The organism is Hyalangium versicolor (assembly GCF_020103695.1).
Taxonomy (GTDB): Bacteria; Myxococcota; Myxococcia; order Myxococcales; family Myxococcaceae; genus Hyalangium; species Hyalangium versicolor.
The window spans coordinates 1-41,348 of sequence record NZ_JAHXBF010000054.1 but is presented as its reverse complement, the minus strand read 5'-3'; the positions used below and the strand labels follow the sequence as shown (position 1 = coordinate 41,348).

33 protein-coding genes, 1 rRNA gene and 1 pseudogene are annotated in these 41,348 nt (G+C 66.0%); 20 read left to right on the top strand and 15 right to left on the bottom strand.

All coding sequences use genetic code 11. From position 1 onward, the window contains the following. The 4 genes from rrf to KY501_RS51635 all read left to right on the top strand — a co-directional run. Positions 1–65 (top strand): 5S ribosomal RNA (gene rrf, locus KY501_RS54595); the annotation flags it as partial. Positions 66–358: 293 nt separating this feature from the next. Continuing rightward, positions 359–3,121 carry a serine/threonine protein kinase gene (locus KY501_RS51645; RefSeq protein ID WP_224372980.1) on the top strand — a complete coding sequence of 921 codons (2,763 nt, stop codon included), beginning with the start codon at positions 359–361 and terminating at the stop codon, positions 3,119–3,121. A gap of 95 nt (positions 3,122–3,216) precedes the next feature. After that, complete coding sequence (locus KY501_RS51640) at positions 3,217–4,587, top strand: KamA family radical SAM protein (protein WP_224372979.1); 1,371 nt, start codon at positions 3,217–3,219, stop codon at positions 4,585–4,587. Continuing rightward, positions 4,587–5,822, top strand: coding sequence for a KamA family radical SAM protein (locus KY501_RS51635; RefSeq protein ID WP_224372984.1), 1,236 nt, complete (start codon positions 4,587–4,589; stop codon positions 5,820–5,822). The genes KY501_RS51640 and KY501_RS51635 overlap by 1 nt, the downstream gene beginning before the upstream one ends. A gap of 11 nt (positions 5,823–5,833) precedes the next feature. Here the strand turns inward: KY501_RS51635 and KY501_RS51630 are convergent, their stop codons facing one another. The 3 genes from KY501_RS51630 to KY501_RS51620 form a co-directional block, all read right to left on the bottom strand. Then, positions 5,834–6,457, bottom strand: coding sequence for a hypothetical protein (locus KY501_RS51630; RefSeq protein ID WP_224372978.1), 624 nt, complete (start codon positions 6,455–6,457; stop codon positions 5,834–5,836). Between the two features lie 79 nt (positions 6,458–6,536). Continuing rightward, on the bottom strand, positions 6,537–6,857 hold the full coding sequence (locus KY501_RS51625) for a hypothetical protein (protein WP_224372977.1): 321 nt from the start codon (positions 6,855–6,857) through the stop codon (positions 6,537–6,539). A 41-nt stretch (positions 6,858–6,898) separates the two neighbouring features. Next, on the bottom strand, positions 6,899–7,438 hold the full coding sequence (locus KY501_RS51620; protein ID WP_224372983.1) for a hypothetical protein: 540 nt from the start codon (positions 7,436–7,438) through the stop codon (positions 6,899–6,901). Positions 7,439–7,512: 74 nt separating this feature from the next. Between KY501_RS51620 and KY501_RS51615 the strand changes: the two genes are divergently transcribed. The 7 genes from KY501_RS51615 (at position 7,513) to KY501_RS51585 (ending at position 15,773) form a co-directional block, all read left to right on the top strand. Further along, positions 7,513–8,619, top strand: a complete 1,107-nt coding sequence (locus KY501_RS51615; protein WP_224372982.1) for a SpoIID/LytB domain-containing protein — start codon at positions 7,513–7,515, stop codon at positions 8,617–8,619. A 43-nt stretch (positions 8,620–8,662) separates the two neighbouring features. Then, positions 8,663–9,748 (top strand): tRNA preQ1(34) S-adenosylmethionine ribosyltransferase-isomerase QueA, encoded by a 1,086-nt coding sequence (gene queA / locus KY501_RS51610; RefSeq protein WP_224372976.1) that lies wholly within the window; start codon positions 8,663–8,665, stop codon positions 9,746–9,748. 3 nt (positions 9,749–9,751) lie between these two features. After that, complete coding sequence (gene tgt, locus KY501_RS51605; RefSeq protein WP_224372975.1) at positions 9,752–10,930, top strand: tRNA guanosine(34) transglycosylase Tgt; 1,179 nt, start codon at positions 9,752–9,754, stop codon at positions 10,928–10,930. A 158-nt stretch (positions 10,931–11,088) separates the two neighbouring features. Then, positions 11,089–11,445, top strand: a complete 357-nt coding sequence (gene yajC / locus KY501_RS51600; protein ID WP_224372974.1) for a preprotein translocase subunit YajC — start codon at positions 11,089–11,091, stop codon at positions 11,443–11,445. Then, the gene (secD, locus tag KY501_RS51595) at positions 11,445–13,226 is read left to right on the top strand and encodes a protein translocase subunit SecD (RefSeq protein WP_224372973.1); all 1,782 of its coding nucleotides are present in this window, start codon (positions 11,445–11,447) and stop codon (positions 13,224–13,226) included. The genes yajC and secD overlap by 1 nt, the downstream gene beginning before the upstream one ends. Before the next feature lie 12 nt (positions 13,227–13,238). Beyond that, entirely contained in the window at positions 13,239–14,399 is a 1,161-nt protein-coding gene (gene secF / locus KY501_RS51590; RefSeq protein WP_224372972.1) for a protein translocase subunit SecF, read from the top strand. A gap of 123 nt (positions 14,400–14,522) precedes the next feature. Further along, a complete protein-coding gene (locus KY501_RS51585) occupies positions 14,523–15,773 on the top strand; it encodes an Hsp70 family protein (protein ID WP_224372971.1) in 1,251 nt (416 codons plus the stop codon). Between the two features lie 27 nt (positions 15,774–15,800). Here KY501_RS51585 and KY501_RS51580 read toward each other — a convergent pair whose 3' ends face one another. The 3 genes from KY501_RS51580 to KY501_RS51570 all read right to left on the bottom strand — a co-directional run bounded on the left by KY501_RS51580 (position 15,801) and on the right by KY501_RS51570 (position 20,654). Continuing rightward, the gene (locus KY501_RS51580; RefSeq protein ID WP_224372970.1) at positions 15,801–16,406 is read right to left on the bottom strand and encodes a hypothetical protein; all 606 of its coding nucleotides are present in this window, start codon (positions 16,404–16,406) and stop codon (positions 15,801–15,803) included. A 42-nt stretch (positions 16,407–16,448) separates the two neighbouring features. After that, positions 16,449–19,193, bottom strand: a complete 2,745-nt coding sequence (locus tag KY501_RS51575) for a CHAT domain-containing protein (RefSeq protein ID WP_224372969.1) — start codon at positions 19,191–19,193, stop codon at positions 16,449–16,451. A 444-nt stretch (positions 19,194–19,637) separates the two neighbouring features. Beyond that, the gene (locus tag KY501_RS51570; protein ID WP_224372968.1) at positions 19,638–20,654 is read right to left on the bottom strand and encodes a hypothetical protein; all 1,017 of its coding nucleotides are present in this window, start codon (positions 20,652–20,654) and stop codon (positions 19,638–19,640) included. A 66-nt stretch (positions 20,655–20,720) separates the two neighbouring features. Between KY501_RS51570 and KY501_RS51565 the strand changes: the two genes are divergently transcribed. Then, a complete protein-coding gene (locus KY501_RS51565) occupies positions 20,721–21,071 on the top strand; it encodes a hypothetical protein (RefSeq protein ID WP_224372967.1) in 351 nt (116 codons plus the stop codon). A 41-nt stretch (positions 21,072–21,112) separates the two neighbouring features. Here KY501_RS51565 and KY501_RS51560 read toward each other — a convergent pair whose 3' ends face one another. The 3 genes from KY501_RS51560 to KY501_RS51550 form a co-directional block, all read right to left on the bottom strand. Beyond that, positions 21,113–22,387 (bottom strand): FAD-binding oxidoreductase, encoded by a 1,275-nt coding sequence (locus tag KY501_RS51560; RefSeq protein WP_224372966.1) that lies wholly within the window; start codon positions 22,385–22,387, stop codon positions 21,113–21,115. A 43-nt stretch (positions 22,388–22,430) separates the two neighbouring features. Continuing rightward, complete coding sequence (locus KY501_RS51555; protein WP_224372965.1) at positions 22,431–24,122, bottom strand: DUF4832 domain-containing protein; 1,692 nt, start codon at positions 24,120–24,122, stop codon at positions 22,431–22,433. A gap of 180 nt (positions 24,123–24,302) precedes the next feature. Next, positions 24,303–25,079 (bottom strand): hypothetical protein, encoded by a 777-nt coding sequence (locus KY501_RS51550; protein WP_224372964.1) that lies wholly within the window; start codon positions 25,077–25,079, stop codon positions 24,303–24,305. Between the two features lie 117 nt (positions 25,080–25,196). On the opposite strand from KY501_RS51550, the gene KY501_RS51545 reads away from it, so the two are divergent. Next, entirely contained in the window at positions 25,197–25,829 is a 633-nt protein-coding gene (locus KY501_RS51545) for a hypothetical protein (protein WP_224372963.1), read from the top strand. 237 nt (positions 25,830–26,066) lie between these two features. On the opposite strand, the gene KY501_RS51540 is transcribed toward KY501_RS51545, so the two are convergent. From KY501_RS51540 to KY501_RS51530, 3 genes are read right to left on the bottom strand one after another with little or no spacing between them, the layout of a single operon-like run. Then, the gene (locus tag KY501_RS51540) at positions 26,067–28,748 is read right to left on the bottom strand and encodes a CHAT domain-containing tetratricopeptide repeat protein (RefSeq protein WP_224372962.1); all 2,682 of its coding nucleotides are present in this window, start codon (positions 28,746–28,748) and stop codon (positions 26,067–26,069) included. A gap of 49 nt (positions 28,749–28,797) precedes the next feature. Beyond that, positions 28,798–29,388 carry a hypothetical protein gene (locus tag KY501_RS51535; RefSeq protein WP_224372961.1) on the bottom strand — a complete coding sequence of 197 codons (591 nt, stop codon included), beginning with the start codon at positions 29,386–29,388 and terminating at the stop codon, positions 28,798–28,800. 8 nt (positions 29,389–29,396) lie between these two features. Next, the gene (locus KY501_RS51530; protein WP_224372960.1) at positions 29,397–30,284 is read right to left on the bottom strand and encodes a hypothetical protein; all 888 of its coding nucleotides are present in this window, start codon (positions 30,282–30,284) and stop codon (positions 29,397–29,399) included. A 432-nt stretch (positions 30,285–30,716) separates the two neighbouring features. Between KY501_RS51530 and KY501_RS51525 the strand changes: the two genes are divergently transcribed. Continuing rightward, on the top strand, positions 30,717–31,409 hold the full coding sequence (locus KY501_RS51525) for a hypothetical protein (RefSeq protein WP_224372959.1): 693 nt from the start codon (positions 30,717–30,719) through the stop codon (positions 31,407–31,409). A 33-nt stretch (positions 31,410–31,442) separates the two neighbouring features. On the opposite strand, the gene KY501_RS51520 is transcribed toward KY501_RS51525, so the two are convergent. Both KY501_RS51520 and KY501_RS51515 read right to left on the bottom strand, forming a co-directional pair. Continuing rightward, complete coding sequence (locus KY501_RS51520; protein ID WP_224372958.1) at positions 31,443–31,712, bottom strand: hypothetical protein; 270 nt, start codon at positions 31,710–31,712, stop codon at positions 31,443–31,445. A 12-nt stretch (positions 31,713–31,724) separates the two neighbouring features. After that, positions 31,725–31,919, bottom strand: coding sequence for a hypothetical protein (locus KY501_RS51515; protein WP_224372957.1), 195 nt, complete (start codon positions 31,917–31,919; stop codon positions 31,725–31,727). Positions 31,920–31,935: 16 nt separating this feature from the next. Between KY501_RS51515 and KY501_RS51510 the strand changes: the two genes are divergently transcribed. From KY501_RS51510 to KY501_RS54160, 3 genes are all read left to right on the top strand, one after another. Beyond that, positions 31,936–33,375 carry a restriction endonuclease fold toxin 5 domain-containing protein gene (locus KY501_RS51510; protein ID WP_224372956.1) on the top strand — a complete coding sequence of 480 codons (1,440 nt, stop codon included), beginning with the start codon at positions 31,936–31,938 and terminating at the stop codon, positions 33,373–33,375. 6 nt (positions 33,376–33,381) lie between these two features. Further along, on the top strand, positions 33,382–34,101 hold the full coding sequence (locus tag KY501_RS54515; RefSeq protein ID WP_373691741.1) for an immunity 52 family protein: 720 nt from the start codon (positions 33,382–33,384) through the stop codon (positions 34,099–34,101). 1,731 nt (positions 34,102–35,832) lie between these two features. Then, a complete protein-coding gene (locus tag KY501_RS54160) occupies positions 35,833–36,885 on the top strand; it encodes a reverse transcriptase domain-containing protein (RefSeq protein WP_309243069.1) in 1,053 nt (350 codons plus the stop codon). 444 nt (positions 36,886–37,329) lie between these two features. Here the strand turns inward: KY501_RS54160 and KY501_RS51495 are convergent. Then, positions 37,330–38,466, bottom strand: a pseudogene (locus tag KY501_RS51495) (recombinase family protein); the annotation flags it as partial. 302 nt (positions 38,467–38,768) lie between these two features. Here KY501_RS51495 and KY501_RS51490 point away from each other — a divergent pair. From KY501_RS51490 to KY501_RS51480, 3 genes are all read left to right on the top strand, one after another. Further along, positions 38,769–39,452 carry a reverse transcriptase domain-containing protein gene (locus tag KY501_RS51490; protein ID WP_224372954.1) on the top strand — a complete coding sequence of 228 codons (684 nt, stop codon included), beginning with the start codon at positions 38,769–38,771 and terminating at the stop codon, positions 39,450–39,452. Positions 39,453–39,829: 377 nt separating this feature from the next. Then, a complete protein-coding gene (locus KY501_RS51485; protein ID WP_224372953.1) occupies positions 39,830–40,627 on the top strand; it encodes a C39 family peptidase in 798 nt (265 codons plus the stop codon). A gap of 186 nt (positions 40,628–40,813) precedes the next feature. Then, a complete protein-coding gene (locus KY501_RS51480; protein WP_224372952.1) occupies positions 40,814–41,062 on the top strand; it encodes a hypothetical protein in 249 nt (82 codons plus the stop codon). The last annotated feature ends 286 nt before the right edge of the window (positions 41,063–41,348 follow it).

Genomic DNA, 41,348 nt, shown 5'->3' with positions numbered 1-41,348 from the left:
TTAAGCCCTCCAGAGCCGATGGTACTCCGCGGGAAACCGCGTGGGAGAGTAGGTCGCTGCCGGATTTTTTTCTCTTGCGCCCCTGGCGCCCTTCACTGGGCTCCAGGGGCGTTTCTTTTTTTGGGCTTGGTTTCTGCGCCGCTGGCTGACCTGGCGGCCTGCCTCGTACCCCGGTACGGCGAGGAGCGGGCCAGACGAGCGCCAGAATCTTCCCAAGCCCCTGGATTCTCTGGGTAATTTCGGAGTGCAGTGTTGTTTGACGGACCGTTGCTGCTCCGTCTAGAGTCCGTAGGCTCCGCCCGGCATTCCACCGCCTCCGATGGCACCGTTGCTGCCCGGGTCGAGGCGACTCCACGAGATGAAGCGGCCTACCACATTCGGCAAGTACCTGCTCCTCGAGCGCATCAACGTCGGCGGCATGGCCGAAGTGTTCATCGCCAAGGCCTTCGGCGTGGAGGGCTTCGAGCGCTTCCTGGCCATCAAGAAGATCCTCCCGACGATGGCCGAGGACCAGGAGTTCATCACGATGTTCATCGATGAGGCGCGGATCAGCGTTCAGCTGAATCACGCCAACATCGTGCACATCCACGATCTCGGGAAGTACGACGAAACCTTCTACATCGCGATGGAGTACGTCGCGGGAAGGGATCTCCGCACCATTCTCGAGCGCTACCGGCGCCGTAAGGAGATCATGCCGACCGCTCAGGCGGTCTTCATCGCCTCGAAGATGTGCGAGGGACTCGACTACGCGCACCGCAAGAAGGATGCGCGCGGCCAGGATCTCTCCATCATCCATCGCGATGTGTCTCCGCAGAACATCCTCGTCTCGTACGAGGGTGATGTGAAGATCATCGACTTCGGCATCGCCAAGGCCGCCAACCGCGCGCAGAAGACTCAGGCTGGCATTCTCAAGGGCAAGTTCGGGTACATGAGCCCCGAGCAGGTCCGCGGCATGCCCATCGACCGCCGCAGCGACATCTTCGCCGTGGGTGTCATCCTCTACGAGATGCTCACAGGCGAGAAGCTCTTCGTCGGCGAGTCGGATTTCTCCACGCTCGAGGCCGTGCGCAACGCCGAAGTCCCGCTGCCTCGCCAGTTCAATCCGAACATTCCCGCAGGTCTCGAGAAGGTCGTCCTCAAGGCGCTCGCCCGCGAGCCCGAGGAGCGCTACCAGTGGGCGTCGGATCTGCAGGAAGACCTGATGCGCTTCCTCCTCGCTGGGGACGCCATCTACTCCGGCAAGCATCTGTCCTCCTACATGAAGGAGGCTTTCGCCGAAGACATGCTGCGTGAAGCGGAGAAGATGGAGCGCTTCGCAGCCATCGAGAAGCCTGACCAGATCGAATCCTCGGGCGTTACCTCGACTCCTTCGCCGCCGTCGCGCGCGCACCGCAAACCGTCCATGGTCACCCCCGTGGGGCCGCAGCCTTCGCCCCCGGCATCTCGCTCCTCTGCCCAGACTCCGCCGCCCCTCATTCCGCCTCCCTCCGCCGAGGAACTCGCCGAGATGGATGGGGCAGGGGACAAGACCCAGATCGTCGACTCCTCCATGGCCCTCGGCGGTGGAGCGGAGGGCGTGCTCTTCGACGACAGCTCCACTGGCAAGAACGCCAATCCTCTCGAGGACAGCCCCACGGGAGAGACTCCGCTCGATGAGAACGAGACGCTCGATGGTACGGGTAACCCGTTCACCAGCGAGTCCACCATGGCGGCCCCAAGGCCCACCGGTTCGCTGCCCGCCGTTCGTGGCAAGGGGAAGAATGGCGCCAAGCCCCAGGTCGTCATCGGTGACGGCGAACCCGAGAACTTCGGTGGCGCCACCATGATTGGTCCGGCGCCCACTTCTCGCGATGGTGGCGCCGAGAATCGTGATGACGCCGAGGAAGAGGATTCGGACAACAGCGTGAGGCCCGCCAAGGGCCGTTCCGCCAAGGGCCGCTCCCAGAGAGCGGAAGAAGATGAGGCCGAGGAGTCGGATTCCAGCAGCAAGGCCCTGGAAGAAGATGACTCGCCCGTGGTGGGCAAGGCGCCCCCCGCGAAGAAAGCCCCTGCCAAGGCTGGCAAGCCCGCCAAGCCCAGCCCTTCAGGGCCCCGCAAGCCCGTCAATCCCAAGGTCTTCATCGCTGCTGGCGGCGCGGTGCTGTTCCTGGGCGTGATCGGCATCATCGTCGCGGTCACCTCCCGCTCCAGCAGTGGCAGCGTCATGTTCGCTGTAGAGCCTCAGACCGCTCAGGTGGTGCTCCGCGTCGACGGCCAGCCCGTCAAACCGAATTCCGTCATCGATCTCGAGCCCGGCCCGCACCGCGTGGTCGCCGGAGCTCCCGGCTTCGCTCCGCTCGAGCAGTCGATCACCGTCGTCGCGGGCCAGAAGCCTGCCCCCGTTGTCCTGAAGCTGAAGCCCGAGGCCAGCGCAGGTACCGGGGAGCCCGATTCCCAGGAGAAGCCACCTGAGCCCGACAAGGTGGCTCAAGGGGACGGTTCGCCCGACACGCAGGCGAAGAATCCAGGCACTCCTGAGTCCGGTACCAAGAATCCGGAGACTCCCAAGACGCCGCAGGACACTCCCAAGCCTCCCGAGTCCGAGAAGCCGAAGACGTTCGTGGCTCTCTTTGTCGGAGACTCGGGTGCCGAGATCCAGGTCGATGGCAAGTCCGTGGGCCAGACGCCCAATGCCAAGGCCACCAATCTCACCATCGGGAAGACCTACAAGTTCGTCGCTCGCCGCTCCGGCTACAAGACGTACTCGGGTGAGGTTGAGTCCGAAGGCGATACCGAGGTCAAGGTCGAGGTCGCGCTCGAGAAGGAACCTCCCAAGGAAACACCCAAGGAGCCGCCTCCCAAGCCCGTCGAGCACTCCAAGCCGCCGCCTGTCGCGAGCACCCCCAAGGCCTCGACCAAGACGGGCAAGTTCGCCGCGAGCACCAAGCCCGCAGGTGCCCAGATCTGGGTGGATGGCAAGTACTCGGGGCGCGACACCCCCGTGGCCATTGGCAACCCGCTGCTCCTGCCGCTCGGCAACCGCAAGATCGTCTTCAAGCTCAACGGCAAACAGACCAAGCCCCAGACCGTTACCATCACGGACGCCGAAGTGGCCAAGCTGATCGGCGTGCCCATCGAGTGAGCGGGCATCTGTCACCCTCCTCGATTGTTCGATATGGAGGGCCACCGCGGCGGGACTGCTCTCGCTGACGGAGCTTCACGGTAAGGTAAGTCGCCATGCAAACGAAGCCCAGCCGAGTGCCGGCCGAGTCCGGCCCCGCTCCTCAGCCGATCTCGTACCCGACCCGCCGGGAATTTCTCGAGCCCGACTGGCGGCGCATCCCTGCCTACAAGGACGTCTCCGCCGCCGACTGGGAGAGCGCTCTCTGGCAGCGCAAGCACACCATCAAGAACCTGCGCGAGTTCAAGGCCGCCCTGGGTTCCCTCCTCCCCGATGACCTGGCCGAGAGCATCGACCGCGACCAGAAGGAGCGGGCGACCATGTCGCTCCTGCTCCCACCGCAGATGCTCAACACCATGAACCTGGAGGACCTCTGGAGCGATCCGGTGCGCCGCTACATGCTCCCGGCGTTCGCGGACCGCCGCACCGATTGGCCCAACCATCCCAAGGCCAGCCGGGACAGCCTCCATGAGGCCGAGATGTGGGTCGTCGAGGGCCTCACCCATCGCTACCCCACCAAGGTGCTGGCCGAGATGCTGCCCACCTGCCCCCAGTACTGTGGCCATTGCACGCGCATGGACCTGGTGGGCAATGACGTGCCCCAGGTGCACAAGCACAAGTTCGCCATCGGTCCCAAGGAGCGCTACGAGCAGATGCTCGACTACCTGCGCCGCACGCCCACCGTGCGCGATGTGGTCGTGTCCGGTGGCGACATCGCCAACCTGCCCATCCAGCAGCTCGAGCCGTTCGTCAGCTCCCTGATGGACATCCCCAACATCCGGGACATCCGTCTGGCCAGCAAGGGCCTCATGGGCATCCCCCAGCACTTCCTCCAGGACAGCGTCCTCCAGGGGCTGGATCGGCTCGCCAAGAAGTCTATCGAGCGCGGCGTGGACCTGGCGCTCCATACCCACGTCAACAACGCCCAGCAGCTCACTCCGCTCGTGGGCAAGGCTGTGCGTAAGATTCTCGACATGGGCTTCCGCGATGTGCGCAACCAGGGCGTCCTGCTGCGCGGCGTCAATGACAGCGCCCACGCCCTGCTGGACCTCTGCTTCACCCTGCTCGACCACGCCAAGATCCTGCCGTACTACTTCTACATGTGCGACATGATCCCCAACTCGGAGCACTGGCGCCTGTCCGTCGCCCAGGCCCAGAAGCTCCAGCACGACATCATGGGCTACATGCCCGGCTTCGCTACGCCGCGCATCGTCTGTGACGTGCCCTTCGTCGGCAAGCGCTGGGTCCACCAGGTCGCCGAGTACGACAAGGAGAAGGGCATCTCGTACTGGACCAAGAACTACCGCACCGCCATCGAGGCCAATGACCCCGATGCGCTCAATCGCAAGTACGAGTACTTCGATCCCATCGATACCCTGCCCGAGTCCGGCCAGGCGTGGTGGCGGGAGCAGCTCAAGGCCGCGTGATGGACTCGTCCGGCCAGGTTCCCGTGGTTCCAGCGGCAGGCCCTTCGAAGGCTCGGGCCGGCCGCGCCCCTGGGAGTGCGGAAGGGCGCAAGCGCCTGTTTCCTCATGCCACCGATGCGGAGTGGGGTGATTGGCGCTGGCAGCAGCGCCACGCCGTCCGCAACCTCGAACAGCTCGAGCGCTATGTGTCGCTCACGGCCAGCGAACGCGCCGGCGTTCAGGAGACGGCCTCGCTGTTCCGCATCGGCATCAGCCCGTACTACCTGTCCCTCATCGACCCGGAGCATCCGTTCTGCCCCGTGCGCATGCAGTCCATTCCCGTGCGCGAGGAGGCGCGCATCCGCCCCGGTGAGCTGGCTGACCCGCTGGGAGAGGACAAGACGCGCCCCGAGGAGGCCATCGTCCATAAGTATCCGGACCGCGTGCTCTTCCTCGCGCTGGATACCTGTTCCGTCTACTGCCGCCACTGCACCCGCCGCCGCATCACCAAGGGCGGGGAGGCCGAACTCAGCAAGGAGCAGATGCGCCGCGGCATCGAGTACATCCGCAACCATCCCGAGGTGCGGGATGTGCTCGTCTCCGGCGGCGATCCGTTCCTCCTCAGCGACACACGTCTGGAAGAGCTGCTCGCGCCGCTTCATGAGATCCCCCATGTGGAGATGATCCGCATCGGGACTCGCGTGCCGGTGTGTCTGCCCATGCGTGTCACCGATTCGCTCGCGCGCACGCTGCGGCGCTATGCGCCCCTCTACGTGGTGACCCACTTCAATCACCCCAAGGAAATCACTCCCGAGGCCAGTGAGGCCTGTGAACGCCTGGTGGACCACGGCATCCCCGTCGAGAACCAGACCGTGCTCATGCGCCAGCTCAACTCGGATGCGCGCATCATCCAGGAGCTGAATCACGCCCTGCTGCGCATCCGCGTCCGGCCGTACTACCTCCACCAGATGGATGTCGCCGAAGGGTGCGAGCATCTGCGGACCCCCATCGCGAAGGGCGTCGAGATCCTTCAGCAACTCCGCGGCTACACCACCGGGCTCGCGGTGCCGCACCTCGCAGTGGACCTGCCCGGCGGTGGCGGCAAGGTCACCCTCCAGCCCGACTATGTCGTGGAGCGCGGAGAACGGGAGACGATCTTCCGCAACTTCAAGGGCCAGCAGTACGCCTACCCCGAGCCCCAGGAAGTCGACTGCTCCTGCCCCTATGACGAGGTGTGGCGGTCCCGGCCTCGCTGAGGCCCCGCCGGTTACTTCTTCTTCTTCGACTTCTTTCCGTGGGATGGGGCCGGAGCCGCTGGCGCAGCCTCCTCGACGGGGACTGTGGCGTCTCCCGCGGGCATCGCCTCGAGGCCTTCCTCGCTCGCCGGCAGGCCTTCCTCTACCTCCACCACATCATCCCCCGTCGACTCCAGCACCACCGGGTTCTCGTCGCTGAAGCCCCGCTGGACGGGGATCTGGTCGGGGGGCAGGCCCTCCTCCTCGATCCGCTTCTTCTCGGCCGCCTTGGCGTCTCGCGCCGCCTGGGCCGCCTTCGCTTCGTCGTCCAGCTTCTTCTCTTCCCGGGCGACGGCCGCGCTCTCCTCTCGGCCCATCCTGGCAACGTGACGCGAGTACTCCTTGTCCGAGACCCCGTGCTTCTCCAGCACCGCCATGCCCGCCGCTTGCTGCTCCCTCGCCGCCTGGCCGCGCTCCTCGTTGCTCATTTCCGAGGGCTTCCGGTTGCCGTAGGCCGCGTTCACCTTGGCCTGAGAGGCCTGCTCGTCCCGCCGGATCTCCGCGATCTTCTGCGGCGTGAGGTCCTCTTGCGCCATGGCCAGCCCCGGCACGGCGAGCCAGGAGGCGACGAGCAGGACAGACGTTGGGCGGGGCATGACGGCTCCTCGAAGGTTGCCTCAATCTAGGGGGGGGAGGGGTACCCGGGCAATCCGCTCGTTGGCCGACTCCCTTCATTCAGCCGTTCTGGCACCGCGTACAGCCCGAGTTCGCCTGGGCGCACTGCTCCCGTGCCTGGATGCAACGCGGCGGAAGGTCCGTCCGGTCCGGGTGGGCGTCCACCATCCCACACAGCTCCTCTCCCACCGCGCACGTCTGCCGGGCCACCGCGCACCGTTCCACGCAGGACAGGTTCTCGGACTCCTCCTTCAGCCGTAACTCCTCGAGCCGCGCCGAGGCGTCGTCGATTCGCGAGTCGTCCGTTCCGGCCACCCGTTCCACCTGCTTGGGACAGCCAGCGAGCACCAGGGCCAACAGGGCAAGGCTGCAAGCGCGCATGGCCTTCCCTTATGCGCCTCCTCCAGCCTCGTCCAGCGCGCTCAGCGCCCCGAGGGAAGGAAGCGGGGTGGGGGTGTCGGGGGATCTGGAGGGCGTGTCCAGTAGAACCAGGCGGCCAGTGCCAGCAGCAGCCCCACCGCCACCCGTCGCAGCAGGTCTTCCCGCTGGCGACGGGGCGAGGCGGACTCCGCGCGCTCGGCGGCATCGAGGGCCGATTCAACCTCTGGGCCCACCGCCAGCAGTCTCCGGCAGAGCGCCACCGTGTCCACCAGGGCCGGGCTCACCGGGGCCGTCTCCCGCTCCAGCGCCGCCGTGAGCTGACGGGCCCAGGCGGCTTCCTCCTCGGCGCTCCCCGGCGGGCGGGCACTTCCTCCTGCCGTCGCAGTCAGTGACAGCGCCTCCCGCAGCAGGTTCACCGAGAGTGCCTCCGGCGTCACTCCATAGAAGGCAGCACTCGCGTCGAGGGGCGCTCTCTGGACCAGGCGTCTCCGGAGCAGCGCGGCCGGGCGGGGGGGCAGGTCTCGCAGCAGGGTTCCAATCGCGGTGGGAGCCAGCTGTGAGGGATCGAAGGCGGGGGGCATCGGCACATCAGTCTCCCTCATCCGCTGGCCGTTTTCTTGAGCCGCGATCGGAGGCTCCTACACTCTGGACCATGCTGTTGCGCCCTGTTGCACTGCTCCTCGTCCTGCTCACGGCTTCGCCCTCGCTCGCGGTGGAGACGATGCGCATCGCCATGAGCGAAGGCAAAGACGAGGTCCTGCTGAGCGGCCAGGGGCTGGCCATGGGGATGGATGTCGAGGAGGCCTCCTTCCAGTCGCTCGGCAAGAGCCGCGTGACGGTGCGGAGGCGTGGACGGAAGCTCGAGCTCAATGGGGCTCCCATCGTCGGAGACGCCGTGCGCTTCCGCGCCGGCTGGGTGTCCGATGACGCCGGTGTCCCCGGGGATGCTCCCATCCGCGCCGGGGACATGGAGGTCCGGGGAGACGTCGTCGTGCGCCTGTACCGGGATGGTCTGCAGCTCATCAATGTCATCCCCTTGGAGGACTACCTCGCGGCGGTGCTCGGCAGCGAGATGCCCGTCTCCTTCCCGCTGGAGGCCCTCAAGGCCCAGGCCGTGGCCTCCCGCACCTATGCCCTCCAGAAGAAGCTCGAGGCCTACGGGAGCGCCTTCTACATGGGCAGCAGCGTGCTCCATCAGGTGTACGGCGGCGTCAACAGTGAGGACTCGCGCACCCGTGCCGCCGTGGAGGCCACTCGGGGCGAGGTGCTTACCTATGAACTCGCGCCCATCGAGGCCTACTTCCATGCCTCGTGCGGCGGACACACCGAATCCGGCCAGGCTGCGCTCCAGCGCGATCTTCCCTACCTCCAGGCCGTCGATTGCCCCTGTGGAAAGCTTCCCGCCAGCCGATGGACCGCTACCGTGAGCGAGCAGGAACTCCGCGAGGCGCTCGAAGGCTCTCCCGACGGACTGCGCATCGCCGGCCGCACCGCCACGCATCGGGTCACTCGCGTGGCCACCGCCGGTGGGGTCTCCCTGGACGGCGCCCGCTTCCGCCAGCGCCTGGGCTACACCAAGCTCAAGAGCCTGGATTTCGAGGTGGAGCGCACCTCGCGCGGCTACCAGTTCACTGGCCGGGGCTATGGCCATGGCGCCGGGCTGTGCCAGTGGGGCTCCAAGGTGCTCGCGGAGGGCGGCTGGAGCTACAAGGAAATCCTCTCCCACTACTACCCGGGGGCCGAGCTCCAGCAGCTCTACTGAGTTCGGTTTCGGGGCGGCACCGAGGCTGCTACAAGCCCCCCTCGTGTCGTCCCGTCTCTCCGACTATGACTTCGAGCTGCCCGAGGCCCAGATCGCCCAGAAGCCCCTGGGCACGCGTGATGCGTCGCGCCTCATGACCGTGAGCCGGGCCTCTGGCGCCTGGGAGCACCGCCAGTTCTCGGACCTGCCCGGGCTGCTGCGGCAGGGTGATCTGCTCGTCCTCAACGATGCGCGCGTCATCCCCGCCCGGTTGCTCGGCGCCAAGGCGGGCACCGGCGGTCGGGTGGAGCTGCTCGTCGTCCGTCCCGCCGCCAGCACGCTGACTTCGACTGCGCTCGCCCAGGCTCCCGAGGCCAGTGATTGGCTGTGTCTCGGACAGGCCTCCAAGGGCCTCAAGCCCGGGGCCCGGATCGACTTCCCAAGCGGACTGCAGGCCGAGGTGCTCGAGGCGTTCGGGGGCGGCGAGTACCGGGTGCGCTTCCATGCACCTCCGGGCGCTTCGTTCCAGGAACTGCTGGCCCAGGCCGGCCGGTTGCCGCTGCCCCCCTACATCACCCGCGAGCCGGATGCCGCGGACGCCGAGCGCTATCAGACCGTCTACGCTCGCTCCTCTGGCTCCGTGGCCGCGCCCACCGCAGGGCTGCACTTCACCGAGGCCACCTTCTCGGCCCTGGAGGCCCGAGGCATCCAGCGCGCCATGGTGACGCTCGATGTGGGGCCGGGCACCTTCCTCCCCGTGCGCGAAGAGGAACTCGACAAGCACAAGATGCACCCGGAGCGCTACGGCGTCTCCGAGGAGACGGCCGCCGCCGTCAACGCCGCCAAGGCCGAGGGCCGCCGCGTCATCGCGGTGGGCACCACGGTGGTGCGCACGCTGGAGTCCGCCACGGATCCCCAGACAGGCCACCTGCGCGCCGGAATGGGAGACACCGTGATCTTCATCCGCCCGGGCTTCACCTTCCGCCAGGTGGACGCGCTGCTCACCAACTTCCACCTGCCGCGCTCCACGCTGGTCATGCTGGTGAGCGCCCTGTTGGGCCGGGAGCGCGCCCTGGCGGCCTACCGCGAGGCAGTGAGCGCGGGTTATCGGTTCTTCTCGTATGGCGATGCCATGCTGGTGACGGAGTAAGCGATGGGCGAGCAGAAGGGCAGGGGAGACACCCGGGTGGCACCGAGCCTGGTGCGCTTCGAGTTGCTCCACGAGGACTCGGGTTCCAAGGCGCGGCGCGGCCGCGTGCACACCCCTCACGGACCCGTGGAGACTCCCATCTTCATGCCCGTGGGCACCGTGGGCAGCGTCAAGGCCGTGGGCCCGGACGATCTGCTCACCCTGGATGCGCAGATCATCCTTGGCAACACCTACCACCTCATGCTCCGGCCCGGAGAGGCGCTCGTGGGCGAGATGGGCGGCCTGCACCGCTTCATCTCCTGGAATCGGCCCATGCTCACCGACAGCGGCGGCTTCCAGGTCTTCAGCCTCGCCGAGAAGCGCAAGATCACCGAGGAGGGCGCCGCCTTCCAGTCCCACCTGGACGGCTCGCGCCAGATGCTCACCCCCGAGCGCTCCATCGACATCCAGGAGACGCTCGGCGCCGACATCATCATGGCCTTCGACGAGTGCCCGCCCGCACAGTCCGAGCGCTCGTACATGGAGCAGTCCATGGCCCGCACCACGCGCTGGCTCCACCGCTGCGCCAAGGCCTGGAGCCGCGAGCGCTCCTCCCTCTTCGGCATCGTCCAGGGCGGACTCCACGAGGACCTGCGCCGCTCCCACGCCGAGCAAGTCTGCGCCGTGGACCTGCCGGGCTACGCGCTCGGGGGCTACTCCGTGGGGGAAACCCCCGAGGCCATGCACGCCGGCGTCGCCTACTCCGCGCCCCTGCTGCCGCGTGACAAGCCGCGTTATCTGATGGGCGTGGGCACCCCGGTGGATCTCGTCACCTGCGTGGAGGCCGGCGTCGACATGTTCGATTGCGTCCTGCCCACCCGCTGCGCCCGCAACGGCCTGCTCTTCACCTCCGAGGGCAAGGTCGTCATCCGCAATGCCGTGTACGCCAAGGACCCACGTCCGGTGGACCCCGCGTGCTCCTGCTACACCTGCCGGACGTTCAGCCGGGCGTACCTCCGCCACCTCTTCGTGGCCCAGGAGATCCTCGCCATGCGGCTCAACACGCTGCACAACCTGCACTACTTCCTGGGCCTCATGGCCCAGGTGCGCCGCGCCATCTCCGAGGATCGCTATGCCACCTTCGCCCGCGAGTTCCGTGCCCGTGCGGCGGATCAGGAGGCCGAGCGCACCCGCGCTCGCTGAGCACGGGGGACGGCGAGGTGTTGGGAAGGGCCCGCAACCTCCTGCGTTCACTTGCTCACGAAGGAGGCTACTGCTAAGAGGCGCACCCTTCTGGGTCGACCTTTGCCCACACCCGGGTCGGGGTCGGGTCCGAACCTTTCCAAGCGACGAGGCCGTACGTGGCAGACAGCTTCCTGATTCTGGCGCAGGCTGCGGCCGGAGGGGCCAACCCTCTGGTCAACATGGGCTTCATCGCCCTCCTGGTGGCCATCATGTACTTCGTGATGATCCGGCCCCAGCAGAAGCAGGCGAAGACCCACCGCGAGCTGCTCGCGGGGCTCAAGAAGGGCGACGAGGTCGTCACCCAGGGTGGCATCCTGGGCAAGATCCAGGTCGTCTCCGAGCAGACCGTGACGCTGGAGGTGGCCAACGGGGTGCGCATCCGCGTGCTCAAGCGGTCCATCTACGCCAAGGGTTCGGTCACTGATGACGCTCAGGGCGCAGCCAAGCCCGAGGACAAGAAGGAGGAGAAGTAATGGACCGCGGCTGGTGGTGGAAGTTCGGGATGATCGTCGCGGTGACGCTGGCGACGCTGTGGTTGCTCATTCCCACGTATGTCTCGCTGGTGCAGATGACTCCGGCGGAGCGCAACAACATCGCCCTGCTCCAGCAGAAGCTGGACGCGTGGAAGATCGCGCCCCCCGCCAAGTACCGTCTGAACCTGGGACTGGACCTGCAGGGCGGCATCCACATGGTGATGCGTGTGGACACCAAGACGGCGCTGCAGAAGCGCACCGAGCGCCGCGGCCAGCAGATCGGGCGCTGGGTCTCCCAGGACAAGAAGATCGGCGAGGTGACCACGGACACGGATCCCGAGCAGCTGCAGCTGACGCTGACGGCCAAGGATCCGGGCACCATGGATGCCATCGAGAAAGAGGTGCTCAACACCTTCACCGACTTCACCAAGGTGAGCCGCGACGGCGCCAAGCTGGTGCTGGCCCCGGACGAGAGCCAGGTGACGCGCTTCGAGCAGGAGTCCGTGGACCAGGCGATGCTCGTCATCCGCAACCGCATCGACAAGTGGGGCGTGGCGGAGCTGGACGTGCGCAAGCTGGGCACGGACTCGATCCAGATCTCCCTGCCGGGCCGTTCGGATCCGGAGCAGGCCAAGGAGCTGGTGGGCACCACCGCGCAGCTCGAGTTCCGAATGGTGGATGACACCAACCCGGCCTTCTTCCAGGAGATGTTCAACAAGACGCCGCCTCCCGCCGAGGCCGGCATCACTGTCATCAGCGAGGAGGGCTTCCCGCAGCTGTCGAGCCCCAACCGCGTGCCGCTGCTGGACTACGTAAAGGGCAAGGTGCCGGAAGGCCGCCAGGTGCTGCTGGAGTGCGTGGCCAACCCACTGAAGAAGAACGAGTGCCTGTCCTACCGCACCTACCTGGTGAGCCGCGAGGTGCCGCTCACCGGTGAGAGCCTGGAGAGCGCCAGCGCCAACATCAGCCAGATCAACGAGCCCGAGGTGAACATCACCTTCGACGCGGCTGGTGCGCGCGAGTTCGAGCACCTCACCGAGGCCAGCGTCGGCAAGCGCATGGCGATCGTCCTGGACGACTACGTGCACTCGGCGCCGCGCATCAACGAGAAGATCGGCGGAGGCAGCGCGCGCATCACCATGGGCCGCGCGGGTGGCAAGTCGTTCGACGAGTGGTTCCAGGAGGCCAACACGCTGGCGCTGGTGCTGAAGGCGGGCGCGCTGCCGGCCCCGGTGACGGTGGGCGAGATCCGGCAGGTGGGTGCCTCGCTGGGTGAGGAGCTCGTCAAGAAGGGCAGCCTGGCGGCGCTGGTGGGCCTGGCGCTCGTGGTCCTCTTCATGGCCGTCTACTACAAGAAGACGGGCCTCATCGCGGACGTGGCGCTGCTGCTCAACGGCCTGCTCATCCTCGCCGGCCTGGCGCTCTTCAACGCCACGCTGACGCTGCCGGGCATCGCCGGCTTCGTGCTCACGCTGGGCATCGCGGTGGACGCCAACGTGCTCATCAACGAGCGCATCCGCGAGGAGCTCGATCACGGCAAGACGGCGCGGCAGGCGGTGGACCAGGGCTATGACCGCGCGTTCTGGACCATCTTCGACGCGCACGTGACGACGCTGATCGCCGGCTTCATCCTCTTCGCCACGGGCACGGGCCCCATCCGCGGGTTCGCCACGACGCTCATCGTCGGCCTGCTGGCGTCGCTGTTCACGTCCATCGTCGTGACGCGCGTCATCACCACCTACTTCGTCCACGGCCGGAACGCCCAGACGGTCTCGGTCTGAGAAAGGGACGCCATGCGCCTCATCAAGCACAAGACGAACATCGACTTCATCGGCAAGCGCAAGGTTGCCATCTTCGCGTCGACGCTCATCAACCTGGCGATCATCATCGGCATCGCCACGGTGGGCTTCAACTTCGGCGTGGACTTCGCGGGCGGTACGGTGGTGGAGCTGAGGTTCAACCAGCCCATCTCCGCGGCCGACGTGCGCAAGCGCGCCGAGGATGGCGGGTTGCATGACGTGTCGGTGCAGAACATCGGCTCGTCGGACGAGAACACCTTCCTCCTTCGCATGGGCGGCGTCACGCAGCTCACCCTGGAGAACGCCGAGAAGGCCAAGGCCTCCATCACCGCGCTCGGCAACGTGAAGAACGTCTACCCGGACCTGTCCAACGGCATCATCAACGTCCGTGCGACCAGCGCGCTGTCGACCGATGCCATCAAGCAGGCCGTGGAGGCCTCCGGCACGGGAGTGCAGGAAATCCGCACGCTGCCTTCGGCACAGGGCGGCGGGGTGGATTACCAGGTGGTGGCCAGCGGCATGGCCGACAAGGTGAAGGCCGCGCTGGGCAAGGGCTTGTCGGCTCCGGACTTCCAGGAGCGCCGCGTGGACTATGTGGGTCCGCAGGTCGGCAAGCAGCTGCGCAACAAGGGCATCGCGGCCCTGGTGTACGCCATGGTGGCCATCCTCATCTACGTGGCGTTCCGGTTCGACTTCAAGTTCGGCCCGGGCGCGCTGCTCGCCATGCTCCACGACGTGGTGATGGTGGCCGGCTTCTATCTGGTGAGCCGGCGCGAGTTCAACCTCACCGCCATCGCGGCGCTGCTCACGATCATCGGCTACTCGGTCAACGACACGATCGTGATCTACGACCGAATCCGCGAGGACATGGGCAAGTACAAGGGCAAGCCGCTGCCCGAGGTCATCAACATCGCCGTCAACGACACCCTGGCCCGTACGCTGCTCACCTCGCTCGTGACGGCGCTGTCGCTGGTCGGTCTGCTCATCTTCGGCGTGGGAGAGATCTGGGACTTCGCCATGGCGATGCTCGTGGGTATCGTCGTGGGCACCTACTCGTCCGTGTACATCGCCAGCCCGCTGACGATCTGGCTGGATGAGCGCGCCGCTGCCCGTGAGGCCCGCGGCAAGGGTGACATGAAGCCCAAGACGGCCTAGCCCGCTTCTCCGGGTTCCCCTGGAGGCGTATAGGGCCCTCCTCCCCCAGTGGGAGCGAGGGCCCTCGCTTTTTCAGATAGGGGGCAGAAGTGCGCGGCTGGGTTCCGCTAGAATGCCTCGGCGATGACCCAGGCTCCGACCCACGTCACCGACTGTCCGCTCGATCGTGTTCGTCCCCCGGATTCCTCCACTCGCAGTATCGGGCCCGTCATCGCGGTCGACCTGGGCACGACGAACTGCCGGGTCGCGGCCATCCAGGGCTTCAACCCGGTGTGCATCCCCGCGGAGCGCTCGGAGGGCTCGCCCTCCGTCGTGGCGCTCGGGCCGGGTGGGCGCATCCTGACCGGGCACCCGGCTCGGGGACAGCAGGCCGCCAACCCCGCACTGGCCGTGTGGGGCATCAAGGGGCTCATGTCCGCGCCGTACGGGGACAAGAAGGTGAAGTGGCTGTACGACCAGCTCCGTTGCAAGGTGGTGAAGGGGGATGATGGGTTCCCCGCGGTGGTGCTCGGGGACCGGACGTTTCCCGCGCGCGAGCTGGCGGCCCTGCTGCTGATCGAGGCCCGGGAGCGGGCTCAGAACTTCCTGCGTCAGCCCGTGCACCGGGTGGTGCTCACACAGCCTCCCACTCGCAAGGATGACCCGCTGAACCAGCTCATGGCGGCTGCTGCCGCGCTGGCCGGGATGCATGTGGAGCGCACCATCTCCGAGCCCACGGCCGTGGCGCTGGGGGCTTTTGGGAAGCACAAGGGCAAGCCGGAGCGCACGGCCATGGTGTGTGACTGGGGTGGGGGGCGTTTCCAGGCTTCGCTCGTGCGGTACGCGGCGCGGCAGTGCCAGGTGCTGGGCACCGAGGGCAACGTGGCCCTGTGCGGCGCCGAGCTGGACAAGCGCGTGCTGGACCTGCTGATGCGCAAGCTCCCCACGGGGGTGAAGCTGGCTGGGGATGCGAACAACCCCGCCGCGCTCTACCGGGTGGCCGGGGCGGCCGAGTACGCGAAGATCCAGCTGTCCACGCAGACGGAGACACGGGTGCGTGTGCCCTTCGCCGTCATGGTGGGCAACCAGGTCGGGGACTTCGATGTGACGCTGTCTCGCGCTGAGCTGGATGGACTGGCCAAGCCCTTGATCGATGCGGGGCTGAAGATGTGCGAACAGATCATGTCCCAGAAGTCGATGTTCCCTGGAGACGTGGACGAGGTGCTGCTGGTGGGTGAGCAGTGCCGGATGCCCCTGTTCCAGCAGCGGGTGAAGGAGTTCTTCGTCGGCGCTCCCGCGTACCTGGATGAGCCGGGGCCCTCCGTGGTGCTGAGTGCCGCGAGGCTGGGCTCCTCCACTAGCACTCCGCCGCCGTCCGGCCCCGTCAAACGCTGAGGGGCCTGTAGACGCTGCTGCGTCCTCTCAGAACGGCGAGGCGCCCTCGGTGACTGGACGGCCCACGCCGTTCAGCGCGAAGGCCGTCCTCCAGCTCAGGACCTCGAAGGCCTGGCGGTTGCTGAACTCGCCACCCGTGGGCTTCGGCGAGGGCGGTGGATCCTCCGTGATGTTCGCGACGGCATTGCTCGACGTCGACAAGGGGACGCGCGGCGCTCCGGACTGGAGGTTCAAGCAGGGGTTGAAGGCAATGGTGGCTCCCTCCTTGCCCGGCAGCAGCGCCGTGGTGGCCGTGTAGACCGTCACCGGGATGCTCGCCGCTTCGAACTTCTGGAAGGCCTGCTGCCGCGTCGGCTCCTTGCCGCTGAGCAGGAAGGTGAACTTCGAGGACTTCGTGTCCACGCCCAGGGCGACGTACGCGCCCGTTGCCTGGCACACCCCCACGACGATGTGGGTCGATGCGGGGAGGTCCGGCACCGGGCCTCGGTCCGAGATGACCTGCTCGGCGGGAGACTTGGGGACGCTCTCATCCGACGGGACAGTCGTGCCTCCTCCGGTCCGGGAGCCCGTCCCCAGGACGGCGCATCCGCTCAGGCTCGGCGCCGGGAGGGTGGGAAGCAGCGTGTTCTTCATGGTGTCTCTCCTTGAGGTGGAACCACGGGGAATGAAACCGAGTCATTCGAAGACGAGCACAGCGCGCACCCAGCTCTCGGGGTTGTCGCGCAGCCACTCCAGGCGCACGTCCCGGAGTGCTGTTGCCGGGCTCTGGCCGGAGCGGATCCGGTTTTGCACCGCGACGAAGAAGGGCCCTGCCTCCGCGTCGGGGATGTCCACGGTGGCCGCCAGCACCGCCCTTGCCCCTGCCTCCAGGAAGGCCACTGGGAGGCTGAAGGGCTCGTGGAGGTGGTGGGCCGTGTGCGCGGCCCTGCAGGCGGCCAGGGTGATGAGCGGATGTCCCCGCAGCGGGTGCGAGCGCACCTCTCCCGCGGTGAGCGCATAGCGGCCACTGGCTTCCGGAGAGAGCACCAGCAGCGACGCATCCGAGAGGGTGGGGTTGATCAACCCGTGTGCATGGACTTCGACTTCCGTCGCCTCGGTCATGGCCTCGAGCACGCGGCTCGGAGTGGCCGCCGCGCCAGAGAGCACGGTGAAGCCCTCGCCCGCGGGCTCCCAGGCGCCCAGGCGCGGCAGGCCCAGAGCGGGAGGCGCCTCGACATCCTTCACCACCAGCCGCCGGGACGGCACCGGGGCGAGCGGAGGGCTGGAGGTACGAGGCGTGAGATAGCGCCAGGCCACGTCATCCGGCAGCAGCCCCGCGCGGCCATGCAGCGGCGGACGGGCCAGCACGCTCACCTGATCGCAGGCGCGCAGCGCCGAGGCGAGTTCCTGGGGCACGATGCCGCGCCCGTCCTCGCCCAGAGGCTCCCGCCGACTCTCATCATAGCGAGTCTCCAGGCGCCCCTCAGGGCCGAGCGCCAGGGCCAGCGTGCGCTCCCGGTCCACGGTGACGGCCAGCAGGCAGAGCGTGGGCAGTGTGCTGCCTGCCTCCTCGCCCAGGAGCGAGAGCACCCGGGGCCACTCGCCCGCCTTCCCTGCCGTCATCAGGAGGGCGGTGTAGCTGTAGGTCCGGGCCTCGCGTGCCTCGGCGCTGGTACGGGGCAATTGCTCCGTCTCGGCGATGGTGTGTCGCAGCAGTTCCTCGCCGCGAGCACGGTCCTGCTCGAGCAGCAGGCGCCCCTCGCTGTGCGACAGCAGCGCAAGCTCGCCCGGATCGATGCCCCCCGAACGGCGCAGGGCCTCCAGGGCGGCGGGCATCTGCGAATCCTGCCCGGGCTCCGGACGCAGGCGCGCGAGCTCGGACAGGGCCAGGGCCCCCACGGTGGACTTGAGGCGGCCGCAGCTCAGCCCTTCGCGTATGGCCGCGCGCGCGTCTTCAATGCGCAGGTCTTCCAGCAGGGCCATGGCGTCGTTGGATCGCACGAACTGGCGGATGGCGCAGTCCTCCGGGAAGTGTGCCAGCGCATCGTCCAGCAGCGCCCGGGCCAGCACGTTCTGTCCCTGCAACCGAGCCAGTTGCCCCAACTGGAGGTGGAGATCGTTCTCCGAGGGCCAGATGCCACTGCGCTCGTAGAATCCGCGGGCCTCCTGCATGCTGCGCGTGGCCTCGGGCAGCCACCAGAGCCGGCGGTAGACCATGCCCAGCCGTTCCAGGAGCGTGCCGCAGCGGTAGGCCAGGGTTCCTTCCCGGCACTGCCTCGTCGCCGCCAGCAGGATCTGCTCGGCCTGGAACAGCTCGCCCCGGACGATGGCGGCCTTGGCTCGCTCGTGCTCGGCGATCAGGTGGAACCACGGGTCACGGCTCTGCTCGGCCAGCCGCGCGTATGCCTCTACGTCCTTGCCCACTTCGCCGGCGAACAGAAGCGTGCCCATGAGGAGGTCCACCTCTCCCGTGGCCCGTAGCTTCGCGAGGTACGCGGGCATGCCTCCGGGCACGGGCTCATACTGGAAGACGAACCGGTAGAGCGCGGCCAGGGGCGCACGGCGCTGGAAGTCCCGCGCCTCGGCCCAACGCACGGCGTCTCGCAGCGCGCTGCCCCCAAAGTGGGCATCGAGTGTCTCTGCCACCGGCCACAGTTCTCGCAGCCGCTGCGTGTCCGGCGCGGCGCGGATGGCGTCATACAAGTAGAGGCGGTAGAGGTCGGGCCTGGCCTGGAGTTCCTCGACGGGAACGCTCCCTCGTTCCAGCACGAGCGCCCGGCCCGCGCGTGTCGCGTCGTTCCATCGCTGCTGCTCGACACGAAGTCGCTCGCGCATGGCCTGCCCGCGTGTCCGCGCCTCGTCCGCCCAGCCAAGCTCGCCTTGAGCGGCCACGGCCTCGAAGGCTTCGGCCGACAGCGCCCACAACTCCAACTCCCGCAGCGCCAGCCCGCGGTTCCACAGCGCCTGGGTGAAACGAGGACGCCCCTGAAGGGCTTCGTCCAGCAACTCGAGCGCCCCCGCCGAGTTGCCCTTCAGCAGCGCCAGCACTGCCCGATCATTGTCCACCTCGGGCGACGCGCCCGCCTTCTCCAGGTAGGAGGCCGCCAGCTCCGGCGCACCGCGCAGCAGGCACGCGGCCGCCAGCCCGCGCAGATCCCCCTGCGCCTCCATTCGAGCGAGCACCTCCAGTGGCACGTCCAACGCCGTGCCCCCCGAGCCTCGGGCCACCGCGTGGTAGGGGCGATGGAGATCCGCACCGGGGTGGCTCAGCCGGGCCTCCAGCGTGCGCGTGGACTCTGGCGAGAGCCACGAGGCCTCCCACTGCCCCGAGCCTCGGCGCCATCCCCTCCAGCCCAGCACGGTGGCCACCACCAGGAGCCCCATGACAGGCAGCCCTAGGGCCAGCCGCCAGCCGCTTCCCGCCGTCCACCCGTCCTTCAAAACCAGCTCCCCCCCTGTATGGCTGCCACCGCTCATGCCCCTAAAACGGAGCCGGTGCCGGATCTTCCCGGCCTGACGCACCGCTCAGTGGCAGTCAACACCCTGGCAGATGTTGTTTTCGCAGTTCAGGCCCCTGACGCAGGCTTCTCCTATCCCGGGATCCCGGGGTAACGGTGAGCACTCGCCAAACCTGCAACTTCCGCCGGGGCACTCGAAGTCGAGGGTGCAGGCGTTCGAATTCTCCTGGGGCGAGGTCTGTGCCGACGACTGCACCGGCGTGGTTACACAGCCCACCAATAAACCCAGGAGCGGCAGGAGTGATCGTGTCATGTCACCAAGACCCTCAGTGCGCCAAGAGGTTAGCAGGGCTCGGTGGTGCGCGGAGGTGGAACATGGCGCACGGCACCGGAAGGCCCTGGCCCCTTCCTGGCCTCGGCGATGGGGCTAGGCGACGAGGCGCCCCGCCTGGGCGAGCCGGAGCAGGCCGGCGCGGGCCTCGGACCACTGCCGCGTCAGCGCCTCGGACGGCTCGCCGATCCTGCTCGTTGCGTCGAGCAGGGGGAATGGCGAGGCCGCGGCGCGGGGGCTGGGCGAGCGATCGGCCGTCGGGAGGATCGTGGTCATCCCTGTCTGGGCCTGGCGTTCGACACGCACGATGCCGTCGGGCCAGCGCTCGACGAGGGCATTGACGACGGTCGCGACCGCGGCCTGCGGCAGTTGCTGCTCGGTCACCTCGGCCCACCGCACCAGGACCGCGAGCCCGCGCAGCACGTCATAGAAGTAGAAGCGCGGGAACGTGAGCGCGCGCCAGGCCGCCGCCGAGTTGCGCTCCTTGGCGTTGTGCACGGTCCGTGAGCCGTGGATGAGGGCACGATCGATCAGGAAGCCCCCAGCGCGAGCAACAAAGGCACGCTGCTCGCTCGCCCCGGCTCCGCCGAGCAGCATGGCCTCGAGCGGCGCGACAGTCCCGACCATCGAACTCGGGCACTCGCCGGTCTGGAGGTACGCGGTGTCGTCGCAGTTGAGGCCACCATCGGCCATCTGGTACCGCACGAACCAGGGTTTGACCCAAGGCAGCGCGCGCTCGACGTCGATGCCAGACGCGGCCAGCACCGGGTACATCGTGCCGAGGGCGCAATGGCAGGCACAGTCGCGCTGCGTGTCGGCGCCCGGAGCATCGCTCGGGTGGATTGGGAAGAGGTGCAAGAGGCGATCGATCCTCGCGGCCATCGCAGCGGAAGCGCGCGCCGGAATCTGACGTGCTTCGCCGAGTTCGTGGAGCAACAGCATGTGCCACCACGGGGAGTTCCACTTGGGCCAGTACGGATCGAGTTCGATGCCGCGCAGCGCCGCATCCGAGCCGAGGAATGCGATGGAATCGGCAATCCCGCGCTCGAACTCTGAGGTCCGAGGCGGAGTGGGACTGGGAACAGCGGCAAGCTTCTCGAGATCGATCATCATCCGTGACCTTGACTCAGCAGATCCTTCTTGTCACGGTTCCATGATCACTAAAGCCAGAGGAGTCCCATGTTCGTATTCTCCACCAATCGCGGGGTTCCGATTCAACCCAGTATGCCAAACAGCGCGGAGCTTCTGTGGATGGAACTCGAGAACGGTAACATCTATCTGGATACTGACGATCGATGCCAGTACCTGACCCGCCAGGATGGCCTCATGAATGATGGCTCGCATAGCGAGGAGGTTCCCATTCGCCTGACCAAGACCCGCGTCGTGGTGGGCGTCATCCATCTTCATTGGGACAGTCGACGCAATCTGACCTTCATGCATGCCAAGGAGAGCATGGTGGGTCCCAAGCTCTACGACATTCCCTTCCGCGAGGAGACGTGGAGCAAGATTGTCAGGGAAAAGATTCAGTAGAAACGCATAGACATACATGCGTGGCGAAGCAGGCAACATCGTCACGCATGTTTCGGAGGCAGGGGCGTCGCGGTGAAGACGCCGTCAGGATCGTACGCAGCCTTGGCGGCCAGCAGTCGGCCGGTGTTCGGACCATAGGCGTCGGCGATCTGGTCGGAGTGCTCGGGTCCGAGGAGGTTCGGGTAACCGCCAGGGAGTGCGTGGGGCCGCAGGAGTTCCGCGGCCTCGTCCGCCCAGCGGCGGTGTTCAGTGCCATCGCCCGTCGGCCACGAAGCGATGAGTTCGACCATGAAGTGCTCACCGCGATACCCAAACGCCGTGTCGGAGATGGCAACGCGGGTCGCGGTGCCGTGGAAATGGTGGATGCTGATGGTGCTCAGTGGAGACGTTCGCGCCTCACCTGCGGTGACCAGCGCTGAGACTGCATCCCGTGTCAGGGCGGAGAGATTGCGGGTACGGATGAAGTAACGCCGGCCGTCGGCGGCGAAGAGTTGGTCGTTGCGCCGCAACGGCTCCGCATACGGCACGCGCTCGACCCTCGACATGATGGGAGCGCCGAGTGCCTCGATGCGCGCCACCCAGTGCAGGCCCTCGTCATCGTCACCGCACCACGTGGGGTTGACGAACACGACCGGTGGATTGTCGGGAATGCTGACGACGCCCAGGTGCATCGTGAGCGCGTCCGGTGCTGTCCGAGCGAGTTCGGCGTAGCGCCCGAGAACGTCGCGAGCCTGCCCGAACGGAAAGAGGACCGATCCGGCGAGCACCGTGGTGAAAGGGTGCAGCCTCAACCGCATGGAGGTCACGACGCCGAAGTTGCCGCCGCCGCCACGCAGCGCCCAGAACAGTTCGGGCTCGTGTTGCGCGTCGGTGGTCACCACGCGCCCGTCGGCGAGCACGATTTCAGCACCGAGCAGGTTGTCGAGCGAGAGGCCGGCCGCTCCACAGAGCGGGCCGTAGCCGCCCCCGAGCGTCATGCCAGTCATTCCGACCGCGCCGACGGTCCCGGTCGCGGCCACCTGGCCGGTGGGCGCCGCCGCGGCGATGAGGTCGGCTGCGGTCGCTCCGCCACTGACGATGGCCGTGTCGCCCTCCACCTGGACGTCCCGCATGGCGCGCAGATCGACGACCAGACCTCCTGGTCGGATGGCACGGCCCGCCCAGTCGTGTCCGCCTCCCAGCACGGAGAGCAAGAGTCCGTCGGCGCGGGCCCGCCGGATCGCGTCCCGGACGTTTTCCACCGTGCTGCACGGAATAACGCGCGCGGGCTGATGGGTCGCTGCACCGTTCCAGATCGTCACCGGGATTGGCTTCATGCTCACTCAACCCTGGCTGGGATGGCGATACTTCGCCCGCCGTCTACTGCACGGTCACGGTCCAGTTGAGCGCGTTGAACCCCGTGGTGGCCTCCCAGGCGTTCGCGTTGGCAAGCTGGATGGCGTACTCCGGGCGGGTGTTCAGCGAAGCCGCCGGATCCGGGAGATTCAGCAGCAGCGCGTAGCTCCCCGTGGGCAGCGTCGTCGGGAGGGTGATGCTCTGGCTGAGCGTCGTGTTCGTCCCCGGCGCCCACCGGCGCGGATCCGCGGACAGGGAAAAACGGTAGACGGCACCGCTCGTGGTGTGGCGCAGGACCAGCTCGACCGAACGGGGATTGTAAGGAGCGGCCCACCCTTCGTTCTTGATCGTGATCTCCACGGGCATGGCCGCGCCGCGGGTGGCCGTCGTGGGGTAGTTGCCTGACACGAGGGAGAACCTGTAGCCGAGCCGGCGGTCCATCTCGGGCCTGCAACCACCGCTCGTCCAGCTCGCCAGGACCGAGGGCTCATAGTCCGTGTTCAGGTACGAGTAATGGAACGTGCCCATCTCGCTCAGCGCGGTGGCGCATTGCGAGCGCGGCGCGTTGACGTTGCACGTCTCTCCACCCATGGGGACGAAGTTCGTCTCCGCCGCCAGGTAGGGGTACTCCACGGTCGTGTTCTCGTAGGTCCCCCAGTCGTCGGGGCTGGCCAGGAAGCAGTCATTGTGGTGCCCGATGCGCGCCACCGAGGAGCCGTTGTACGCCTGAGAGGAGGTGAGCGCCGTCGTGCCGTAGAGGGTGCGCTTGAACTTCGGGGTCCGCACCTGGAGCATGCGCGAGCTGGGGAGGACGCTGAGCAGCTTCTCCACCACCGCCTTGCGGTTGTTCCAGTCAGTCTGGGAGACGCTCCCCGCGTTCCCGAAGTTCTGGGTGTAGTACCACTCTCCCCAGGCCCCGATGAATCCCGTCTGCACCACGGAGATGACATCGCTGTTGGCGCTCAGATACGGCGACAGTTGATCCAGGTGCGCGGTGACACGGCTCAGCGGTGCGTCGTCTCCAGCGGTCGAGGTGGTGTAAGCGAACCGGACGATCATCTTGAGCCCCGCGGACCGGACGGTATTTGCCTGTCGTTGGAAGCGATCCAGTTGGGCCTGGCTGATGGCGCTGTTCTTGAACTCCGCCAGATAGAAGATGCAGAGGACCTGGGTGATCTTCTGGCTCTCGCGGTAGCCCTTCAGCGTGGCGAGGACGAAGTCGCTTTTGTCGCAGTCTCCGGTGTGGTGATAGAAGCCACGCTCCGGGTTGGCGAGGGTGGCGCTGCTCGCGGTGTACTGGACCGTCGAGCCGGAACTCGTCCCGCCACTGTAGACGTGAGTGAACTTCGCGGACGTCTCGAGAGGTGATTCGATCTGGAAGACGATGTCCGCGTCATTCGGGCTCGCGGTTTCGCCAATGTCCGCGCGAGTCACCGTCCAGCGGGCGATGCCCCCCGTGTTCGTGTGAGTCACGGTCGCGACGAACTGCCAGCTCCAACCTCCGCCCAGATGTTTGTAGAGCGAGGCGTTCTCCAGGAGGTAGTCCGCTCCAATCCCTTGTTGCGAGAACCCGGTCGCGGCATTCCGGTCGACGTCGATGTACGCGCGCAGGTAGGCCGGAGTCCCGGTGTATTGGAATTGATAGCTGACGGAAGTGGCGTCATTGCTCACCACCACGGCGGAGATGGTCGCCAGGGCCGTGGGAGGCCAGAGCATCAGGACACAAGACAGTATCGCCAGATGAGCCCATGACCTGCGGAGGGAAGGGGAGCGTCGGTGCCGTGACGGGTGCATGCTGTGCCCTCTTGGAAATGCGCAGAGGACTATCAGCTTCTCGAGCTGGAATACCAGTAAAACCGTCGAGAGTTGACTAGTTGGAATTCCCGCAGCCGCGCATCAGCGACGCGAATCTGGAGTCTCGTCGTCGCTGCCCCATGCGCCAGGGCGCAAGAGGAAGGTGCCGAGCAGGAACCCGAGCCCTGCGACCAGCGAGATGAAGGTGGCCGACTTGTTGAGCGGGAACGGGGTGTCGAGCAACTGCGTGACGAAGGTGTAAAGCCAGAAGGAACTCGTCAGTCCCATCATGCAGAGCCCGAAGATCAGCAGGCCCCGCTTCCGAAACAAGCCGCTCAGCACGGTCATGGCGGCAGGCCCCAGCACCACACTGAGGGCGACCAGGAACATCCAGGCCGCCGGGGGAAACTGCCGGTTCGCCATCTGGAACATGGAAGGCAGGAGCTCCGCGGCTTGAACGGTGACGCCTGCGAGCGTGGCGATGGCGCCGGGGAGGGGGAGCTGGGCTAGCGGAGTCGCATCGCGCGCGGAGAGGGCGTCTGCGAGGGCCTCCGGAGGAACTTCGAGCGCGTACGGGAAGCCCAGATCGAGCAGGGCGCGTACCGCGGCGGTGCGCACCGTGACGCCCTGGGTGCTCTGAAGATCGCCCACACTGGGGGCCGTGATGAGGGACAGCAGGAAGTCAGCGCGGGAGCGAGGAGACTCGTCTTCAGACGGCGGATGGGCGAGACCTTGCAGCAGCGCGTCCACGTCCTCCCGCGCCACAGCAGGCGAGCGCACTGCGTCCAGCAGCACCGCCAGCGATGGGGAGCTCGGCAGAGGACCGATGAGCTCGGGAGCAGCATCGTCGGATGGGCGGGGAGGGCGGACGCGTTCCATGGCGGCCTCAGTTTACCTGGGATGGGGTGGCGTGGCTGGCGGTACCAAACGTATCGTCCGCTCGGGGCTCGAAACGACAGTGACGCGTCGAGCAGTGCGCCCCGGAGGAAGGAAGACGTGGCGAGAGGACGAACGCAGCGAGCCGCGACTGTTGGTGTCGTCGAGCACGGCAACTCGGCGGTGCTGGTCACGCTCTCGCCCGGCGGCGAACTCCTCGATCGCCGGCGCATTGATCTCACCGAGCCCGGTCTGCCAACGCACCCGCATCACCACGAAGGGTCGTGGGCGGTGGGCCGTTACCTGAACACCCCGGGAGCGCGGGCGCTTTCGTTGGCGGAAGCCGTAGCACTTGTCGAGCGCGTGCACGCATCCGCAGCGCGCGGCGCGCGTGAGGGACTCGAGGCGCTGGCCGCGTTGGTGCCTGTGCCGATTGCGCGCATTGCGATCCGCGCGTGCTCCCCGCTTCCTCCGACCGTAGAAGAGCGGATTGCCGACAATCGAGCGCAGACTTTCGCTGACTCCGTCATGTATCGCGAGGCCCTCGCGACCGCGGCCGCAGGGCGCGGTTGGTCCGTGCATTGGTACGAGCGTGAGCGCGTGTTTCGCGACGCGGCGGTGGCGCTCGGCCGCGAGGACATCGATGCGTTCCTGTATGCGATGGGCCGATCGATCGGGCCGCCTTGGCAGGCTCAACACAAGCTTGCGGCAGCTGCGGCGCTTGCGGCCGCTGAACCCAAAGCCCCACCGTGACTCGTTCAGCGTGCTGATGTCGCGCTTCCAGGCGCAAGGATAGGGGCAGTGTTGGAGGGAACGGGCGAGAGCAGAGCGGAAGAGGAGGGCCGCTGACCAGTGCCGGAGAGCCCAAGGGCTGCGGCTCTGCCCCCGCTTGCGGGAGCCACGGTGCTCGCTCCAGGACCCAGGCCATCGGTAGGAGCGCGGTGCCTGGATGCAACTGGGTCAGTGACGGACTGCTCGGGAGCCGGCGGACTACTTCGCCTTCGCGAACGAACGCAGGGGAGCATCGCGTCCTTGGGCGATGAAAGGGGCCCAGTAGTGGGGATGAGGCTGGGTCTCACGCAGCGCACGCATCGCCTCTCTCAGCGCCGTGGCTCGGCCCTGCCCCGCCAGCAGGTTGTGGTAGTAGGCCTCCATCAGTTGATGGGTGGTGCCGTCGTTGACCTTCCACAAGCTCATGACCACGGTCTCCGCACCCGCGATGACGAGCGCACGTCGCAGGCCATAGACCCCTTGGCCTCTCATGACGTTGCCGCGGCCGGTATCGCAGGCGGAGAGGACGACAAGCTCGGTGCCCCAGAGATCCAGCCCCTCCAACTCGAACGCCGTGACCAGGGAACTGCCGAGCCGGGGCATCGAGGTGCCAGCAGCGCCGGGGGCACGGGCCCGAGCACCGGCGAGCACGAGCCCCGAGCGCAGCAGCGGATCGAATGGAGGTTGCTCGAGCCTGTCCTCACCCAGCGCACCGAAGTGGGCGATTCCGCGAGTCCTCTCCTGGGCGGGTGAGTCTTCGAGGAAGAAGCCATGCGTGGCCAGGTGGAGCACGCCAGGGGTGGGCAGGCGCAGCAGCCGCTCCTTGGTCGCGTCGCGTCCCAGGAAGACCTGGGCCTGGGGAATGAGGCGCTGGATGGCCCTGGCCTCCAGGCGAGTGCCCGGAAGAGGCGTCCAGGGTTGCTCGGCCAGACCGGCACGAGTGGACAGAAAGCCTTCCAGGGAAGTGGAGCCCTGGGCCAGCTCTTGCGTGTTCTTCTGGGCGGACGGAGCTGCCGGGAGACGCGCGCTGAAGTCCGGATCGGCCAGGACGACCACCGAGCGTGAAGCCGGAGTGGCCCCGGAGCGAGGGAGGAGTTCCCTTCCCGAGGTGAGGTAGGTGAAGTCGAAGGAGTCGACAAGAAACTGGCGGCCATCGTGGAGCGCGGCGAAGGGCACGAGGTTGAGCTGGTCGTCCGGCGAGAGGAAGAGGCGGTGGCTGTCGCCGAGCAGGGGAATCAAGGGCTGGAAGATGAGCCGGTAGAGGGCCTGGGCGCTCACCTGGAAGTCCGCGTCGCGGCGCGCGAGGGCGTCTCGCAGGCACGAGGCGGCACGGTCGATGGGCTCGGCGGGCCCGAGGTCGACGGTGCGAATGTCCCCGTCGGGCTCGAGCACCAACGCCAGGTACCCCACCTGGAGCGGCGCATCGACCTCGGGAATGGCCTCCTGGAGCCGCCACATTTCCTCGTAGGCGATGAACTCGACGAGGCCCCCGTCCTTGGGAAGCGCCGCGGCGACCTGCTCGACAATCCTGCTGAGAGGTGGCAGAGCCGTCAGCTCGCGCAGCGGCGCGGAGTGCCTGGCGAGCTCCGCCCCGAGGGCACTGCTCTGGTCGGAGAGTGCGCTCAGGCGCTGTCGATAGGCGGCGGAGGCGAGCACGCTGGGGGGCTGCATCAACAGCGCGGCCCGCTGGGTGCGGAGCTCCCGCACCTTCTGGAAGGTATCGCGGTCCCGCGCCCCGAGGCTCCGGTGGATGACGCGAGTGGTCTCCGCGAACTCCGCGACGGAGCGGCCCTTGAGCAGGAGCACGGCGCCGAGGGTCAAGCGGCGCAGGGCGGCGTTGTCCGGATGCTCGCGCAGCATCGCATAGAGGCTGTCCTCCTGGAGGAGCAGACGCTTGAGGAGCTGGTCCAGGCGCACCTCGGAGAACTCGACCATCTCCTCGCGCAAGTACTGCTCGGACAGAGCGAAAGCGCGCGTGAGGAGCGGCACGGCCTCGGCGAGGCGCTGCTGCTCCCAGCGGTACATGCCCAGCAGGTAGAGCGACTGGGCGACGAGGGGATGGTCCGGGCCAAGGGCTGCCTCCCGAAGCCCGAGCGCGCGTTCCAGGAGCGGCCCCGCCGGGTCCTGCAACCCCTGCTTCAGGTAGACGATGCCAAGGTTGCTGATCGTGTTAGCCAGGTCAGGATGGGCCTTGCCGAGGGCCGCTTCCTGGATCACGAGCGCGCGCTGCAAGAGTGGCTCAGCCTGCTTGTACTCACCTTGAGCGATGAGGACCCGGGACAGGCTGACGAGCGAGTTGGCCACGAGCGGATGGTTCTCGCCCAGGACCTTCTCCTTGATGGTGAGGGCGCGCGCGAAGTTGAACCTGGCAACTTCAAATATCTCCAGGTCCGCATAGAGACCGGCGAGGTTGTTCAACGAGGTGGCGACGAGAAGATGGTCCTTGCCCAAGGACCCCTCCAGGATGTCGAGCGCGCGCTGATAGTGCAGCATGGCCAGCTCGGACTGGCCCCGTGTCCTGTAGAGATCGGCGAGGCTGGTGTGCCCGATGGCGACCTCGGGGTGGGACTTTCCGAGCGCTGCCTCCCGAATGGAGAGCCCTCGGAGGAGGAGTGGCTCGGCTCGCTGGGGGGCTCCCTGGAGCAGGTGGAGACGGCCCAGCACGTCCAGACAGAGGGCGACCCTGGGATCGCGCTCTCCCAGCGCGGCCTCTGTCAACGCGAGCGCCTGCTCACCCACGGGAATGGCGTTGGAGTACTGGCCCTCCTTGAGGAGCGCCATCGCTTTCGTATAGGCCGCCTGCGCCTCCTGTTCCCGCTCGGCCGGGGACTGCCCGCCGGACGCCGTCCCTGCCGCGCAGCAGAGCAGCGCGGCCATCATCCATCCCAGAACCTGCCGCATGTCCGTCCTCTGTAGGGGTCAGGCGAGCGCCTGGAGTGAGGCCAAGGGGCTACAAGAACGAGAAGGAGGCCACCATGAGATGGAAGCTCTTGTTCGACGTTCCCTTGGTCGAATGAAGGAGCGTGATCAGCCGATCTTCCACGAGGATGATGCGGGCGGTCAGGTGCGTGTCCTCGGGCAGCAGCAGCTCGAATTCGCGCGCGGGGTAGGACGACGATGTGCCCGGAGGCCCCTCCACCCGGAGGGACTTGTCACTCCGCAGGGTGGCACGGAAGCCACTCATCATCTCGTCACGAAGGTTCGCGAGCAACGCGCCAGGCTCCGCCGGGCTCTTGCTCACGACACCCGGGTCGAAGCGGCTCACCCCCACCACCAGATCCTCATGCCCCCGCTTCACCACCCATTTCGTGATTTGGGCGGGCCCCGACGCCGTCTGCATCGTGTGGCGCCGCAGCATGGGCTGCGGTGGCAGCGCCACCTGGAATCCCTCCTCCTTCATGGTGTGGAGGCTCCAACCCTGGGGCAGGCTGACACGGAGGGCGCTGGCCGCGGATGATCCCTCCGGGGCGGGACTGGCCTCGGGAGGGAGTGCGGGGGCCGTGGAGGACCACAGCCCGGCGATCAGGAGCGCTCGAAGCATGGCGGGCCTCAGGCGCCTTCTCCACCGGCGGAGGGCCCGAGCGAGAGCTGGAGCTGTTGCGCGGAGCGGGTGAGGTGCTCACGCAGCATGGCCGTGTTCACCTCTGAGGATGTCCAGAGGTCACCTTCGAGAACCACGGTGAACAACAGCCCGTTTTCGGGCCAGTGAATGAGGGCGACGGAGACCAGGAGGGGACCATGCTCCCCATTCGCGGGCTCGACGAGGATCTTGCGTGTGCAGGGCCAGCCCGCCTCCGTGCTCGTGGTCTCCAGCACCGGCGCCCTGCTGTTCGAGCCGAGCCCGCTCGCACGCATCTCTTCGACGGCGGCGGCGTAGCCGGCCGCGCTCGCCCGTCGTGCGGACACCATGACGTGCATGCGCTGTTCGCGGCAGTTGAAGGCTCCGTCCACGTCCTCCATGTCCTTCATCCGGCTCTCCACGCAGCTGGAGGATGGCAGGCGCATGCGATAGTTGTACTTCGCCGAGATCCACTCCCAGGGCTGGTTGTTCATCGGACTCAGCCTCCAGCTCATCATGGCGACGGACCCGCTCGACGTGGCCAGTACGAGGCTCAGGAGTGAGGCAATGACTGGCCGGATGACGCCCGTGCCGCCGTCTGACGTGCGGGCCCGCAGCGCCACCACCGCGAGGACCAGGCCTATCACTCCGATGACGAGCATCATGAGCTGAGCACCGAGCAGCAGCGCTGAGCTCGAGGTCCCTCCCTCTGGGAGGAGCTGCCGCTGGGGCATCAGCACGCACAGGCCACACGCCATCGCGAGGTTCGCCAGGCTCAGCGAGCGCTTCTCGGTGCCGATTCCCTTGAAGAAGAACCAGATGACCAACAGCGACGTCACCACGACCACTGCCACCTGAGCATCTCTCTCCGGTCCCATGCGCACCTCTCCATCAAAAAGACACTGTCGTGGGCATGGCCCCGCAGCCCGCACCCAGCAAGAGCCGGTGACAGGGAAAATGATGCAGCGTTTCTGCGGACCCTTTTTTCCGCACATCCCTGGCAGAGGCATGCATAGGCTGGGTGGGCGCATAAGACGGATAGGGGCAGTGTTGGAGGGAACGGGTGAGAGCAGAGAGGAAGAGGAGAGCCGCTGACGCGTGCCGGAGAGCCCAAGGCTACGTCGGTGTGCCCACCGCGCAGCCCTAGCGGGTAAACGCCTGCTCAACCAGCCGCCCCCTCCCCCTTCGGAGGGAGCGGGCAGCACAAACGCACGCCACGTCACACGCGCGTCGTGCGCCGGAGAACGATGCGGGCGAAGAGTAGGGTAGGTTCGATGCGGGCCACCCGTCGCGATGAGCCGAGTTCCCTCATGACACAAAGACGCAGCTTCTGGGGAGTGATGGGGTGCCTTCTGCTCTGGATGGGCTGCGGCTCGTCCAAGCCGTACATGGCTCGGCCGGAGCAACTCTCCAAACTGTCCCAAGACACCGGAGTGGTGGTCGGCTCGCTCGCCCGCGCCACCTCCACGAGCCGTTACCACACCTGCGTGCTCAGGTTCTGGGACAAGAAGACCCGGCAAGAGCGCACTCTCTTCATGAAGCACCTCCCGGGAGGGAACGAATTCGACTTCTCTGGCTTCGGGCGTTCGGGAGACCTCTTTGCGCTCGTGCTCCCCGCGGGGGACTACGCGCTGGATTCCGCCAGCTTCGAGACCGAGGGCTCTGAGTATCACTCCGGGCCCGACCTGTACCTTCTCTTCACGGTCCCTCCTGGAGGGATCCTCTACCTGGGGGAGTTTCTCTTCGGCCCGTCGCAGAGACCTTCCCCCGATTACCGGAGCCTCGAGCCCTTGCTGCAGTTGAGCCGGCGGGACGAGTGGGACCGGGACTCCGCGCTGCTTAAGGCCCGGTACCCGAACGTGGCCTGGAGCAAGGTCCTCCGCTTCAATGTGGAGCCGCCTGAGGAGAAGTCAGTTCCTCCTGTTCGAACCAATCCGCCGGACTTCGCGGACAAGATCGAGCAGTTGCTCGACGCGTCGCCGAAGGCCGCTCCCACCAAGTAACAGTGAACAGCGGGTCTGCCCGACCCGAGACGCCTACTGCCTTACGAGCGCGATGTAGTCGACGGAGACGTTCGTGGGCTTGTCGTACTCCCAACCCGGCGCGTCGCTCACCTGGAACTGCACAGCGCCCGACGTGCCAATGGTCACGGTCTGGCTGCAATTGCTCCACGAGGTCGTCGTGAACTGGCAGAGGTTGTAGGTGGGACTTGACCCGTTGTTGGTATAGAGCGTGATGCTGAACTGCTCGTTGTCGGCGGTGTCCTCGCGCGCGACGAGGCGCAGCGTGTACGTCCCCGCTGGCACGTTGTCGATAGTTCAGGCCCAGTACAGCTTGTTCTGGTCCGCGTACGTCTTCACTTCCTGGAGGACCTCCGCCGAGCCGTCCTGCACTCCGGGGGAAGAGGGCTCTGGCGGACCTGAACTGCCTGGACTGCGCAAGCCCCCGTGATTGACGGACCTGTCATGACGCCCCTGTAATCTCGGGTGGTGCTCCTGGCGCGCGGGAGCCATGGCCAGGAGGCACCCCATGCGGCGCTGGGCGGTTGTGTTGCTGTTCGCATCCCTCGCTGGGTGCAGCACCCCGAGGAACATCGTCCGGCTGGACACGGGCCGGGGCGAGCCCCGCGTCCACGCCCCTCGCCGAGACGTGGAACAGGCGGAGATGAGCCAGGAAGAGTTCCAGCAAGCCGTCGCGAAGCACGCGCCCTCCGTGCCTGCCGTGGAGCGGCCCCTGGAATACGCCGGGCGGCTGTTCGGAGTGCCCGAGCGAAGCGGCTGGTACTGGTATGAGGGCAGAAGCCAGCGGCTCATGGCCTCGGAGCCAAGCAGCCACCACAACCTGCGTCTGCTGCCCGAGGACGAGGAGCTGAATCGCCGTTACCTGCTGTGGTGCGAGCAAAGGTGGGAAGGCGGGGATTGCCTGCGGCTGCTGGTGGACAAGCCCTTCTTGGATGGGGATGCCAGGTACGCTCTGGCCATGGCCATCGCCCAGAGCAAGGTGCTGGGAGCCATGAAGGAAGAACTCGCCCGACAGGTGAGCCCCCAGGCATTGGTAGCCACAATCGTCGGGGGCCTGACCATGTATGCCATTCTGCTGGCGCTGCCCGAGCCGGTGAGCAAGGGGATCGCTGCGGTGCTGACGGTGGGAGCCATGGCGTACCTGGGCTGGGACACGGTGTGGCGCCTCATTGATGGGTGGCTGGTGCTGATGAAGGAAGTGGACCAAGCCACCACCTTCGAGGCCATTTCCGCGTCCGGAGAGAAGTTCGGGGACACGATGGGGGAGAAGGCGGCGCGAGCCTTCGTCATGCTGGCGATGGTGGCCATGGGGAACACGGCGACGGGGATGGCGGCGACGCTGCCGAAGTTACCTGGGGCTGGGCAGGCGGCGGTGGTGGCCGAGGCGCAACTGGGCATCCGCTTCACAGCCCCAGCGCTGGCTCAGGTGGAGTCGGTCGCCATCAATACCGAGGGCGTCACGATCGCTCTAGCCCCCAACGCCGTCGCCATGGCGACGCGCGACATCTCAGGCGGCAACGCGGGCGCGAAGGCCGCGCCCCCCAGCTCCGGTGGCCCGGGTGAATGGGTCGAGGCGGACGAGTCCATGCCGGAACAGTCGCGCCGCTATCAGGCTCAGGTGACGGGTGCACCCGAAGGCACTGCCTACCGCGTCAAGGTGGGTGGCAAGGAGGTGGACTTCGACGGTTTCGACCGGAGGGGCCTCATCGAGGCCAAGGGTACCGGCTACGCGAAGTGGATCGATCAGGATTTGAACTTTGTCGAATTCTTCGAGGGGCGCGACCAAATGCTTGAGCAGGCGAGGCGCCAGTTCAAAGCCGCCAACGGAACGCCCATCCGGTGGATCGTGGCCGAGGAGAGACTCGCAGGTGCACTCAGGAAGATGTTCGCGCTCAGCAAGCTCAAGATCGAGGTCATTCATGTTCCCCCCATCGCCCCGACCCCCTGAGGAGCCATGAGAGAAACCTACTACGTTGGCTCTTACTGGCTCGCCCGGCCCGAATCCGCCGAGGCTTGCGCACAACGCGCGGAACGTTTCTTCCACCTCCTGGGGCGCTGCGACCCGGCGTGGACCCGCTGGTGCAAGACAGCAAGTTCCTTTGAGGAAGCGCTCAAACGCCCATTCACTCCAACCGCTGAGAGCTTCCAGGAGCTGTTCGGGCATCAAGAGAAGCGAGGCGATGATGAGTTCTCGTTCCACTTATGGACAGGTGACAGCCAGGAAGAAATGTCCGGAGTTGATGGGGCGTGTGGCTCATCTGACGCCTTGCTCCCATCGAACTGCGTGCTCAGGCCCCACAAGGGAGGTCCCATCGCAGATCGGGTGCTGACAGCTCCCGTGATGGCCGAGGTGCTGTGCGCCATGGCCCTGGCCTGGGACCCGGAATGGGGAGTAGCCACGTCCTATGAGCATCAGGAATTGATAACGAAGGGGGCTTCCCCAGATACCTTCGTCGGCTGGGTGATGTACTTCTCGCGGCTGCGCGGCACAGTGCCCCCACTGCCTGTCCCTGTGCGTATCGAGCCGGTGGAGGACAAGGGCACCCTCGTCATCCTCACCCCCGAGCGGTTCACCGCTTCCACCCCAGAGCACGTAGAGCTGGCCACTCGGGTCCATGAGTTGCTGGACCGGGCTGGGCTGTTGCGATCGTTGCAGCCCTGGCCGACAGGGTGACTGCTCTGTCGGCGTGAGGGTTCGGCCTCTGCAATGTTGCACCTATGTTGCAGGAGCCTGGGGAATCTACTGGGACAGGACGGAATGGAGCCGATCTGCGGGAAGCGAGGGCTTTCGATCGCGGCGAGCGAGATCGCCCGGGCCCCTGCGACGCCTCGATACCTTGTCAATTCGAGGCGTTACCTTGTCAGACTGGCTGCGGTCACGCGAAGCGTTGGCCCACGTCTCCGGGAGATCGCGCCCATGTTACCCGCTTGATAGCAAAGCTGACGCCGCTATGAACCTTCTGAGGGAGTTTGGTGGAGTTGCTGCTTATTGACTCTCGCCGCTCTCTGCCTCGTCAGCCTTGTCTTCCGTAGTTCTGCCCATTCAAGAGCTCGCTGAACTCCTACGCCAATGCTTGCTTCAGGCGCTCAACGTGAGCAGGTGCGCATGACGCCATCGGCGCAGTCTGAACTCTTGTCCTTGGGTTTTTGGGCGGTGTAGCCTTCAGGGCAATGTAAGTCACACGTATCGAATGAAGTGGCGCCGCCATTGTATCGGCATGCTAGGCGTTTACCGTGGGCGCAGTCTGAAGCTACGCTCTTAATAGAGGTGGAGTGGTAGTTTTGAGGACACGTATTGTCGCACGAATCTAAGCTAGAAGAGCCAGAAGCGTAGTTGCAGTATCGAATGGGTTCGCTATCACATTTCGAACTTCTTGCCTCCAGTTTGGAGGTGTAGAAGTGCTCGTTGGGGCATGTCGCATCGCACGTGGTTAGATTATTGCCGATAGGAACGTCTTTGCAGTGAAGTCGAGGTTCGCCATTGCAGTCCTTGTGCTTCTTTTCTTTTTGGGTAGAGTAATAACTGTCTGGGCACCGCGCGTCGCATGCAGTGAATGTATTTGTTGATCCCACAGGCTTGCAGATACGCTTGGGTCCGTTATTGCAATCGGACGAGTTTCCTTCTATTTCCGAAGTGAAATATTGTGCAGAACAGGTTGAGTCGCATGTTGCATCACCAGATCCGCCAGTTCCTGGTGGTGCGGTGACACAGGCTTCAAAGAATATCGACAGCCCAATACATAACTGACGAAGCATTGCAGGTCCCTTTGTCATGCCAGTGTGCGCAGGTCGGGCGAACATGAAGCGGTTCGCATATTCAAATCAATATGGGCTTGGCGTGTTTGTGTGCTTGCGCACGGTTTGTATGTGAGAGGGAGGTCCCTTGACACAAGCCTGTGCACGACAGAACAGAGCATAGAGGTAAAATGTCAGATGCTCCAGAATGGCGCGCACCCCACCGGGCGCTGTCAGGTATGCCAGCACCCTCCTGCGGCCTCCACACCGCTCCAGTTTTCGGACCACTCCGATCCTCACGCCGCTGCGGCGCCACGCCCGCGCTTTCTCGCACTTCCCGCGATCGGAATCCCGCGCTTTCCGCAGATCGTTTCGTGCGCCAGGAGAAGCCTGGGTGAGGAGGAAGCCATGTAGAAAGCAGAAACCTCACGCTGGGACCTCGCGGGTGCGAAGCCCGCCCGGGAAAGGCTGGCCCCCACCCGGAAGCGAGTCTTGCGTGGCGCAGGGGTAACCCTGGCTGCGAAGCGTAGACAGCGAGTGTGCAGGCCGTGTGATTGAGCCTCGAAAGCTTCCTTGTGGGAGCCGACGCCTTGAAACGAGCGGAAGGCAGCAGCGGCGCGCTGAGAGAACGGGCCGGCGCGGCGCTCCCACCGGGGTCGAAGAGCAGGGCATGCACACAAAGGTCCCCCAAGGAACCTGGGAGGCCCGTACGACGCCACGTCAAACAGCCGGTTGGGGAAGCCGGACAACAACCCTGGCCCGCGCGCGATGGGCGCCCGACGCGCACGGGAGCGAAAGACGGGTGGCGGTGGTACCTGCTCCGCGAAGGAAACGAAGCGGGGGAGGGACGGTCGGACGGGATTCGGAGCGTCTCATAGTACCGCAGAAGTGGGGGAACCGGCCCAACTGGAACCCCATGGAGGGAAGGGGACGCCATGACATGGAACTGCTGGAGGGAACGATGCAGGAGACACTGGGCTCCGAGAGCGTCTTCACGAAACTCGAGCGGATAGCGAAGCTGGCGAAGGACAAGCCAGAGGCAGCTCTCACCACGCTTGCACACCACATGGATATTGAGTGGCTGCGCGAAGCGCACCGACGGACGCGCAAGGACGGCGCCGTCGGAGTGGACGGCGAGACGAGCGAAGCCTATGCGGCGCAACTGGAGGAGAACCTCCGGTCGCTGCTGGAGCGAGCGAAGTCCGGGACGTACCGGGCCCCCCCGGTGCGGCGCGTCCACATCCCGAAGGGCGATGGGAAGCAGCGTAGACCCATCGGCATTCCGACCTTCGAGGACAAGGTTCTGCAGCGGGCGGTGCACATGATGTTGGAGGCCGTATACGAGCAAGACTTTCTGGACTGCTCCTACGGCTTCCGGCCCGGCAGGTCAGCGCACCAGATGTTGGCTGACCTCCAGCACCAAACGGTGCGGATGGCGGGAGGGTGGGTCCTGGAGGTCGACATCAAGAAGTTCTTCGACACCCTGGACCACAAGCACCTGCGCGAAATCATTCAACAGCGGGTACGCGATGGCGTGCTGCTGCGCCTGATCGGGAAGTGGCTGAATGCAGGAGTGCTCGAAGCCGGGATGCTCTACCATCCGGACGAGGGCACTCCACAGGGTGGGGTCATCTCTCCCCCCACTCAATTGACAACTTCCGCCGGAAGGTACGGGCTCACCCTCGTCCTCTGGGGACTGCGGGGGCCCAGGAGGATTTCCTGATGTCGGCACCCGGTAGACCACCGTTGCACCTCCTTCATCGATTTCTACCTTGGCGACCAGCGTGCGAATCAGCTGGCGCCGCTTGACCCAGCCCAAGTGGTCCAGCCCGTCCCCGACCTGCGCTGCGAAGTCCTGCAACCGGCCAACGACGACCTTCAATTCGACTGTCTGCGCGATCGTGGCCTCGGCCCGCTTCAGTTCCTGCTGCGCGTAGCGGAGCCGCCCGCGTACGCGCTCGCTGCGGGCGACCAAGTCGTCCAACTCCAGGGCGCCCGCTTCGTACGCGTCCCGCAGTCGCTTCAAGGTCTGCTCGTGTTCGCGGAAAGCTCGCTTGGCCTCCTCGCGCCGCGCATGCAGCTCTGCAAGGGTGCCATCGCTCGCACCACGGCGAGTCCATTCGTCCAGGATGCGAGCAGGGTCTTGGAGGACTTGCCGCACCGAGTCCCAGACGTACTCGTCCAGCTGGTCGACTCTCACCTGGGGGTTGTGGCAGATGCGGCCCCCTTCGAAGCGATACCCGTCGCTGCCCACGCAGCGGTAGTAGCCGTACAGCGCCCGCCCCTTGGCGGACGCGCGAGAGACGCGCTTGCCATAGTAGGCATAGCCACACCGGGCGCACACCGTGAGGCCCTGCAGTAGATAGCGCTGTCCACGCCCATTGCGCTCAGACAGGTGCCGGTTGCGTTCGAGTTGCTCCCTGGCCGCCGCAAACGTCTCCGGCGAAACCAAGGCAGGGACAGGGATCGAGATCCACTCCGAGGGTGGCTTGTCGCGATGGCCACTCTTGGCGTGTTTGGGCACTGTGCCCTTGCCACGAATGGGACGCAGCAGCCTTCCTCGTGCGACAGCTTCTGTTTTGCCGAAGGCAGCCCGCCCCATGTACGCCGGATTGTGAAGGATGGCCCAGACCGTGGCCCGATCCCACCGGGGCAGGCCCTTGCGCGTGGGTACCCCCTGCGAGCAGAGCCGCCGCGTAATCTCGCCGATCGAAGCCTGCTCCTCGACGAGCCACTTGAAGATGGAGCGAACCACTTTGGCCTCGTGCAGCAGCACCTGGTAGCGGGCCGGCCCCTCCTCGGACTTGCGCACGTAGAGGTAGCCGTACGGCGCGCCCGCCAACGGATTGATGATGCCGCTGCGCGCCTTGTGCAGCTTGCCCCGGCGACAGCGCTCGAGGATCCTGGCGCGCTCGTATTCCGCAATCATCCCCTGGACCTGAACCAGCAGCTCATCCTCGGCGCTGTGGCCGGCGGGACCGTTGAGGAAAGTGACCGACACGCCCTGTCTGGCGAACTCCTCAAGCAGCAGCACTTGATAGGCGTAGCGGCGCGCCAGACGGTCCGGGCTATGTACGTACAGGACTTCCACGCCGCCTTCCGCGACCCGATCGCGCAGCCGCTCCATGGCAGGCCTCGCCAGCGTCGCGCCGCTGTACCCTTCGTCGATGTAAATGTCCGAGGGGAGCACCGTGTGCCCATCGGCCTTCGCCCGCTCTTGGAGAGCAGCGAGCTGACTGGCCACGGTGGCTTGCTGAGTCTGCTGGGCGGAGGACACACGCGCGTAGAGGGCGACCGACTTCATGACCGACGCTCCTTGCTGTCCTGGCGGAGGACTGGCACTTCGGCCTTTTCTTCCGGGGCACTGCGGACAAGCGCCCGACGTGTGGGGGCTACCATTTCGTACGCCACGCGGAGCTGCTCGCGGGCCAGCCGCACTGGCTCGAAGCGAACCCGCAAAGTGAAAGCTTGCCGCCGCGGCATCAGACGAAAGATCCGTCCGACCACCGCGCGGCACACCCGAACCCGCCCTGGAGGGCATCATCTTCGCCTCCGGTCGTCTACAGTCCGAGCAAGCAGCTCGGCCCTCGTGATGGAGGAGCTCCAGTGGAATTGCTCCATTGCGTGGGAGGCGAGATCTCTCCGCTGCTGGCAAATCTCTACCTGCACGAAGTGCTCGATGCATGGTTCTACAGGGAGGTGAGGCCGCGCTTGAAAGGCCCCAGCTTCCTGTTTCGCTATGCGGACGACTTCGTCATTCTGTTCTCGCAGGAAGAGGATGCCCGCCGCGTTCTGGACGTCCTCCCGAAGCGTTTTGGGAGGTATGGACTGACACTCCACCCGGAGAAGACCCGGCTCGTCGAGTTCAGGCGACCGGGTCCTCGTCCCTGGGGTGGGGACGGCAAGGAGCCTGGCAGCTTCGAACTGCTGGGCTTCAACCACCACTGGGCACGCTCGCGTGCGGGGAAGTGGTTCGTCAGGCGGACCACGTCCAAGTCGCGATTCAGTCGGGCGGTGAAGTCGGTCGCCACATGGTGCCGCCGGAACCGGCACCGTCCCATCCAGGAACAATGGCAGCACCTCAAGCAGATGGTCCGAGGGCACTACGGGTACTACGGAATCCCCGGGAACTCGCGGGGGCTCTCGAACTTCTACTGCGAGGTTCGCCGACGGTGGCAGAAGTGGCTCAACCGTCGCTCGCAACGCCGAAACATGAGCTGGGCTCGGATGCTCCTGCTCCTGGAGCGATTCCCGCTCCCGCAGCCGAAGCGGATGACCCAACCCGCGTAGCGAATCCATGGCCTGAAGAGCCGGATGCGGGAATTCTGCACGTCCGGATCCGTGGGGGGCCCGGGGCCAGTCAGCGCCCGGGTCTACCCGACCATTGGAGCGTGCTCAACCGCTGCAGAAATCCCCGCAGCTCGATTCGGGCATCATGATCATCCTGCTGTACGGTTTGTCTCCAAGAGACGATTCGCTTTCACCAGCAAGATCTGGAGTTCAGTGTTGCTCGACCTTCTCATATTTGCAGGAATCATACCTTTCGAAGCTCTAACTGGCTTTTCAGCTTCGGCAGGATTTGATCCCCAGAAGTTCCGTTGCTAGGGTTCGCGCCGCACGCAGCAGGTGCTTCTGAAGAACTATCCTTACAGACAAAGACAGGGGGAATGATCGTGCCTCGATTGTTGAAAACACTCGTACCGTGCCTTCTCGCCTTGAGTTCACTTCAAGCGGAAGCCTCGACGGTGTGCCAGCAAACCCCACAGGGAGAATTGTGTACTTCCCAAGTGGATTTCTCGCGCTTCGCGCAGCAGGCTTACCAGAATCAGTATCAGTCTCAATGGTGCTGGGCCGCCAGCATCTCTATGCTTTACAGCTATTATATCCACCCAGTAAGGCAGGACCGGATTGTAAGCGAAGTCTATGGCGCACCGGTAAACATGCCTGCCCAAGCAGGCATCGTCATGGCACGCCAACTCAACCGGCAATGGGTCGATGATCTCGGGAATCCTTTTGCCGCACACCTCACCGGTGCATATGACGCGGATGCGGGAGTCCTTGCCCTGACCAATCAGCAGATTGTGAGCGAACTCGACCAAGATCACCCGTTGGTTATCGGTGCGCGTGGCCATGCGATGGTGTTGACTGCGATCCAGTATTTCAGGACGTCCTATGGCCCCAATATCGTTGCGGGCGGTGTTTTTGACCCTTGGCCGGGAAATGGCGCGCGGGGGCTCGCGACCGACGAGTTGTACCCGATGCATCTTGGGGGTTCGCTCCGATTCGTGGCCACCGTTCGTGTCACGAATTCATCATCGCCTCAACCTCAGCCTCAACCTGTGCCAAACGCTCCGGAGCCGACAACTCCGGATTATGGCTGTGCCACCAGCTCTGGTCAGGGATTCAGCTCTATTTATTGTGTGGTAATCCTCGCGCTGTTCATCAGGCTCCGGAGCCGCACGTAACGAGTTCCGCCGAGAGCCGCCTTCAGCCAGAGTTCGTTCTGAACACGTCCCCGGGCTCCAAAGTGAAGCCCTGAGGTACTTTTTAGTTCCATTGCGTTCCTGCTGTAGAGCGACAGCAAAATTGACCCCCTCGCGACACTAAAACTGCCCCCCTCCCCGGGCCTCTTACCCAGGAGGTAGGCAGAGATGGGAGAGACAGCAGTCGAGTGGCAACAACGCTCATTGATGCAAAAGCTGAATGGGCATTACGCGTACTTCGGCGTCACGTCGAACTACCGGGCGCTCCATCGGCTCTGGCATCGGACGAGAGCCATCTGGCGCAAGTGGCTTTCCCTCCGCTCCCAGAAGAGCTTCGTGAGGTGGCAGGCGATGGAGAAGCTGCTGGAGGAGTTTCCCCTCCCGAAGCCTCGAATCGTCCACCGGTACGGAACGTAGCGAGGCCGACACCCGAAGAGCCGGATGCGGCAATTCCGCACGTCCGGATCCGTGGGGGCTCCGCCGGGTGACCGGCGGGGCTACCCGACAAGCGCGGCGTTTCGATCGCGGCGAGCGAGATCGCCCGAGCCCCTGCGACGCCTCGATACCTTGTCAGTTCGAGGCGTTAGGAGCCGCGCAGGAATAAAGTTTCAGTTTGCGGGTGCCCGAGATCGTGCCCATCAATGTAGGCATGGACCTGGAGGAAGTCATCGCGGCGAAGTACCAAGCGCTTGAGAGCGGACTT

Coding starts and splice junctions, on each gene's coding strand:
- KY501_RS51620 (WP_224372983.1), bottom strand. CDS start 7,438: ATGCCCCCCGCCTTCGATCCCTCACAGCTGGCTCCCACCGCGATTGGA.
- KY501_RS54160 (WP_309243069.1), top strand. CDS start 35,833: ATGCACACAAAGGTCCCCCAAGGAACCTGGGAGGCCCGTACGACGCCA.
- KY501_RS51525 (WP_224372959.1), top strand. CDS start 30,717: ATGACACAAAGACGCAGCTTCTGGGGAGTGATGGGGTGCCTTCTGCTC.
- KY501_RS51645 (WP_224372980.1), top strand. CDS start 359: ATGAAGCGGCCTACCACATTCGGCAAGTACCTGCTCCTCGAGCGCATC.
- KY501_RS51580 (WP_224372970.1), bottom strand. CDS start 16,406: ATGAAGAACACGCTGCTTCCCACCCTCCCGGCGCCGAGCCTGAGCGGA.
- KY501_RS51515 (WP_224372957.1), bottom strand. CDS start 31,919: ATGGCTCCCGCGCGCCAGGAGCACCACCCGAGATTACAGGGGCGTCAT.
- KY501_RS51585 (WP_224372971.1), top strand. CDS start 14,523: ATGACCCAGGCTCCGACCCACGTCACCGACTGTCCGCTCGATCGTGTT.
- KY501_RS51555 (WP_224372965.1), bottom strand. CDS start 24,122: ATGCTCTGGCCTCCCACGGCCCTGGCGACCATCTCCGCCGTGGTGGTG.
- KY501_RS51625 (WP_224372977.1), bottom strand. CDS start 6,857: ATGCGCGCTTGCAGCCTTGCCCTGTTGGCCCTGGTGCTCGCTGGCTGT.
- KY501_RS51535 (WP_224372961.1), bottom strand. CDS start 29,388: ATGCTTCGAGCGCTCCTGATCGCCGGGCTGTGGTCCTCCACGGCCCCC.
- KY501_RS51550 (WP_224372964.1), bottom strand. CDS start 25,079: ATGGAACGCGTCCGCCCTCCCCGCCCATCCGACGATGCTGCTCCCGAG.
- KY501_RS51570 (WP_224372968.1), bottom strand. CDS start 20,654: ATGATGATCGATCTCGAGAAGCTTGCCGCTGTTCCCAGTCCCACTCCG.
- KY501_RS51485 (WP_224372953.1), top strand. CDS start 39,830: ATGATCGTGCCTCGATTGTTGAAAACACTCGTACCGTGCCTTCTCGCC.
- KY501_RS51635 (WP_224372984.1), top strand. CDS start 4,587: ATGGACTCGTCCGGCCAGGTTCCCGTGGTTCCAGCGGCAGGCCCTTCG.
- tgt (WP_224372975.1), top strand. CDS start 9,752: ATGGGCGAGCAGAAGGGCAGGGGAGACACCCGGGTGGCACCGAGCCTG.
- KY501_RS51530 (WP_224372960.1), bottom strand. CDS start 30,284: ATGGGACCGGAGAGAGATGCTCAGGTGGCAGTGGTCGTGGTGACGTCG.
- KY501_RS51540 (WP_224372962.1), bottom strand. CDS start 28,748: ATGCGGCAGGTTCTGGGATGGATGATGGCCGCGCTGCTCTGCTGCGCG.
- KY501_RS51640 (WP_224372979.1), top strand. CDS start 3,217: ATGCAAACGAAGCCCAGCCGAGTGCCGGCCGAGTCCGGCCCCGCTCCT.
- KY501_RS54515 (WP_373691741.1), top strand. CDS start 33,382: ATGAGAGAAACCTACTACGTTGGCTCTTACTGGCTCGCCCGGCCCGAA.
- secF (WP_224372972.1), top strand. CDS start 13,239: ATGCGCCTCATCAAGCACAAGACGAACATCGACTTCATCGGCAAGCGC.
- secD (WP_224372973.1), top strand. CDS start 11,445: ATGGACCGCGGCTGGTGGTGGAAGTTCGGGATGATCGTCGCGGTGACG.
- KY501_RS51630 (WP_224372978.1), bottom strand. CDS start 6,457: ATGCCCCGCCCAACGTCTGTCCTGCTCGTCGCCTCCTGGCTCGCCGTG.
- KY501_RS51510 (WP_224372956.1), top strand. CDS start 31,936: ATGCGGCGCTGGGCGGTTGTGTTGCTGTTCGCATCCCTCGCTGGGTGC.
- KY501_RS51560 (WP_224372966.1), bottom strand. CDS start 22,387: ATGAAGCCAATCCCGGTGACGATCTGGAACGGTGCAGCGACCCATCAG.
- KY501_RS51565 (WP_224372967.1), top strand. CDS start 20,721: ATGTTCGTATTCTCCACCAATCGCGGGGTTCCGATTCAACCCAGTATG.
- KY501_RS51480 (WP_224372952.1), top strand. CDS start 40,814: ATGGGAGAGACAGCAGTCGAGTGGCAACAACGCTCATTGATGCAAAAG.